Below are 56,971 nucleotides of genomic sequence, written 5' to 3'. Positions count from 1 at the left end.
CATGTGAAATTATTATTATGATTGGGTTCTTCGATCATCATATCAGAGCATGACATTGACATCACAGACAAAACTGGAAAAATAATGAGTAGATTATTAATAGTTATTTTCACTTTTTTAATATGTTTAGTAGGATTAATTAGGGTTATTTTATTGCATAAACACTTTGTTTCTAATGTTTTCCTTTTTAAATACTTTTAATAATAATTTCAATTTAAACTGAGACTATCATTCAAATTAATGGTCGCCGGTATGTATCCATTATGTAGTTGATTATCAATTGATTCATCACCACTTAAACTAGTATCCTCTGTTCCAATTTTAAACCTTATGCCATAAAGTTCATCTTCCTTTGAAGTGTAACTAATAACAATTTTGGTGTTTTCATCCATGAGCGTATTATCAATAATCATCTCCATTTCTCGATAAGAACCTGAATGCCAGGTATTGGCCATCCAGCCAAAAAGGTTATAAAATTCTTGAATCGTGTCAACACCATCTTCATGTTGTTCCTGCCAGGCAACTGGGTCTCTATAAATCCAATCGAATTCGGTTTTAAGTGGCTTGAATGTATGGTGGTGTTTGACAAAATCTATTTGACCTAATGCCGCAGAGGCATGGAGTACCGTGATTACATCTTCACTGACTAGGTAAGTGTTAAGAATACTACTCGTGTTGGATCGAATGGCTATGTATGTGAAATGTTGAGACTTTTTAATGAAAAATTTATGGGACTTAATGTCATACTGCATTTGAGTAGTATCAAGAACTTCTCGTGCGGATATGTATCCATCTATAGTATATAGATCGCCTAAAAGGTTGAGGTTCGTCCATCGAGTGCTTTGAGCATTCCCATTGCCAATGAATATGACAAGAGTTGCAGCTAGCAAGATTAAGATTCTCATCTTTGAACAAACAGAATGACATCTTCTTTGCCTTCATCAATTAAATGTAGCTTATCGTAATCTGTAGTCAGGTAGATTGACTCAAATGGATAGACGTTGGTTTCCAGCCACTTCTGCGCAGTTGATGTTTCGTACATAGTAACAAGAGTTAGATTATGAACATTCGCTTCATTATTTCTATGCAAATATCCCATATGACTACTAAGAATAATTGTAGAAATACGACCACTTAGCCTATCAAAGTAGCGGTGTGGAATTGTGAAATCGATCCAACCTAAACTTAGATACTTGTTATTCTTGACCTTATTCTTTCAACCTTACCCAAAAGTTATACTCGGTTTGGGAAAATATTCCATAATGGCACTTAAAACCATATGTGGTATTTATTGGATCCTAGAATTAGAATCAGGACAATAGTTAGAGTCTGGTTGCAAACTGGTGGTTATAGACAAGTGGTTTGAAATGAAAGTTCTAACCTAAGGGCAAGGCTACACTTATCTACGGGTGGTATGGCATCCTTTATGGACATTTCATTGATCTAAAAATGGATATAGCACAGATATAATAGATTTAGATACGCTCCAATGACATTATTCCAATGGTGAGCTATGGGTAGCCAAGGCCTGTGCCCGCCCATTATCCATTATGTATATATCGGTAAATTGCAGTTTTACATTAGTGGTATCACCATTACTCAACCTTAATGTGATCTTTTCGGAACCTCTCACAATAGCAAAATCGGTATAGCAAATGATTTCCGGATTGTTTAAGTTAATTTCAATAATATCAAAATCGCTATTGATGAGATTCAATTTTGATTGCGACTTAGAGGAAAAAGTATCGTTTGCATTACCCGCATAGATGTAGTCCTTGTGTAATACCTCGTTTAATAGAGATGTATCCTTTTGATAGTAGGCTTCTTTCCATAAATCTATAAGGCTTACGACATCATTTTCAGTGATTTTTTCTTTGTGGTCACATGCTGTGAAGAGCGCTGAGAGTATTATGAGCAGTGTTAGTATTTTCATTTTATTTCCTTGTAAAATATTTTAGATGTGATTTTCCATTCTCCGTTTATCATCAGGAGCTGCATATAGTCGTGAAAATAGAAGGTGTCATAATCGATTTTTAGTTTGGCTTGTGCAGAATTACCTGTTATCTCAATAGATTCTATGCTAGTCGTCCTTTCCTGTGGTGAGGATGGTTTCATTCCTTTTTCGAAAAAATCAAGTGCATTCACCTCGCGGTATTCACCGTCAGTAATAAATTTCATAGTAGCACTTGAATGAAATGCTTTAGCTAGCGTTTCAAAATCATTATTGGTGCCACCTACTAGGTAATAGTTCAGCACCTTGGTCACTTCGTTAAAATCATCGGCAGATGATTGAGCTTGTGTTGTATGGGCAAGTAACCCGATAAGAATAATTTGTGAGATACGTTTCATAATCAATAATATACTTCTGTTAAACATTTTATTAGTTTGCTCATTTCATCATTTGTACCAATTGAAATCCGTGCATAGTTTGTTTCCTTTATCTTTAACTGACCAATCGTTATTTTTTTATATTCAAGAATACTTCTTAAGTCATCATTATTTGGTGTAGGTAAAAAAATAAAGTTGGTTGCTGAAGCAAATGGAATAATGTCCAGGTCAGTGAGCGCTTTAATAGTAGATTCTTTTACTGAGTTGTTTTTTAATCTGCTCTCTTTTACAAATTGATGGTCATCTATCGATTCCATAGCAGCCATGATTCCAGCACCATTCAAGCTGTGATTATCCCAAACACTAAGATCTTTTAATTTCTCTATTAAAGATGCATGCCCCATCAGATAACCTATGCGTGAGCCAGCCAGGCCATATATTTTAGAAAAAGTGCGAACCACAATCAGTTTAGGGTTGTGATTGATCTGTGTAATTAGAGAGCTATCATCTGAAACATACTCTGTGTATGCTTCATCCAGTATTAAGTAAGAGTGCTTTGTAACTTCTTGACAAAAAGTCAATAAGTCATTTTTTTCAATTTTAGATCCAGTTGGATTATTTGGATTTACTAAGTACACTACGCCAGGGATTCTGGCACATCTTGAGAGTAAATGATCCAAATCATATTTAAATTGTTGGAGCATGGGTACGGACTGTACCTGTCCATTTAGTCTTTGCACGAAACTAGGTAAGATTTCAAAAGTGGGAGTGCAGTAAGTCAATGGGAGTGCTTGCTTAATGATCCAAAAACCTAGTGTCTGCAACAATTCAGAACTGCCAGCTCCTAGGTGAATCATTTGTCTATCCACTCCGTACTTGGCCGCTATTGCATTCGCAAGATCATTAGCCAAATCAAAAGGATATCGATTGGTGGATCCGATATGATTTAAAATTGCTTGTTGAGCTTTCTTTGAAGGGCCATATGGATTTTCGTTTCTGTTTAATCTAATAAACTCAGAATCTATATCTTTTGGTCTTGGTACTAATTCATTGCCTAGAGCTGCAGGTGTTAGAAACAATGATGTAGCTCCTAAGATAGACACTTGTTTTATCCAGTTTCTTCTATTACTTTTTGAGTGATTCATTTGCTTAAAATCTAAGTCAATTCGTAGCTAGATGAAAAATAGCCTTTAAATTTTGACGGCCATTTATAAAAATCTTTATTGATGGGTGAATGTGGTTATTCAACTATGCATTTGTCAACTGAGGTTAACTCATGGATGCCCACAAGTATTAAAACCAATGGAGCGTAGACATATAAGCTCTTTACAATAAATTCTCCAGGGTTATGAGATCCCAATATATCAATGACACCAAGGCTTACATTAAAAGTTAAATGAAGCAGAATTATAGCGATTATTGAACCCTGAGAATGATTGTAAATTATGGACATTAGGATGCTCAACAGAATGACATTGATAGAAAACGCCCAAAAAGGAATTTTTGATTGTGGTGAATCCAAAAACCAGAGAGGAGCGTGCCATAGAGTCCAAATTGCGCCTACAATTAAAGCACTTGCCATCCATCCATATTTATCCTTAACTACTGGATAAAGAAATGCCCTCCAGCCCAGTTCTTCCCCCAATGGCCCCATCAATAGGTTAATGAAAATTAGAGGGAACAGATAGCTGAACTTAAAATTCGACCACTCAATTACACTCCCATTTATTGCCTCAATGAGTAATAGCAATGTAGCAACCACTATAGGAACTAAGGCCAATAACAACCACCATGAATACTTAGGAAAAGAAAACGCAAGATGAATATTAGATACAAACTCCTTTCTTACAATCCAGATGACAATAGCTGCAATATTCGGACTCCAAATGGCAATGAGCCAAATAGGCAGGCCGCTGGATGATTCTGGAGTGTGTGCCCCCGAAATGTTTAACATCAACACAAATGATATTAAGGAGATCATAAAGGTCAATGTTAGAAAGCCCGAAATGGAGTTTTCCGCCAACAATAACTGTATTTTTCCCATAGCTGATGATTTTGGGGTTTATTGCTCTTTTAGCCAGCTAGCTATAATTTCAATTGTCTTTTCAGTTTCCTCTTCCTGTACAAAATGTCCAGCATCAAAAGCATTTGTTTTTTTATTCGAAAAGAAGCTTTTCCATTTCTCTAGATTATTAATCTTAATGAAATCGTCATTTTCACCCCACAGAATTAATACAGGCTTATCCTTTATCACAACTGCATTTTGCCATAGTTCACCATACCAATTAGATGAACCAATTAACGATTTTCCAATATTGAGCAAACCATACCTGCTGTTCTTATTTGGGAAAGGTTTTTTGTAATGATTGTGCACTTGTTTGCTGAGGAGCTTTTTGTTGTGAAAAGCATTTTTGAGCAACACTGCTGGTGAAAAATTAGTGTTTAGATAAAGAAAATTGCCCAAGCTGCTGTGAAGGATTTTATCAATTTTTTGAGCATCTTTATCTTCTTTTGTTTCCCAGAGCCAGGTATTAAACATCACAATCCTTTCCACATTTTCAGGATTTGATATCGCATAAGACAAACCAATTGGCCCACCAAAATCATGAACGATTAGGGTAATGTACTTTAAATTAAGATGTGCTATCAGTTTGCTTAAATTCTTAGCGTGTTCTTGAGGTGTACCAACAAAATTCTTAGGCTTATCAGATAAACCAAAACCGAGATGATCTATGGCTATACATCTGTATTGCTTTGATAGTGTTTTAATATAGTTTCGATAAAGGAATGACCAGGTGGGTGTACCATGAACAAACAATAAAGTTTCTCCTTCTCCTTCGTCTATATAATGCATCTTACCGTAAGTAGTGGCAAAGTAGTTTGATTGAAACGGGTATTGGCTTGTATCTAGCCATTTTTGAGCTGTTGACGTTTCGTACATTTTAATAAAAAATTAGAAATATTAGTAAATGCTTCGTTTTTTTACATGCAAATTTCCAATGTAGCGCATAAAATTAATTGTAGAAATCCGACCAATTAATCTTTTCAACAAACTGTAAATCATTGGTCTACTTTTGTAATCCTGCACTTTTACCTTTGGTGTCTTTTTTCCAAACTAAAAATTGTATCCTACATGAAAAATAAATCCAAAATGCGGCTTAAACCCATTTTTGGCATCTGCAAAAGACCTAGAAAATGGATCGGGATAATAGTTGATGCCGGGTTGTAAGTTCATTGAGAAACTAAAGCGATTAGAGAGGATCATGAATGCTCCCAACTCAATACCCAAAGTCATAGTTTGAACCTTGTCGAGCCTGTTGTAGGAATGGGTGTAGTAACCGCCTAACTGAGGTTTGAGCCAAAATCCTTCCCTAAACATATTTACCAGATACCTGTTAGTTACCAAGGTTCCGCCTAAATGACTAATGCCTGAATTGTTTTTTAAAAAACGATAATTGATAATGGGACGGACCTGAACGCTTTTTTCGTTTTGTTTACCCCAGCGAAACTCATAAACCAGGGGTAAAACATTGGCCTCAACGGCGTTGACGGTATCGTAAGGCTCCAGCAACACGGAGGGAAGGAAGCCTACATATTGTGTACTCAGCGGCTTGCCTTGTCCAAGAAGAACGTTTGGGAACGACAAGATAATTGAAATCAGCAATAAGACACAAAGAAAATATTTGTGCCTTGCAACACGTATTGGAATAAGGTTGACTTTTATCATTTTTCATCCAAATATCCATTCATATTTTGATGAATAATTGTAGAAATCCGACCAATCATTCTCCGATATATCGGTGATAAAGGGTATCTCTAAAAGAGATGAGTTTTTTAGGTGATAACTTTGAAATTGACTTTACTTCATTAATAAGGTGGGGCTGATCGTGATAGTCGTATTCAACCACTAATTCCATCCAATCGACAGATTTATTTTTAATAAGGATAAATTCAAGGTAGTTATTTACACGAATAATTTTACAGTAGTCTTTTGGGGAAATTCCCAACCGTGTCTTGAATAATCGTTGTAATTGACGTTCAGAAACATGAACCTTATCAGTGATCTCAGAAACCTTGATTACACCTTTAGCTTCGTGAATAACTTCAATTGCTTTATGAAATACGGGGCTTTCAATTTTCTGGTTAAGATTCTCGAGTAAAAAATTTTCTGCGATATTAACTTTATCCAAAAAATTATTCTCGCTCAGTTCTGAGTACAAGGCTTCATACTTACCTCTCAAAGTATTCGGGAATTCACTTATTAGTTCTGAGATAGGCTGCTGTATCAATTTATATAAACCTTCACCTATAAATGAAATTCCAAACAAATCAATTTTTCCTCTTTGGTTTATAATTGTGCTAGTTTTTATTGCTGGAAAGATAAAAAATGGGGTTTTAAAGTCGCTATTTTGCGATAAGCTCAACTGTTCAACACTATCTCCAAAATTGAAAACCAGTATATTTTGACCTTTGGGTAAATAACGTGAATTTACACCCTCCTTTGAATTGATATGTCCACTCATCTGCCAGTAACAAAGAACATCTACCTTTAGAATTTTATTGGATACTATTTCTTCAACATAATTCATTTATTATCCGGTTTTGTCTTTTTTTAATACCGCACAACGCCTCGGTAAAATGAGAGTGGGGATTTTAGGCACTACCGCCTCCCGTCACCACTTAGCCACGGCGATGAATAAATTTAACTTTTGTGGCGGACATCCAAGCCATCAATCCTATGATAACTGGTGAAGCCCACATTCATTCTTAGCGTCGTGTTATCAGTTTTTTTTGGAAGCCATTACAGTTGTCCAAACTTGTACTTGGAGCGTTCAAGCCCGAGTTTATTAATTGTGGCAAGTGTCCGCTTAATATTGGATTTGTTAAATCGCTTCGAAAGCTCCAGATAGTGATTGGCCAACAGTTGAGGTTGATCAAACAAACCATGCCGAGTTGTTACTGAACCGGATATTGCTTTTATGCATTATTGGTGGTCATTTCATTCCATTAACCGTTTCTGAACTACGCCGTTTTTAATTACTTTGTTTATTTCTAACGTATTACGGATCGACTCCAACGGATTTTTATCCAGCAATATCAAATTTGCAATTTTCCCTACTTCAATTGAACCCAAACTATCTTGTGCCTTCATCATTTTCGCAGCATTCAGCGTTCCCATTTTAATGATGTCTAATGGCTCCATTCCTCCAATTTCAAGAAGCTGCATTTCTTCGTGTAAACTATAGCCCGGGAAATTAAAATCATTTCCTGTGTCTGTACCCAAGACCATGTTAAATCCCTCTCCGTAAAGGAAGCGAATATCCTCAACTTGAGGGAGCAGTAGAGCCTCAAGACTACTTTCATTTAATCCATATTCTTCCATCAGAATATTCACATAAATCTTTGCACGTTCTACTACTTCCGGGCTTAGCTCGTTGACCATATTTCTGTATTCGGAAAGCATAGATTCAGACCTGAACCATTCAGGGTGGATAGGATATAGAAATGATTTATCAATCATTAAAGTTGTCACCCAATAGGGGTTTCTTTTTCTAAACCTTTGCAGAAGTTGTAGTTGGATGCTGTCTTGTGGATTAATATTTATTCCGGTAAAATGAACAAGGTTTTGAATTCCTCCGTTAATGGCCATTTCCAATTCAGTGTTATCACTAACATGGGCGAAAACTTCAAATCCGTATTTGGAGGCTTCTTTTACGGTCTTATTTATGAATGATTGAGGCATTCGTTCAACAAAAGGGGGAGCAGGGCCATCTTCAATGGTTAATTTGATTCCGACTATTGGGTATTGAGACACTTCATGAACGAGGCGTTCAATTTGGATGGTGTCCTTGAGGTAGAATATGGATTTGCCATCTCGCCAATTGCTGCTTTTATACGTCTTTGATGGATGACGGCCTTCCATTGTAAAATGTTGACTAGTATGGAACACAAAGGGGGCAGCAACTGTATCCTGATTACCCTGTCTGCGCATAGCATGATAGTAATCGTTCGTACATAAGCTTCCTCCCGTTATAAAAATCGAGGTTACTCCATAATGAATAAACCTGGGGAAGTCTCTTTCAAAATCTGTAGTATGCACATGACAATCAAACAATCCGGGGATGAGAAACTTCCCTGATCCCTCAATTCTAATGGCCTCAGTGCCAACCAACGAAGTATCAATAGCAACGATTTTACCTTCTTTTATGCCAATTGAAACTCCTTCCTGAATTGGGTTTCCCATACCATCGATAAGATTTACATTGGAGATAACCAAGTCAAATTCATTTGACGGTTTTTGCTTACAGCCAAATAGAAGGATAATTACAACAAAATAGATTGAGTATTTCATGTGTATATAATTTATTTCTCAGCGGCCAGATGGAATAGCCAAAACCTTTTGGAAGCGATAGTCGACTATTCTCCGACTTTATTCATTCCGCTGGGTATGGACTTTCCTTATGGCTATTTCATGATGTTTTCAATTATCACCAGCGGCCTGTTTATGTCTCGTAGGCGAGGGCCAGCCAATTTTTGATTTGATCGAAAGTTAGCAAAAGAGCCAAGCAAAGGCCTATTAGTAATAACCGTTGTTAGGCGAAGTGATTGTTTATGTACATAATAAACTCGCCCGAACCATTTATGGGGCAGGACGGCTAAAAAATGAAGCGCAGCGAAATGTTTAGTCCGACCATCTCCGAAAATGTCAGCCGTTACTGAACTAAATTAGAAAAATACTCTAAACACCTACACTGAATCGCCGCATTGCATAAACATTTTGTTGGCAGTAGTAGGGCTCTATGGTCACTTTTCCGTGGCAATTTCAACAGCTTTTTCAAAAATTGCATCACGCCCGATCCTGATGTCATCTATACTTACTGGTACCTCTATATCCGGGATGATTCCGATTCGTTGGGTCTCCCTACCATCAGGATAGAAAACGCCTAGTCCGGTAATCCAAGTAGTTTTGTCATCAAATAAAGTATATTCAGCAACATTTCCATCGGCCCCTGAAGTCTGACGCCCAACTGTAATGGCTCCCTCAATAGTCTGCAATGCCATTACAAAAGACTCCCCACGACTCTGGGTTTCCTCATTCATTAGAATTACTACTTTACCCTGGTACGGAGAAGGGTTCCTTCTTCCGATGGAGTCGGCATTTGACATGATGAACCGACCTGGGTAAGTCAAATCCGGTTGCGTGTAGCTTGCAGACACCTTTTTTTCATAGTTGAAGTATCCCACCACTTCATCCCAGATAAACGCAGGATAGCCAAGCAAATCAAAAATAATCGCTTTAGTGTTGGTGAGTTCCTTCATCATGTGGGGTAAGTCTTCTAGTGTCACAGCATCCTCTTCCATGTTTACATATCCGATATTTCCGTTGAGAATTTCCCATTTTTTCACGGGAGTACTTTTTCTGGTCCACGATGATGGCGCATATCGCCTGATAGTCTTTGTGCTAATCGTTCCCATTCTGTCGAATGTGATCTTTACACTGTCTGTATTTCCATTGCATATCCATCGACTTGAATACCACAGCGTTTTTACTGCTTCATTGGAACCATTGATATATTTCTTATTTTTTTATAGATATCAGACACCGGGGTATCGTTCACAGCAAGGATGGCATCGCCCAATCTAAGGTCATCCAGCCTTGCCAGTGAGTCATCATAAAAGTCAGAAAGCACTGCCTTATTATTTATTATCATGAAGTCACTCGCTATGTATTTCCTGCCAGCATGTTGACGCACCAGGTCAGTAAGGAAGAAGCTGTGCGAGTCGCAAAGCTTCACAGTCAGTTCATGCAGCAGCACATGATATTCCTCTTCGGATTTGATCTGCTGGAATCTTGGAATCATTTCTATTAACACCTCATCCCAGTTTTGATCCATCACATACTTATAAGGGTAAAAATATTCAATTAGGTTCCAGTACCTGAACAAGGTAATCAACCGAACATTTTCGTCATTCCATTGCGAGGCTGTGTATTGTGGTTCGTTCTTATAAATTTGATTAGCCCCGTCAAGGCTAATAAAATGCTGACGCTGTGTTCGGTTTTCTTTGACGTATAGTAGTTCTTCAACAAGTGCTGGGGCGAATGCCTCATCTTGTAACCACGCCAAGTCAAAATTCTTATCAAAATATTTATTTTCCTTTTTGGACTCACAATTACCACACGACTGCACTTCACCTAAGGACTCGATCCATTTGATGTAAGTATCCGATAAGTCCTGCTTTGTTTTTACATCATCCAGTTTTGTAATAATGTCAACGAGTTGTTTATCCCAATTGATTTTCCCCTCGTTTACTTTGGGATGGTAGTATTTGAGGAATCCCCATACTTTAGCAGTCAAATGGAGCTTTTGAGTTGTAGATAATTGCTGCTCCCTATTACATGAGAGCAGGGTAATCGAAAGAAGAATTATTAAATATTTTCTCATAATGAGGTGTCGGATTGTCGTTCGTTGGTTGAACACAAATTTATCCTGCCCCACTACTGCCACCCCCGGTAAAATAAGAGGGGGAGTTTTATGCAGTTCCGCTTCCACTAGCACTTAGCCACGCTTTGCCCACCGCAGCTTTAGCGAAGGTGGCGATGATAAAATTAACTTTTGTGGCGGAGATTCCAAGCCAGCTAATGCCCGAAAACTACCAAAGCCCATATTCATTTTTAGATCCTTGTTGTAGCCATTTCTCTATCTAGCAGTAAGGATTTTTGATAATTCTGCATCCCCCAGTTCCTCTGAATGGTCCAAGATGTAGACCCAATTTGCTCCACAGGCCAGACCTGCATCGTTGAGGCACATCTTCTCTATTTGAGACACATCAGTCAGATCATCGTCAACAAGTTGGAAAATGAATTTGTACTTGTTTACGAGCATACTTCTGTTCAGCATGTTAACTACGACCCTCAAATTTGTTAAAAGGCTATCGTAGTTTGCTAACAGCAGTCTGTTGTTGGAAATCGGTGGGTCTGTCAAAAGTGCTACCCGTTGGCTATTGTCAAGTCGTTTTGCTTCGATCTTGTCCCGAAAAATTCTGATATAGATTGGTATACGTTTTGTCAGTCCGAACATTTAGGGTCGATCTTGTGCGCAGTTATCTTTTTTATTCAAGTCTAGCGATCCATCGTCTGTCGGCTAATGCTCCTATCGTTATTTATCCGCAAAGGCTCTCTATTTCGTTATCAAGACCATTGGCTACAATGGCCTCAGCTATGAGTAGTTGCGTGGGTTAGTTCTTAACTTTGCAAGTAAGTACCAAGTTGGAAATTCCTGCGTAATATCCAAAGTTGGCGAGACCAGGCAATTACTTGTAGCCATTGTTGTGTGTCGTTTTAATTTTATCTTACTCGTTGATAGGTCTTATGCCAAAAATTAGTAAATAACCTATCATCCAAAATTCTCCAATGGTTGCGGGTAGAGTAAGAAAACTATTGAAGCTAAAATCAATTCCTGCGTAGCGGATAACGGTGCTAATTAGATAGCCAATACCACCTAAAACAATTACTCTTCCTAACCAGACAGGCATTCTTTTTGATTTGATGACTATGTATCCCATAGGAAATAGCCAAAGCCCAAAGAAAAGACCACCAATACCCCAAGCATTTGAGATTATATTTTGAAAGACCTGAATTAGTAAAACTTTGTCTTCCGTAGCGCTTATATCAGAATTGGCAACACCTATGGCAGAGGCGATTGAAATTGCACTTATCATAATGGCTAAAGCATTCACAATTCCCCATATACCTAAAGTCCAAGCTTCCCATTCATAACTGTCTTTAAATAATTTGAAAAACCAAACTGCGGTAAGTGCCTGTGATATTACGATAGCAAACTCTAATAGCAACCTAATTCTTGCAGTAGATTCTAGTTCTACTAAATTCGTCAGCGTTTGTTCAGGATTACCAGATACAAATATTTGAGAATGAAAGACCATAAATCCTAAAACCCCTGAAATAGCCATCATTAAATACCATACGCCAGCTATTCTTGCAGTTTTAATCGAATGCTTTTGTTCTGTACTTACAATCATAAATTATTTGATTTTAATATTTTATATTAATTCTGACGATGTAATAAGATAATTGTTGCCGTTTTTCTCTAATGGCATACAACCTCAGTAAAGTGAGTGTGGGAGTTTTATGCAGCTCCGCTTCCACTGGCACTTAGCCACGCCGATGATAAATTTATGGTTTGTGGCGCAGAATCCAAGCCAACTGACCAACGATAACCACTGAAGCCCACATTCATTTTACCGTTGTGTTAGGGCATTTTAAATCTGACGTATATAGTTCCCCCGTTGCCGAACTGGAGAATTAGTGAGTCAGTGGTCAGCCGCTTTACAAAAACATGGTAAGTCGGATCAGAATATTCATCCCGTAAATTGATGGGATATAGAACCTCCATGACAATGCCAGAGTCAGATTCTATAAGCCTTACTTCCTCAGTATGACCAAACATCTTAGAGTCTGTAGTTTGAAAGTGCGAAGTATCAATTTGGTAGTAAGTTAAGTTTGCAACAGAATCATTGATAAATTGGTACTCTCCAATCGATAGCTCTGTTGCAGGCTCGATACCAACAAATCTATTCGAGTCTGCCGTATATATGTGTTTGAATACGCCGCTGTCCGTCCTGATCACATACTTTAATTCATTGACAACACCTTCAAAATCTTGATTCAGCTCAACACCCAGAGTATCATAAAGCGGTTTGCCATTTTTGTATGAACCGACGTCGATCCATTTTCCAGCTAGAAGTTCTTTGGTGTCCGTTAGCGTATGCTCACTGTGGCAGCAGCAAAGAAGTATAACGCAGAATGTTGCCAGTTTCAGTTTCATGCAGTCATAATATGCCCTAACGTCTGGCTATGCGGCGTGGGGATTGGTATGAGATACCGCTGCCGTCCGCAAATAGCCACGCCGATGAATAAAAATACACAAAGTGGCGGGGACTGCAATCCCCACTGCCATTTCCTTTCAGGTGAAGCCCCATGATGTCTTAGGTGCGTGTTAGAGAGCTTTAGTATTTCTTTTGCCGCAGTGAATTGGAGTCAACCACTGTCAGGGTTCGCCTGAAGGAAAGGCCTGGTGTCTCCGCTAATCGTTGGAGAATTCTGGATGTCTCCAGGGGATCTACTGGTTGAGACCTAATAAAAATAACGCCAGCGCCTGGCTTATATCCATGTTTGAAAATGAGTTCGCCGTAGTCGCTGTCGTAAGTTACAATTGTCCGATTGTCAGCAATGGCGATTTCCATCACTTGTTCATCTGAAATTCCACTGTGGTCGACACCAATTGCGGTAATATCAAAGCCTTGTGACTTCAAATAGGTCACACTTGAGAGCGGAACATTCTCGTTGGCCAGTAACTTCAAGATGAGGTAGGGATCAGGCGTTTGAGTAGAGGAGCCCGTCTTTTAGGCATTCCTGTATATATGAAAATACTGCCTGCAAAGATTCATGCGTTAAACGAGGGTAGTTTTCCAGTATTTGCTGCTCAGTCCATCCCTGGGCCAGTAGGCCGATGACATGCTCGACGGAAATCCGAGTGCCTTTGACAGTCGGCTTGCCTAGAAGGACATTATTGTCTGATACTATGTGTTCTCGCCATTCCATAGTCAAATTTACGAAAATTATGGATTAAAGGTGCACATCACCATGCGCTCTAACGGCCAGCTATGATGAGTGGGGTTGTTTTATGCACTTTGCTACCCACTTACACCTAGCCACGCCGATGATAAAATTAATCTATGTGGCGGACAATCCAAGCCAGCAGCGATCAGGTTACTGGTGAGGGCCCCATTCGCTATAGCTTTGTGTTATCAGTTTTTCATTGGTCGTCCAGAACCACCAACCTTTCGATAAACGCATCAATCATTTGACTCAGAGCTGCAGACAGGGCATTATAGTCGGTTGGAAATTGGGAGATTGATACTGAAGGCAATTCTTCATCTTCTCCAAACTCTTTCCAGACGATCTCATTGTAGCCAAAATCCCAAAGATTCCTTACCGCTTGTTTGTTAGTCAACGATCGTAGTTGCAGGTCATCAAGCTGATCTGCAAGGTCGTTGAAAAGGTTTATGAAGTTGATGGATTCGTAAACTGAAGCCTTTGTGAAGCCGTTCGATTTCAGAGAAGCCTCGATAGCAATGATGTCATATATCGTCGGGTAGGCTTTCTCGAATCTCTCGATGTCGTTTGTCCAGCTGATTGTATTTAAAGAGTCTGGTAGGATGCTTTTGTTATCCTTCAAAAAATGGATCAGCTGTCTATGGTCGTGAGCGGCAACTACTTGGTTGTTCTTGTCTACAATCAGCTTGTCAGTGTCGTTGTCGGTGCGGTCCGTAATCCATACTAAAATTAATGGCTTTGCAAGTCGCCGCAATTCAATCTGAATGAACCACTTTTGATAGGTCTGGCATTTGGCCTCAAATGATTGCCGCAATTTGTCGTCTGTCATTTGCCAGTTTGAAGTGTATTACTGATAACGACTAGCTATCGTGCGTGGGGGTTTTTAATGCAGTTCAGTTCCCACTAGCACTTAGCCACTCAACTGATAAAATTATACTTTGTGGCGGACAATCCAAGCCAGCTGCGGCACGATCACAACCGAGCCCCCATGCATGATAGGTTTGTGTTGGGCTCATCTTTTGCAGCTAAGAATTAGACTGTCAATGGCACGCTCTAGTTTCTTTTGATTCTGAAATTCATAAAACGGCTGTATCTGTTCATACGTCGAAACGGTATAACCTAGGGCTCCATTCCCAGATGGGATTTCTTTCGCCATTGTCGGTGCGTAGTTATAAAACACACCGAGTTCAGTGGTGTCTTGCTTCGGTTCTGAGTTGAACTCTTGTATAATGAGCTCTGGTAAATCTACCAAGTCACCAGTTGAGTCGTAGATTCTGTATACATGGTTAATATACCCATATTCAATACGACCCCTATATAACAGAATCCCATGTTCTGGAAAATTTAGAATCTCACGTCCATCCTCTGTTATGACCTCTTGGCCGCAGTCCATGTTGGGTATCACGACAGCCGTTCCTCGAAAATCCTTAGGGAATCTGAATTCAAGCTTTTGAGCCGTAGCCGTCCCAATAACTCCAGTTACATATATAAATACTAGAAAAGCCGGATATACAAGTAAAGGAGGCCAAAGAGTCCACAATATCTTGGATCTGATTGATCGTTTTTGTAGCAGCAGATAGATGATTCCAAGTATGCAAATTGGCCCTCCGATGATCAGCCAATATAAATTGATACAGATCAGGAACCCGACAACTATTACGACTTTTGGTACTACGTTTTTTGCTAGCATGTCGATCTGCGTAATGCAGTCTATTGAGCCCAACGACTAGCTATGCGGCGTGGGGATTGGTAAGAGATACCGCTGCCGTCCGCAAATAGCCACGCCGATGAATAAAAATACACAAAGTGGCGGGGACTACAATCCCCACTGCCATTTCCTTGCAGGTGAAGCCCCATGACGTCATAGGTTTGTGTTGTAGCATTTTCATTTGCAGTACAGGAAAAGCAAATCCTCAACAGAGGTGTCCCCAAGTTCAAACGCTCGCTTTAAGTCTTTGCAGGCATCTTTCGTTTCTTTCTTGCTGGGATTTGGGTTTCCTGACCCGGTCAAGAGATTAATTTTTGCAACACCTCTATTTGCAATCGCTTCCACATAGTCCGGTGAGGCTTTTATTGCATTGTCGTACGACTTAATCGCATTGGTATTGTCGGCCATGTTTGAGTAAGCAACTCCTTTGATGAACCAAACTTCTGAGTCGAGAGGGTTGGACATAAGTACCTTGTTGCAGTATTCAATTGATTTTTGGAAGTTATTCCTGGCGAACTCGATGTTGGCTAGCCAATAGAAGCAATTCTCAAACATCTTGGGTGCTTTATTAACCTCAAGAATATAGAAAAAGTCTGATTCTGCTTTGTCAAAGTTAAGATCACGATAATAGGCTTTCCCACGGTCTACGAATGAAGCCAAGTCGGTTGAATCCAGTTTGATTGATTCGGTGAAATCAAGAATTGCAGATTTGTAGTCTTGCTTGCCACTTTTTGCAATTCCTCGTTTTATGAAAATTTGACGTCTAATTTCGTCGTCGTCAGCATAATCTAGAAGTGTGGTGTAGTTCGCAATTGCGTTGTCATAATCACCCTGTTGTTGTTGTCGGGTTGCAATTTGAAATAGCTCGTCGAGGCTTACTTGTTCCTGAGCGAATAAATTGAAAGCTGCAAAAGTTAATAGAACAGCTATCGCAAAATTTTTCATCTAGTTACGGTCTGGTTTTTTATGCTACAACGCCTGCCTAAAATGAGTGTGGGAGTTTTATGCAGCTCCGCTTCCACTACACCTTAGCCAGGCCGATGATAAAATTATAATTTGTGGCGGAGAATCCAAGCCAGCAAATACTTGATAACCGACCAAGCCCACATTCATTTTTAGGCCTGTGTTATGTGGATTCACTCCGCTATCCTTGTCACCTGGATTTCACTACCAAAGTCAGATAGGCGTCCATGATGAGTTGTATCAATTATGCCTTCGATTGTAATTGTTCGACCGTTCAGGCGTTCCATATCAGATGGTGAAAATCTGTCAAGGTTCATCCACACACCAAAGGCAGGAGATCTCGAGTCTGGCGGATAAAAAGCTACGTTCTCGAATTCGTACTGAAAATATCCAGTGAGTTCTACTGTGTCTCCGTGTCCTTTGTTTGGCGATCTAAGGACTCGGTACCAGCCAGTCGGTTCGCCACCAATTGCTGGGGGGCTAAAATACATGACTTGCGTCGGCTTTTTCTCGTCTGTGCAGTACGAAAAAACAACAGCAGTCAGAATGAAGAGAAGAGTTTTTTTCCGTAACACCATATTCCACATAACACCTGGCTATAACCCGTGGTCGGGTCTTGCGTTGGATTGAGCGACCATGGGTTATAGACTTTGTTATGTGAATTTATTAAAATTCCTGAACCTATTCCGCAGATGGAAAATTTTAATGAAGTCCGAGTCTGCTACACTTGCCCCTGGCAGACCCAGACAAATTCGGAGCAGTTCGCACCTTCATCCAAATATTGGCCCCAACGGCTTATTTTTAACTTTTTATATGCTTTTTTATCTCCCATAAAAAGACGTCTAAAAAGTGTCGACCTGGACACTGCCCTCCATAATCATCTCCGGCACCACTCCAGCAGAATCCTTTCAATTGACAGGCTATTAAAACTTGATTTTGTCGTGAAAAACGACTAACTTCGACAAGTGTCTTAGACTAAGTCTTTGTGAGACGTTACCCTCGTCTGAAAGCAAAGCTTTCCACGGTGCAGCCGTCCAAAGACTTCCTCTCAAGTTTCCATAGCCATTTCTGTCTCTCTGCTGAAGTGGTGCCGCCGCCTCTGGCAGCGTCCTGGCGAAAAATAAGCGTTGTGAAGTAATGAAGGTGCGTATTGCACATAACGCTGGTGTATGAAACGTAGCGCGGCATAGGAGCTAAAGCCAAATGACGAAGGAATGGCTTTAGCGACCTGCTGCGTTTTGTCCCACGTGGCCAAACGAAATTAAGAAACGAAAACTACAAAGCAACACCGAACCAGCGCTATGTTTTCATACACATTGTTGGGTGCAGTAACCATCACTTCACTCTTTTGTTTCTCCAATAATCGTCCAAGTCGTTTTGGTTTTTAATTACTTGCCCCTCAAGTGTCAGCCCAGTCCTTATAAAACTTAAATACCTGTTATACTCTGTACTGTCCTTCTCAGTTGTCGCAGTGTACTCAACACCACTTATTCTATTTCTGAATTGTTCGCAAACACTTTCCCAAAAGTCTTTGTCCCTGTCTATGTTAATTACAACAATAGGTCTTTTCCCTCTCTGTTCATGAATAAAGAAAACCATGTCCCGAAATATTTTGATTTTCTCTTCATTTGTTAGTGGTCCGCCACGATACCATTGTTCGCTTTCATACCAATTACTTATACCGTCCAAGTATATTTTTTCCACTTTGTCCAAAGTAGTAGATACATTAACTCTTCTGTTCCCGAGTTCGTAAACGTATCCCTCACCCCTAAATCCATTTTTAATTTGAGGGTAACTTGTCTTTAGCAGTCCGAGTCTAACAAGGGTTGACTTCATTTTTTTTGGTTATTGCACCCAACGCCTCAGTAAAATGAGTGTGGGAGTTTTATGCAGCCCCGCTTCCACTAGCACTTAGCCACGGCGATATTAAAATTATAAATTGTGGCGGGCAATCCAAGCCAACTTCCCTATGACATCCGGTGAAGCCCACATTCACTTTACTGTTGTGTTAGGTGTTTTTTTAGTCCCGTTCATACGAGAACATTTCGATAACATCCCGGAAGCTGTCCGAACGTTCTAACTGCTTAAGTATTTTACTCTTCGGGTTCGGCAACCACTTCAGGTCGACCTTCTTGCTTAGTTGTTCGGTCAGGAAGGACACAAAGTCAGTCCAGGTAAGTTCTTTCACGACCTTGTAGGAAAAAGCAACTTTTGCCAGTCTACCTTTCATAAGTGGATTATACCCAAAAAGCCAAGTCCCCCACCCGGTCTGCACTGCACTGTCAATTTCAAAGAGTCGTCCGCTGGAATCTATTACAATGGCGTTTGTGAACTTGTCTATAAAAGTTACGTCGCAACGAACATAGTCATGTTCTGTGGTACAGCCATAAACCACGTTGTCACCCTTGAAGATTTGAATTATTGGAAATCTTGGTTGATCCATCTCAGCTTGGCAACACAACTTTTACTTTCCACCCAGCAATAACACCTAACGGCCGGCTAAAGTGAGTGTGGGAGTGTTATGCAGCTCCGTTTCCACTGGCACTTAGCCACGCCGATGATAAATTTAACTTTTGTGGCGGAGATTCCAAGCCAACCTAGCCATGTTAACTGCTGAAGCCCACATTCACTTTTAGCCAAGTGTTGTAGCCATTTTTCTATCTCGCAGTAATGATTTTTGACAATTCTGCATCCCGCAGTTCCTCTGAATGATCCACTATGTAGACCCACGACGCACCGCACGCAAGTCCTGCATCATTAAGGCACATCTTCTCAGTCTGAGCCACATGAGTCAGCTCCTTGTCAACAAGTTGGAAAATGAACTTATACTTGTTTACAACCATACTCCTATTCAGCATGTTAACCACTACAGTCAGATTTGTTACTAGGCTGTCGTAGTTTGCCAGCAGCAATCTGTTGTTGGAAATTGGGGGGTCAGTCAAAAGTGCTACCTCCTGATTGTTGTCAAGTCGTTTTGCCACGATCTTGTCTCGGAAAATTCTGATATAGATGGGTATGCGTTTTGTCAGTCCGAACATCCAGGTTCAATATTATGAGGCAGTCATCTTTTTTATCCAAGGCTAGTGATCAGGCGTCCATCGGCTAATGCAGCCATTCTCATTTACCTGCCAAAGGCTTTCTTTTCGTTAGCAAGACTATTGGCTACAACGCCTGCCTAAAATGAGTGTGGGAGTTTTATGCAGCCCCCTTTCCACTACCACTTAGCCCCGCCCGACTGAACGTCGTTCGGGCGGGCACGCAGATGATAAAATTAACTTTTGTGGCGGACAATCCAAGCCATGAACAGCCCGAAAACTGCTAAAGCCCACATTCATTTTTAGGCCCTTGTTGTGGCCCTTTCAATTGTCTGGCAGCGCCCTCAGCAGGAGAGCCGTCTTTGGTTTGTAGTTGTTAACGGCCTTGCAGACTGATCGTTCACTGCAGGTGCGATGGCCGTGTGGGCGTGAATTGCCTGTGTAAGGGGATCGTGCGTAAGCGGCGTGGGCGAAAACAGAGTGGGGGGTGTCCCGGCCTTAGACCTGTCATTTACACCTACGGAGTGCGCTGGCCGAGTCGGGAGGAATTCGTCAGAGAGGGGGGCTAAGAATTGGCCGAGCGGGCGTGATCAGTAAGAGGGGTTGTATGTTTGCACTTCAGCCATTTACCGAGCGGCTTGAAACGAGAGCCATTATTGTGCGTTAATGAGTATCACCTCCGGCAAGATCATGGGCCACAACGACTAGCTATCGTGCGTGGGGGATTTTAATGTAGTTCGGTTCCCGCTAGCACTTAGCCACTCAGCTGATAAATTTATACTTTGTGGCGGACAATCCAAGCGAGCCGCCGTTTCCTAACCACCGAGCCCCCCATGCATGATAGGTTTGTGTTAGAGCTTTTTTCCGCATCCTCTAGTTCACAGCTCCCCGATAGCGAAACCTTTTCTCGTATTTCTTTGAATTTGGATCTAGAAGAGCTCGGCTATTGACTATTTCGTACTTCCGACTGTTTTTGCTCCTTCCGATAGAAATTAACAGAAGCTGATCTTTGGAATCGTTCGCTGTGAATGAAAGCAGGTATTTGGCTTGTTCAAATTCGTCTCTGTAGTCGGACGGATAGACTTCGTAGGTTTTTAGCTCTCCGTCTTTTGAAATTTTCGCTTCTATCTTGAAGCCCTGTGACTTTGTAAATTCCGCCTTGGTCAGCCTGTTGACCTCTTTAATGAAGTTGTCCATTCCATCTACGAACGGCATTCGCCTCAGATCCATCGATACGCTGTCGACATAGCAGTTAAAGAAGTCTTTCTTGTCTGGATAGTTTTCAGGAAAAAGCTCATGGTACGCATTTGTCACCTGCTTCAACAGCTTGGTGTCGTCGAGTTCGTAAATGATGTGAGCTGCATTCAAAAAGTACCCATCCCACAAGTAGTGATTTAAAGAATCAATTTTATTGGCGGACTGCATTTCTTGATTAGCGAGAAGTCTTATTCCCATAGTATAGACCGAATTAAGATCATCAACCTCTTGTAGGTCAAATAAGATAAGGCCGTGTCCATTGCCAATGTTTGAAGGAAATCGGTAGTGACTTTGTTGGATCGTGTCCGCTAGCAACAAATCATTATAAAACGTTCGTATCCTCACTATGAATTCTTTGCCAACCGCTGAAGTAGAGTCTACCGAGCATCCGTTAAGTCCGGTGTTGATTTTCCAAGCCACTTTCAAGTCACCCTGAGTAGCATAGGCAGTTCCACCTCCAAATTCAAAGACATACTTGCTGCATGGAAATCCAGCGGCCAGTCCGCACGATAGAAGTATAGCACTACAAAGAATCGAAAGTCTGACTGCCATCAAGTTTAGCCGCTCCAAATATTTAGCTCTAACGCCTCGGTAAAATGAGTGTGGGAGTTTTATGCAGCTCCGCTTCCACTACATCTTAGCCACGCCAATGAATAAAATTAACTTTTGTGGCGGAGATTCCAAGCCAGCAAATGCTTGATAACCGACTAAGCCCACATTCATTTTTACCGCTGTGTTATAGCGATTTTATCTCTCTCCGCTCTACTGTCCGCATGATAAGACATTGGACACTCAGATTCCGTAGTCACCTTGAGGCATGATCTTCAACGCCCGCTTTTTTGCCGTCTGCTTAAGGTTGCAATCTTTTTTATGTCTGCCTTTGCCTCAGATGCCTTGTCCCAGGAAAAGCATGGAATTTCACGGAACTTGCCGTCTTGACTATGCAGAAATAGCAGATAGACTTCACCTAGTTCGAAAAGGGGATCACAATTTGTGAAGTCAGAGTCGAGCTCAATAATTTCCCCTGCTTTGAGACTGTCTTTGAAGCTTCTGGTCACCCTGATTTTTACACGATAGCTACTCTGGTCTTTTTGAGGCCAGTGAAATTCTTCTCGTTCTGACGGAGAATCCAATAGCTCAACGACTTCAGCAGTCACCACGTAGTCCGAGCCGTCAAACTGCGTCGCTATTGGGCCCGATACACAGTCACAGCTGTGAGAGTTGTGTGTGATGAACAGTAGAAGTACGATTACGACTGTCAGTCTCAAATTTGTAGGGAGTCAATGTCACATGCTCTTTTCTGTGCGCTCTGCATCATTCGCTATAACACCTGGCTATAACCCGTGGTCGGGTCTTGCGTTGGATTGAGCGACCATGGGTTATAGACTTTGTTATGTGAATTTATTAAAATTCCTGAACCTATTCCGCAGATGGAAAATTTTAATGAAGTCCGAGTCTGCTACACTTGCCCCTGGCAGACCCAGACAAATTCGGAGCAGTTCGCACCTTCATCCAAATATTGGCCCCAACGGCTTATTTTTAACTTTTTATATGCTTTTTTATCTCCCATAAAAAGACGTCTAAAAAGTGTCGACCTGGACACTGCCCTCCATAATCATCTCCGGCACCACTCCAGCAGAATCCTTTCAATTGACAGGCTATTAAAACTTGATTTTGTCGTGAAAAACGACTAACTTCGACAAGTGTCTTAGACTAAGTCTTTGTGAGACGTTACCCTCGTCTGAAAGCAAAGCTTTCCACGGTGCAGCCGTCCAAAGACTTCCTCTCAAGTTTCCATAGCCATTTCTGTCTCTCTGCTGAAGTGGTGCCGCCGCCTCTGGCAGCGTCCTGGCGAAAAATAAGCGTTGTGAAGTAATGAAGGTGCGTATTGCACATAACGACTAGCTATCGTGCGTGGGGGTTTTTAATGCAGTTCAGTTCCCACTAGCACTTAGCCACTCAACTGATAAAATTATACTTTGTGGCGGACAATCCAAGCCAGCTGCGGCACGATCACAACCGAGCCCCCATGCATGATAGGTTTGTGTTGGGCTCATCTTTTGCAGCTAAGAATTAGACTGTCAATGGCACGCTCTAGTTTCTTTTGATTCTGAAATTCATAAAACGGCTGTATCTGTTCATACGTCGAAACGGTATAACCTAGGGCTCCATTCCCAGATGGGATTTCTTTCGCCATTGTCGGTGCGTAGTTATAAAACACACCGAGTTCAGTGGTGTCTTGCTTCGGTTCTGAGTTGAACTCTTGTATAATGAGCTCTGGTAAATCTACCAAGTCACCAGTTGAGTCGTAGATTCTGTATACATGGTTAATATACCCATATTCAATACGACCCCTATATAACAGAATCCCATGTTCTGGAAAATTTAGAATCTCACGTCCATCCTCTGTTATGACCTCTTGGCCGCAGTCCATGTTGGGTATCACGACAGCCGTTCCTCGAAAATCCTTAGGGAATCTGAATTCAAGCTTTTGAGCCGTAGCCGTCCCAATAACTCCAGTTACATATATAAATACTAGAAAAGCCGGATATACAAGTAAAGGAGGCCAAAGAGTCCACAATATCTTGGATCTGATTGATCGTTTTTGTAGCAGCAGATAGATGATTCCAAGTATGCAAATTGGCCCTCCGATGATCAGCCAATATAAATTGATACAGATCAGGAACCCGACAACTATTACGACTTTTGGTACTACGTTTTTTGCTAGCATGTCGATCTGCGTAATGCAGTCTATTGAGCCCAACACCTGGCTATAACCCGTGGTCGGGTCTTGCGTTGGATTGAGCGACCATGGGTTATAGACTTTGTTATGTGAATTTATTAAAATTCCTGAACCTATTCCGCAGATGGAAAATTTTAATGAAGTCCGAGTCTGCTACACTTGCCCCTGGCAGACCCAGACAAATTCGGAGCAGTTCGCACCTTCATCCAAATATTGGCCCCAACGGCTTATTTTTAACTTTTTATATGCTTTTTTATCTCCCATAAAAAGACGTCTAAAAAGTGTCGACCTGGACACTGCCCTCCATAATCATCTCCGGCACCACTCCAGCAGAATCCTTTCAATTGACAGGCTATTAAAACTTGATTTTGTCGTGAAAAACGACTAACTTCGACAAGTGTCTTAGACTAAGTCTTTGTGAGACGTTACCCTCGTCTGAAAGCAAAGCTTTCCACGGTGCAGCCGTCCAAAGACTTCCTCTCAAGTTTCCATAGCCATTTCTGTCTCTCTGCTGAAGTGGTGCCGCCGCCTCTGGCAGCGTCCTGGCGAAAAATAAGCGTTGTGAAGTAATGAAGGTGCGTATTGCACATAACACCTGGGTAAACCAAGGGTTTGGTATATATACATTATGTTTTTTGTTAATCTAACGGATTTTTGATGGAAGAAAAAGCATTGTTAGCCACATGAGTATAAATTTCAGTAGTTTTCAACGAATTATGCCCAAGTAATATCTGAATATTTCGCAGGTCAGTGCCGTTTTCAAGCAAATGTGTGGCAAAGCTGTGCCGCAGCATGTGTGGCGTAACCTTTTTTAGAATGCCAGCCCTTTTAGCCGCTCCGTGCAGAATATGTTCCAGGCTACTCCCGGTGTATTTTGAACAGGCTGGACCCTCAAACAAGTAATTTTGAGGCTTGTACTTTGCAACGTACCTGCGCAAATCTGTCAGCACAGTCGACGATAATAGTGTAAATCTGTCTTTATTACCTTTCGCTCCTTCCACACGAACCAGCATCCGATGGCTGTCTATATCACTCACCTTCAGGTTGAGGAGCTCACTTCTTCGCAGCCCGGCTGAGTACAGCAACTCTAGAATACACCGGTGCTTGATATTGGTGGTGTTAGCAATGATGGCCAACACTTCATCTTTTGCCAGCACTTTGGGTAATTTGTGCTCCTTTCTCGGACGATCAATGTCATAAAACCTGTTGGGCATATCCAACACAATCTCATAATAGAATTTAATTGCGTTCACTGCCTGATTCAGAGCTGAGTTGGAGCCTCTGTCCTTTACAATTGTTTCGAGAAATCTCCTGATATGTTGCTCATTCAGGTTTCCCAGCTCATCCTCCTTATAATAATTGATGAATTTCTCGAAGTAGCTAACATAGGTGCGGATCGTGCTGGCTGAATACTTTTTTATCGCCAGCTTTTGCAGGTACTCTGGCGGACACGCTCGATAGTCGGGCGCTAGTTTCCTTTTTTCAAGCCAACTGACATCCCCATTCCCTTCCCCGTAGGTATTGATCGGCCTGTTTTTAAAGAAGTAATGGCAATTCACCCAAGCTACTCCTTTAAACTTATTAAAGATAGTAGTCAGGTTTTGAGGTGTATTCCTAATACACACCATATTATGTGTCTTACTCCATTTCGGCTCAGGAAGCTCCTTTACCAGCGCCTGCACCACTTTGTGAGGGTAAAATTGAATACCTATATACTTCTCATCGTTGAAGTAAAGATGTCTTAACGTAATGTTTTGCAGCTTTTCCATGGGGTAGCAATAACGAGAGAGAAAAGATACTTATCAGTATATTATACGTATATTAGTCGTATAATATTCGTATAATATACTGATATGAGAACTTGTCCTGTTTGTGGTGGTGTGGTAAAAGGTCGGGTCGATAAAATATTTTGCTCAGTCCAGTGCAAGTCGGTCGACCAGTATGAAAAAAAACTGGAAAGCGAACAGTTTTTCCTTCAGGTCGACAAACAACTAAAAACCAATCGCAAGATTCTGAAAAAATACAACCTTAGTGGCCACAGCACCATCCGGCGGGAGATACTTCACAACGAAGGTTTCAATCCCCACTTTTTTACCCACTACTGGAAAAACAGCAACGGCGATGTCTACCTCTTTTGCTACGATTTTGGATTTATGTCTGTCGTTCACAACAGCAAAGAAAAATACCTGCTCGTTACCTGGCAGGACTACATGGGAAAAAAGCTAGCCTTGACATCTAACGATAAGCCTCCCCAAACGTGAGGCAAGTGCCATTCGGATCGCCTATCGAAAACTCCTTCTGCCCCCAGGGCTTTGACTCCAAACGGGTGATTATTCTTACGGCAGGGCTGCCTTGTCTGCATTGTTCAAAAAGACTTTCAATATCGCTAGCCACCCGCACATAAATCATAAAGTCGGACTTGGCAGGCACGATAGTGGGAAACGAAAAAAAATGCAACTCCACCCCGTCCTTGTCCATGATCAGGTAGTCACCATAGTCGGACCGCAGGGTAAAACCGAGCTGATTGACATAGAAATCAACAGTTTGCTGCTTATTGATAAAAGGAAGCTTGGGAACAACGGAAGTGAGCATGTATTTTTTCAGGCAATTTATACACTACCACCCATTTGCGCACTTGATTAGCATCAAGAAACGAGAAGCAACAGCCGCCATGCAGTTTTACAAATGATCAGGAAGTGCTTTAAACTCCTTTTTCTTCGCCTCAAACCAGGCTTTCATTTTCTCCGGCGATTTCATGAGCTCGCCCATGGCCTGCATGGCTTCGAGGTGGGCCGCATCTCCCTTTTTAAACATTTCAGTGCCGTGGGCCTTGCTTAGCTGAGCTATTTCGTCGAACGTGGCAGCATGGAAGGCTTTGTCGCAGGCACCTCCCAACTGTCGGCAGGTCATCGTTTTCATAATGGGGTAGTTTGCGTAAGTGTATGGGTTAAATAGCTTTTTTCAGCATTTCCGTAGTAGATAACTAATGAAAGATAGTCAATTTGCATATCAATCCACATTCATCATCACCCGAGGGCAAAAGCATTTAAAACTATTTAACTTTGAAATTCTTCTTTTTTACCCTAGCCCTAAAGGGAAAGAAGAATTTCAAAGCTGTTACGGCCGGTCAGGCTCACCCTTAAGGGTCGCCGACGTGGAACGGGGTAGAAAAACAGCTTTGAAAATAATTTATCTAATTTGTTTTAAATGCGTTTGCCCTGATCATCACCCCACTTACCACTATTCCCATTTCACCTTTGCCTACTTTTAGCTAAATAGTGCAAAAAAAGAGGATTCAAATGAACAACAGACAACTACTGATCGCTTTATCGCTAACCCTTTTCCTGGCCTTGCCAGCATGGGCGCAGCGAAAAAAGGCTACTCCCGCCGAAATAGCACCCAAAGCAACAACCGCCACAGAGCGCTGGCAGGGCTACCAACAAAGGCTGACACTTCAGCAAAACTCGCTGGTGAAAAACATTCCCTTCCGCAATGTGGGCCCCACAGTAATGAGCGGCCGGGTGGATGACATAGAAGTAGACCCCTCTGACCCTACCCATTTTTATGTGGCCTATGCCTCGGGTGGCTTATGGGAAACAAAAAACAATGGCATCAGCTTCACACCTATGTTCCAAAATGAGATTGTGATGTCGATAGGCGACATAGCTGTCGATTGGAACAGCGGCACCATTTATATTGGCTCGGGCGAAAACAACTCCAGCCGTTCTTCTTATTCTGGTTATGGCATATTCAAAAGCACCGACAATGGCAAAACCTGGATTCACCTGGGCCTCGAAGAAAGCCATCACATTGGCCGAATCATTCTGCACCCCACTAACCCCAACACCTTCTGGGTGGCAGCCCTTGGTCACCTTTATTCCGACAATGCCGAAAGAGGCGTTTACAAAACCACCGACGGCGGAAAAACCTACACAAAGACATTGTTCAGCAACGACAAGTCGGGCGCTATTGAGCTGGCAAAAGACCCCTCCAACGCCGACATCCTTTACGCCGCCCTCTGGCAAAAAGACCGCAAGGCATGGAACTTCGACGGCGCTGGTGAAGGCTCCGGTCTCTACAAAAGCACCGATGGTGGCAGCAACTGGACGAAAATCAATACCGAAGGCAGCGGCTTCCCTGCTACCAAAGGTGTGGGGCGCATAGGCCTGGAGGTGTCGGTGTCCAATCCGTCAATTGTGTACGCCATGCTCGACAACCAGGACTTCCGGGATAAAAAACAAAAGAAAGACGAGGAAGAAAAAGTGACAAAAGACCTGCTGAGGGCAATTTCGAAAGCTGACTTTCTGGCACTCGACAACAAGGACATTAATGCCTACCTGGATGCCAACCGATTTCCTCAGAAATACAATGCACCCGATATTAAAAAAGACGTGGAAGCTGGCAAAGTAAAGCCGCTCGACTTGGTGGAATACACCGAAGATGCCAACTCGCTTTTGTTTGACACCGAAGTGAAAGGCGGGGAAATGTACCGCTCTAACGACGGTGGAAAAACATGGTTCAAAACACACGCAGGTTACATCGAAGACCTGGTGTACAGCTACGGTTACTACTTTGGGCAGGTGCGCATCGATGCCCGGGACCCCGACCATATTTACACCATGGGCGTGCCCATCGTGCGTTCACTCGATGGCGGCAAAACCTGGGAGTCCATCGACAACGACAACGTACACAGTGACCACCATGCCCTGTGGGTCAACCCCAACCGCTCTGGCCATTTGATTCTTGGCAACGACGGCGGCATCAACATTTCGTACGACGATGGCAAAACCTGGAACAAGTGCAACCCCATTCCGCTGGGGCAGTTCTACTCGGTGAGCTACGACATGGCCAGTCCCTACAATGTTTACGGCGGCCTACAGGACAACGGCGTGTGGATGGGGCCGAGCACCTACGAATACAGCAACGGGTGGCAGGCAGAAGGCCAGTATCCCTACAAGTCCATTTTTGGCGGCGACGGCATGCAGGTGCAAGTCGACTTCAGAGACAACCTGACTTACTACACAGGCCTGCAATTCGGCAACTACGTGAGGGGCAACTCACAAACCGGTGACCGCAAGCGCATCACGCCATCGCATGAGCTGGGCGAGCGGCCCTACCGTTGGAACTGGGAAACACCCATCTTCCTCAGCCGCCACAATCAGGACGTGCTCTACATGGGCTCCAACCGCTTCCACCGCAGCATGGACCAGGGCGAAAACTTCGAAACCCTTTCCGGCGACCTGACCAACGGCGGCAAAAAAGGCAATGTAAGCTACGGCACCTTGACAGTGATTGCTGAGTCCCCCACCCGCTTCGGGCTGCTCTACACCGGCAGCGACGACGGGCTGATCCACGTAAGCAAAGACGGCGGCTACAGCTGGACAAAGATTATGAACGGGCTGCCACAGAACTACTGGGTGAGCAATGTGGAGCCTTCCAAACACAAAGAAAGCCGGGTGTATGCCTCGCTCAACGGCTACCGCTGGGACAACTTTGATGCGCTGGTTTATGTGTCGGAAGACTATGGTGCCACCTGGAAGAAAATGGGCTCCAATCTGCCCAAAGAGTCTGTAAACATCATCAGAGAAGATCCTGAAAATGAAAATGTGCTGTACGTAGGCACCGACCACGGCCTGTATGTGACGGTAGACGGAGGTGCCAGCTTCATGGCCTTTGATGGTGGCCTGCCCAACGTAGCCGTGCACGACCTGGCCATACACCCAAGGGAAAAAGACCTGATCGTAGGCACGCATGGACGTTCCATTTACATCGGTAATGTGGCCCACCTGCAAATGCTGACTGGCGACGTGCTGGCCAAAGCATTGCACTTGTTCGACACCGACAAGGTAACCCACAGCGAACGCTGGGGCATGCCAGGCTTCAGCCAATGGAGACCCGTGAATGAGCCGAGCCAAACATTGCCCTTCTATGCGAAAACAGGGGGTGTTGTAGCACTCATCCTCACCTCAGACAAGGGCGCCAAAGTATTCGAGGCCACTGTAAAAGCAGACAAAGGGCTCAATTACTATGCCTATGACCTGACAGTGACCGATGCACAAGTTGAAGCGCTGAAAGCAGAGCTGGGAGAAGAAAAAGCCAAGGCGGTGAAAAAGGCCGACAATGGCAAAACCTACCTCGTACCCGGCACCTACACAGTTACCATTAGCCAGGGAGGAGAAACTTCCACCACCAAACTAAAAGTAGACGAGCCAAGAAAGCGTCCTGAAAGGAAGGGGTAGGACATCTGGAGATATTTCAAAAGGTGTTTTTATTATAAATGTCACATTGAGAGGCAACAATTATGGCATCGCAAAAATTGAGATGACGTGATTCGAAAAGTTAAAAGAATGTGTCAGATTGAGCTCCGTCGAAATCCACATTCTTTAAAAGACTCAGTAACACGTCATTGGCAGAAAGATCCCCAATGCTGATTGTTTGTGAAATAGTAGCGTAACGTGGCAATCTGTCAATTAGGATACGGCTCCGTAGTCAACAGATTGCCGCAGCTACCCCAGAGATTTCGCACATAATAGACATGCAGTGAGGTAGCTTCGCAATGACGGTAGAGTTGGGCTTAGCGCTTTCAAATTCGAAGCCACCACCACCTGACCGTCATTGCGATGGAGCCGAATTATGCCAAATCTATGGCAATTAACACCAAGCGACTGAAGCAATCTGTCAGTTTCGGAGTACCATCCTAACAAGCAGATTACTCTGTCACCCCTTTCTACAAACAGAAAAACTCATATTTTTTCCATATTTTTAACCATGGCCAAAGAGTATCAATTCCCCGAAGAGCGCATCGAAGACTTCACCCTCCTGGATCCAGAAGTCTCCTATTCCTATGCCGACTACCTCCGTTGGGCCTTTGAGGAAAGGGTCGAAATCATCAAAGGGAAAATCTTCAAGATGTCGCCTGCACCTCTTATGCGACATCAGTTGATAAGCAGCAATCTCATGAGCTTTATTGCGCCTCACTTCAGAAACCGGCAATGTAAAGTATTTCATGCGCCATTCGATGTCCGGCTACCCAATAAGAAGAACGATGAGGATAAGAGGATTTTTACTGTTGTGCAGCCCGACGTTTGCATTGTATGTGACAAGGAAAAACTTGACGAAAAAGGATGTATCGGAGCGCCTGACTTAATTATTGAAATCCTTTCTCCATCCACAGCATCAAGAGATCTCAAAGATAAATTCGAGCTTTACAGGGAACATAAGGTCAACGAGTATTGGCTGGTCTTTCCTAACGACAACATTGTAGAGATTTTCCTGCTCGGCGCCGATGGCCACTACCAGTCTGCCGCCAGACTTTCCGGCAACGATCATGTTCCATGCGGCATGCTTTCCGCAATCAACCTGACAGTGGGCGATATTTTCGAATAGATCAAAGGTTGTAGTATTGCCTGGATGTTAATCTTTTAGGATTCTCTGAGCTAGCGTATCACCTATTTTCACTCGCCGCCCCAACTCCTTTCCGCTTCCCCGTGTCCTATCGCTCAAACATTAAATTCATTATGAGTATCAGGCACTTTTTCATCTTACTCCTAAGCGGACTAGCACTTGCTGGCTGCGGAGTAACCGACGACGACATTCCCAAAAACGAAACCACCGTCTTCTTTCTGGTCACCGAGTTTAGTGCAGAAAAGGGCGACTCCTACATTCTGCCACTTTCGAGCGCTGAAGACATTGCAAAGGCAAGGGCCATCGTTGCTGATAGAAACAACGAAGCGCTGGACAGGCTGGTTGTGGCTAAAGTGGCGGCAACCGATGGCACCGAAACCTACCTGAACAAGGACTTGCTCCGAAATATCACTTGGTCGTGGAAGGTAACGGAATTTAGCGGCTTCGCTGGCTCCACTATTGAAATTCTCGACGGCGGCCCTCAAGACGTAGAAAATGACATGGATTGGTGGTTCGACAACACAGGCCAGGAAGAAGGCACTGGCAATATCGGTTTCTGGGGATACACTGTGCAGAGAGAAGTGTCGCCAGAGGAAATAAAAAAATAAAAGGCACGGCTCATGGCATGAAAAATGCCAGAGATTGCTCAAACACAAAATAAAGATGAACAACACAATCAAACTGACCGGCCTGGCGCTGGTGCTTTTATTCACGCAATGTGGTAACAACAACTCCGGCGGCGAACCCATGGGTTTCAGCAGCGAAATGGCTCCTGCCGCCGATCGCAAGATGGCTGCTACCGAAGAGGCTCCCCAAATGCACTCTGGCGACGCTCCCAACACCATTGAGCGCAAACTCATCAGAGAAGGCAACATGCGTTTCAAAACTGAAAACGTGGGCAAAACACGCACATTCCTTGACTCAGCAGTCACAGCTTACGGCGGCTATGTTTTCAACGAAAACATGTACAAGAACGAGGGCATGATAGAGCAAAGCGTGGCCGTTCGTATTCCCGACGAGAAGTTTGAGGTATTTATGGCAGCCATTTCTTCCTACGCAGGCAAGGTGGACAGCAAAAATGTGAACGCCATCGACGTGACGGAGGAGTATGTGGACGTGGAAACCCGGCTCAAAACCAAAAAAGAGCTGGAAACCCGCTATATCGATTTGCTTAAGCAAGCCAAAACGGTCACCGACATGGTGGCCATTGAAGCACAGCTGGGCCAGGTGAGAACGGACATTGAATCGATGCAGGGCCGCATGAACTACCTGCAAAACAGGGTGAAGTTTGCCACACTTTGGATCAACTTCTACCAGACCGACTCCGAGGGCTTTGGCTTTTTCTATAAAGTAGGAAGTGGCTTTGGCGTAGGCTGGGCTAAGTTCCTGGGCTTTATGGTTTGGACGGTGGAGTTATGGCCCTTTGTGCTGATTATCCTCATAATCGTAATCATAGTGCGGATAAGAAGGAAGCGCAGAAATATCTAAAGCCACGGGGGGAGCTTTTGCTCCCCTTCTTATATCTTGTCTTTGCCCATGGTCAAACACCTGCTTGCTCTGCTTTTCATATTTTTCATTGCATCAGAATGCCTTGCCCAGCAGCCATTTCTTTTGTTTCATAAAAGCAGGATAAGGGAAGCGAAGTATTACGCAGGAGAAGTGATCGCCTTTCGCATCAAAGACAACGATTTCAAGGTGACTGACCAGATCAAAGGCTTCAAAGACGGACTGATACTCTTCGATGGTTATGAAGTTGACCCAAAGGACATCACCCACCTATATATGGACGACAAAACCATTATCTGGTTTGCCCTGCGGTTCAAGCTATCGAGACTCTGCTCTATTGCCGGCGCTGCCTATCTGGGGCTCGATTTACTCAACAATTATGAAACCGACAGAAGCACGATCATCCTGGGCAGCTCTCTGATTGCTGCCGGCGTTTTAAGTCATGTCATCTTCAGAAGGGTCTTTAAAATCAAGGGAAAAATGAAGTTGGTGGTCATTGCCTGATGTTCACCGGCACTTCCACCCACCCTGAAAATAGTATTAGCCCTGGTGGGAATCGTGCCCGCAGCGTCAGCGGTAAAACACCATCAAGGCTGCTGCCGGAGGATAATGTCCTTTCGATGGGTGGTGGCAAGTGAGTCGAAATGCCATTTCAATAAATATCTCTTGCTACATTGCCAACTATGCCGAAAACTCTGCTACTGCTCTCCCTCGTTACTCTCCTGTGCTTCCCACTCCGGGCTCAGCAGCCTTACCTGCTGTTCCATAAAAGCAATACTCGTGAGGCTCAGTATTTTGCTGGCGAAGTCATTGCTTTTCGCATCAAAGACAACGACTTCAAAGTAACCGACCAAATCAAAGGCTTCAGGGATGGCCTGGTGCTGTTCGATGGTTATGAGGTGCACCCCAACGATTTCGAAGTGCTTTACACTGATCAAAAAACCAGGGCCTGGTTTGCCTTCGGCTACAAGTTTGTGAAGCTTACCATGATTGCCGGGGCTGGTTACCTGGCCCTCGATGTGATCAACACAGGCCGGTTCGACAAAAACACCATGATCATCAGCGGCTCACTGATTGGCGCAGGATTGATCGGCCGCCTTTTCATCAGAGAAAAGTTCAAAATAAAGGGCAAAAAGAAGATGGTGGTGATTGAGTGACTTGCCTCAGCAAATAACTGATTTTCAAAAAAGGAAACTCTTTACCGTTACTTCGTCGTTTTAAACCTGACATGTGAAGTGATAAATTTCTATCTTTACTAAAAGCAAGTAGATGACTCTGGTGATCGACAATACTATCTTAGACAACACAGGCCTAAGCAGTGAGGAACTGCAGCTGGAATTGGCTATTGCGCTGTACAAACACGGTAAGCTCTCAATTGGCCAAGCTTGTGAGCTTGTTTCATTAGATAAAATCGCTTTTCAGAGAGAACTCGCTCACAGAAACGAGTACCTCAACTATGATTTGAATGATCTTTCTGACGATTTGAAAACTATCAAATCTTTCAACTCCTAAAAACTTGGTAGTAGTAAGTGATAGTTCGGTTATTACTGGCCTGCTGGCTATTAACAAACTACACCTTCTCCAAAACCTTTTTCACAACGTTCTTCTCACTCCTACAGTTTACTCAGAACTATCCACGCTCAGAAAATACAACTACCCTATTGAAGACATAAACACCTCCTGGATCAATGTAAAGGGAATAAAAGACTACAAGAAACGGATCAATCTGAATTTCTGGGGGGAGTTGATTTTTGGCATCGGTACTTTGTGTTAGCATAAAGAAGCAAAAGGTCCAAGCGGGACGCATTGAACCAGTTTTGCTTCTTTATTGCCTGCTAATCGTTGAATAGAATAATGTTCTTTTGAGTTTTACTCCCCAGGTTTTCCGCTTGATCCCAAGAAACTTCAATCGCTTAAGCTGGAACTCGACCTCGGCGAGGTAGAATCCATCGTGCTCGCCCTTGAAGAAAAGGCCGATTACCTACTGGTTGATGAAAAAAAGGGAAGAGATATCGCAAAAAAAGAAGGTCTTAATATAATTGGACTTTTGGGTATCCTTGTTCAGGCAAAAACTGTCGGGCTAATACCCCTCTTGAAGCCCGAAATAGAGATCCTCACCTCAAAAATTGAGTTTAGATTGCACCAAAGACTTATCCAGGCAGCACTTGCCGCAGTTGGAGAGTAAAAGAATACTTTCTGCCGCAATCCACCCTCCAATTTGCCGGTTTAAGCAAGCTTCTTCTTTGAAGCTATGACCTAAATTTGTATCATTCATTCACTTAAACACAAAAGTTATGAGCGATAACAAAACCCTTGCACCTATCACCATAGAAGCCGTTGTCAATGCTCCTATTGAAAAAGTTTGGACCTGCTGGAACGAGCCGGAGCACATCACCCAATGGTGCCATGCCTCCGACGACTGGCACGCTCCCTTTGCCGAAAACGACCCAAAGACCGGGGGCAAATTCAAAACTACCATGGCCGCCAAGGACGGCAGCTTCAGCTTTGACTTCGGCGGAATATACGACGAGGTAAAAACGCATGAAAGCATAGCCTACACCATGGAAGATGGCCGGAAGGTAAGTATTGTTTTTACTTCCAATGGCGACAAAACTAAGGTGGTAGAAACCTTTGATCCTGAAAAAGAAAACCCAATTGAAATGCAGCGGGGTGGCTGGCAGGCTATTCTTGATAACTTTAAAAAGCACACGGAAAGTGTCTAAGAAGTTCGCTAAACTATAACGATGGTCATCAGTCACGAAAAGTTTGACTATCGCAACAAATGTCTGATCGAAAAGGTGGTCATTAAGGCCCCTTTTCGATTTGCTGTTGACTTCCACGAAGAAGCCTGTTTTATCCACTTTTCAGCTGGTGAAGCGAGGATCAATTCTCCCTCTGGTCAGCTACCTGTTGAGCCGGAAGACTCCGTGCTGCTGAAGTGCGGCAGCCACTTTGCTGATTTGCTTAAGTATGGAGCTTCCAACACATACGAGATTCTTGTTGTGCACCTTTATCCAGATATCCTCCGGAGCGTTTATAAGCATGAGATTCCGTCTTTTGTAAAGGCTTCGGAATCAAATTCGTTTTTCAGAAAGGTAATTCCTGACCAGCTGATTGGGAAGTTTATTGAAAACCTTTACTTCTACTTCGACAACCCTTCCCTGGTCAGCGATGAGCTGCTTGAACTCAAAGTAAAGGAGCTGGTGCTGCTGCTGATACAGACTAAAAATGCCGGCTCGGTGCTTCAGCTGTTTTCCGACCTTTTCACCCCCCGACAGGTCAACATCCGGGATGTGGTCAACAATCACCTTTTTTCTAACCTTTCGCTGGAAGACCTCGCCAGGCTTTCCAACATGAGTATATCCACTTTCCAGCGATCATTTCGGGCCAGCTTCCATCAAAGCCCAGCCAACTACATCCGCACCAAGCGACTGGAACGGGCAAAAGAGTTGCTCGGCGTAAGTACCTTAAGCGTGAGCGAAATAGCGTTCCAAACCGGTTTCAATGACGTTGCTCATTTTTCCAGGGCATTCAAAGCCGCCTTTCTGTTATCCCCATCCGGTTACCGCAATTCGGCGAATACCTAAACAGCTCTCCCGACCGGAATAGTCAACTCATTGACTTTTTTGTACAAAGCAAACAGGTGCGGAGTCCGGACTTTTGCTGTGAACATGACAATTCACAGTAACAATGACAACGATAGACAAACAAAAGTTCGGCCCATGGGCCCTGATAACAGGAGCCTCCGCCGGTATTGGAGAGGAGTTTGCCAGACAACTGGCGGCCGGGGGATTTGACCTGATCCTGGTAGCGAGACGAAAGCCGCTACTGGAAAACCTGGGGCAAGAGCTGAAACAAAAACACCGAATCAGCTATACAGTAATTGAGGCTGATCTTTCCACGGCGGCTGGTGTTGAAAAAGTGATTGAAGGCACGGATGGACTAAACATCGGTTTGCTGATATCAAACGCCGGCACCGGCAAACCGGGCAAATTCCTCAGCTTTGGTCTTGATCACCTTATGGCCACCATTCAACTGAATGCGCTTTCGCACATCGCTTTGACCCATCATTTTGGACGGAAAATAGCGGCTGCAGGCAAAGGCGGCATCCTGCTCACCGGAGCCATGGGCGCCATTGATGGACTACCCTACATGGCCAATGAGTCGGGCACAAAGGCGATGGTGCAGGCCCTCGCCAAAGCCCTTAACACGGAGCTGAAAGCCAGTGGCATCCACATCACAGTGCTGGTGACCAGCCCCACAGAAACACCGGTGCTGCCGTTGCTTGGCTTCACAAAAGACAACCTGCCCATGAAGCCGCTGTCGGTGCAGCAGTGTGTGAGTGAGGCACTGGAGGCATTGAGGAAAAACCGGCCTTCGGTGTTGCCTGGCCTGAAGTACAGACTGATGAACACCGTGGTGCCTGCATCATTTTCACGGGCGATGATGGCCAAAGTGTTTAAAAAGAACAACAATATCGACTAGCATGAAAACCATCAGAACCAATTCCATCCTTCTCGGATCCATGAGTCTTGCCTTTGGCTTGCTGAAGTTTATCGATCCCTTTCAAACATGGTATGCCACGCAAATAGAAACTTCCGGAATGCCCTCTGTTGCCTATCCCATGGGTATCGTCGGTGAAATAGCCACCGGCTTGTTGTTGCTCATTCCCTGGCTCCTGTCATTTTCTGCTGCCTCAAAAAAGGTATCGCTGCTAGTGGGTCATGGCTCACTAAGCATTATGATGATAGTGGCATGCTATGTTCACCTGCTTCCCAATGTACCTGCCGATGTGCTGCCGCTGAAGATAAAGCCGCCCTTCATTCCGTTGGCGGTGCTCGCCTACACGCTGTTGAATATGATTCAGATATACCGATCTAAGCCATTTAACAACTAAGGCTGCTACACTTTCAACTTTTTTGGTAGATTCCGACACCAAACGAATCTGCCATGTCAAACCAACCGAAACCAATACTAGCCCTTTTGCTGGGCATATTTTGTCTACTGAACACTCAACTGTTCGCACAAATTTATCAGCCGGAAAAATTCGGCGATATGAAGTGGCGCATGATAGGTCCTCACAGGGGCGGGCGAACCGTAGGCGCTGTGGGCGTGCCCCAGCAACCCAATGTGTTCTACATCGGTGTAAACAACGGCGGTGTGTGGAAAACCACGGACTACGGCCGCACCTGGGTACCGATTTTCGATGACCAGCCAACTGGGTCTGTCGGTGACATTGCCGTTTCGCCTTCCAACCCCAATGTGCTCTACGTAGCCTCTGGCGAGGGCTTGCAACGCCCCGACCTTTCTGTCGGCAACGGCATGTACAAAACCACCGATGGCGGCAAAACCTGGAGGCACCTCGGTCTGGAAGACGGTCAACAGATTGGGCGCATTGATATCGATCCGAAAAATGAAAACAGGGTGTTTGCAGCAGTGCTCGGTCACCCCTACGGCCCCAACGAGGTGCGTGGCGTGTACCGCACATTGGATGGCGGCACTACGTGGGACAGGGTGTTGTATATGGATGAAAACACCGGAGCCATTCAGGTGTTGATTGATCCACAAGACCCAAACACTGTTTATGCTTCGATGTGGCAAGCTCGCCAGGGCCCATGGGAAAACGCCGCCTGGCAGGGACCCAACAGCGGCCTTTACAAGTCAACCGACGGCGGCAATACCTGGAAAAAGTTGACCAAGGGCTTGCCGACCTATGAGCAGGGCCTGGGCCGTATCGGTATTTCGGTAGCACCGAGTGACAACAAAAGGCTCTACGCCAGTGTGAACGCTCCAGACGTTGGCGGTATTTTCCGCTCTGACGATGCAGGCGAATCGTGGTACCTTATCAACCATGACCCAAGGCCCTGGGGCCGTGGCGATGACTTTGCAGAAATCCAGGTCGATCCCACCAATCCCGACATTCTCTATTCAGCTAACGTGGTAACATGGAAGTCTGTGGATGGCGGCAAAACCTTTTCCGCTTTTCGTGGTGCCCCGGGTGGCGACGATTACCACCGGATCTGGATCAATCCTACCAACCCCGATATTATTTTGATTGCAGCCGATCAGGGAGCCATCATCACGGTAAACGGTGGAGAAACTTTCAGCAGTTGGTACAACCAGCCTACGGCACAGTTTTACCACGTCAGCACCGACAACGACTTCCCCTACAATGTTTATGGTGGTCAGCAGGAAAGTGGTTCGGTGGGCATTGCCAGCCGTGGCAACGATGGCCAGATCACTTTCAGAGAATGGCATCCCGTGGGCGTAGAAGAATATGGCTATGTGGCAGCCGATCCCCTTGATCCCAACATCATTTACGGCGGCAGGGTAAGCAAATACAACAAAAAGACCGGGCAGGTGCAAAACGTATCGCCTGATCCTGTGCGTGATGGCGGCTATCGCTACATCCGCACCATGCCCATCCTGTTTGCGCCCACTGACCCCCGAACACTGTACTCCGCCGCCAACGTAGTGTTCAAAACCCAAAACGGCGGCGACAGCTGGGACGTCATTAGCCCCGACCTTACAAGGGCCACCTGGGACATTCCTGCGAGCGTGGGCATTTACACCGACGAAAGCATGAAAACCATGCCCAGCCGTGGTGTGATCTACACCCTGGCGCCGTCACACATTGATGGTGAGGTGATTTGGGCAGGCACCGACGATGGACTGATTCATGTAACCAAAGACGGTGGCAAAAGCTGGACGGACGTTACACCACCCCAGGTCACTTCATGGGAAAAGGTGTCGCTGATGGATGCCGGTCACTTCGACAAGGAAACCGCCTATGCCGCCATCAACAGCATTCGCAACGATGACATGAAACCGCATATTTTCAAAACACATGACAGTGGCAAAACATGGACAGAGATCGTAAAAGGCTTGCCCAACGACCCCATCAATGTAGTAAGGGAGGATCCTGTCAGAAAGGGACTGCTCTATGCCGGCTCGGAAACCCAGGTGCATGTGTCGTTCGACGACGGTGCCTACTGGCAGCCATTGCGCCTCAACATGCCGGCCACCTCCATTCGTGACCTTGTGATCAAAGACGACGATGTGGTGGTGGGCACGCACGGGCGCTCGTTCTGGATACTGGACGACATTACTCCCCTGCGACAGTTGACGACTGCAGCTGTAACCCAGCCGGTGCTGTTCAAACCCCAAGACACCTACCGGGTGCGCTGGAACATGAATACCGACACACCGTTGCCACAAGAGGAACCGGCAGGGCAAAACCCACCCGACGGCGCTGTCATCAATTATTATCTACCAACCAATGCTTCAGAAGTATCGTTGGAGATTTTTGACCTGAATGGCACTTTGATAAAAAAATACACCAGCAACGACAAACCTTATGAGGTGCCTCCGGTCAACTTTCCGCACTATTGGCTAAGGCCACAAAAAATCCTTTCCGGCAAGGCAGGGCTCAACCGTTTTGAATGGGACATGCACTACACCCAACTCGAAACACCAGGCAGTTTCTCCATCGCTGCTATCTATCAGAACTCAGCGCCAGAACCTGACGGGCCTTTTGTGCTGCCCGATACTTACAACGTGAAACTAACCGTGGACGGCAAATCATACAGCCAGTCAATTACCATCAAAATGGACCCCAGGGTGAAAACTTCTAAGGTGGATTTGCAAAAGCAGTTCTTCCTTTCGATGGCCTGCTACGAAACGAGGAAAAAGAGTCTCGCTCTGCTCGATGAAATGGAAAAGGTGAGTAAAAATCTGGAAGCTGGCAAGGGAAAAAGCAAATCGCAGGCTGCTGCGGCAAGCCAAATGCAGCGGGAGCTGATGGGAACCGACAGAAGACTCAGCCGGTTGATGTCAATCCTTCAGGAAAATGATATGACGCCCACAATTTCGACAGCAAAAGCAGTAAAGCAGTATGTTGACGTGGTAGCCAAACAGGCAGCCGACTGGGCAGCATTTAAGAAAACAAACAAAATACGCTAGGCCAAGCCATCACCTGCCTTTACAAAAAGAAATAAAAATTTTACTAAATGTAAAACAAACTTTACTTTTGGTCGTATAAGGTTTACATATTTCTATTAACTTTACTTTGATATGAAAAATCTGGATCAAATTGAGTCGTTTTTATTAACCCCCTCCTATAGAAAATGGGGTTGGATACTATTGATTGGAGGCATTCCCCTGGTGCTGCTCATTTTTACGCTCGTTGTGATGACCGGCGCCATGGATCGTTTTTCTGCATTTTGGGCTGGCTGGGGCCTGTTTTTTCTCCATGTTCCTCTCAGTATCGGGCTGTTTTTTCTGCTATTCTCAAAAGAAAAAAATGAGGACGAGATGTTTCTGGGGCTCAGGTTCAAGGCCATGATGCACGGTATTCGTTTTACTTTCGCTGCCATGCTGCTTTTCCCGCTGATAACATGGGTGTCTACCATTTGGACCGGGCAACCCTATCATTTTCCTGAGGTCGGGGGAAATCTGGCCGTCGTTACACTATTGCTTTTGTATTCCAATGCCACCTATGGTTACTTCAAATATCAATTAGCCAAAGATGAAGAATAGCATCAAGGTGGAAAGAGCAAAGAAAGACCTCACGCAGGAAGACCTGGCCCAGGCAATTGGCGTATCGAGGCAGACCATCAATTCTATTGAAAAAGGAAAATACGTGCCCTCTACAGTGGTATCATTGAAAATGTCAAAAGTTTTTGGAGCGCCTGTCAACGATTTTATGGAATTGGACGAAAATGATGCTTAGATTGAGACATCACTAAAACTACCTGAACCAATATTATGAAAAACAATGCCCTGTTGCTCACGATCATCATGCTGTTTTCTTCCCAGGCGTTTGCCCAGGATTGGCCCAACTTTGCCAAATACCGTGAACAAAATGCGGCCCTGGCACCGCCGGCCAAAGGGGAAAACAGGGTTGTGTTCATGGGGAACTCCATCACCGAAGGCTGGAGCAAGGTGAACCCGGAGTTTTTTGAAGGCAAGCCCTATGTGAACAGGGGCATCAGCGGCCAAACCACACCTCAAATGCTCGTTCGCTTCCGGGCCGATGTCATTGACTTGAAACCCGCTGTGGTGATCATCCTCGCAGGCACCAACGACATTGCTGGCAACACCGGCCCTTCCACCCTGGAAATGATTGCAGACAATATCTACTCCATGGCCGAACTGGCGAGAGCCAATGGCATCAAAGTGGTGCTCTCCTCCACCCTTCCTGCCTATGACTACCCGTGGAAGCCAGGGATGGAACCAGCGCCCAAAATCGTGGCCCTCAACAAAATGATCAAAGCCTATGCTGACAAAAACAAGATCGTGTATGTCGACTATTTTTCAGCCATGGCCGACGACAGAGACGGGCTGCCGACAGAACTGGCTAAAGATGGGGTGCATCCTACGAAAGCAGGGTATAATGTAATGGAACCGCTGGCAGAGGCGGCTATTGCTAAGGCCTTGAAGAGTAAGTAGCGGCACCATCAACTGTACCAGGCCTGGGTTGTTTTGAAAGCGCTCTTCTATGGCATTTGCCGTTGTCGCAGTAAATCCCATCGGGACGGCACATCGGTCAGAGAGCTCAGGCACCAGTCCAGTCCCGTAGGGACAACATATCGCTAATGTGGCCTCTAGCGCTCGGTTCAGTCCCATAGGGACGGCATATCGGTAATGCCAGCTATGCGGGTAAGCCCAGTCCCATCGGGACGACATATCGGTACAGCTGGCCTCTGGCGCATGGGAAGTGCCGTAGGTACGACACATAAAAAAGAGAGAATGGACTGGAACAGCAAACTGATCAGCAATCTGAACTTCGGTGCCAACATCAATAACCGGGAGGCTAAGCTTAGCCTGGCGGCAATGGTGGCTGCCAAAGCTAGAAACGGCGAAACCATAGGCTTTGGCTCCGGCTCCAGCAGCTTCCTCACTATCCTCGAAATAGGAAAACGAGTGGCCACCGAAGGCCTTCAGATCAAGGCTATCCCAACCTCCCATGAGGTAGAGCTCAAGTGCGCTCAACAGCGAATCCCTACCGTTTCTTTCAACGTCGCCCGGCCCGACTGGTGCTTCGACGGAGCCGACGAAGTAGACCCTGCCAATAACCTCATCAAGGGAAGAGGTGGGGCCATGTTCAAGGAAAAGCTCATCATGGCCGCTTCGCCCAAAACTTTCATTCTCGCAGATTCCTCCAAATTGGTGAAAAAGCTTGGTGAGAAATTTCCGGTGCCAGTGGAAGTGAATCCATTTGCACTAAGCAGCGTTGAAAGCAGCCTGCTAACCTTGGGGGCTGTTAGTATACAGCTGAGGATGGCTGGCGGTAAAGACGGGCCCGTCATCACCGAAAACGGAAATTTCATTTTGGACGTACGCTTCAACCATATTGGAGAGGGGTTCGAAAAAGAGATCAAGCTCATTGGGGGGGTGCTGGACAGCGGGCTTTTTATCGGATACAACATTGAGGTAGTCTCTTCCTGAAAGCAATAGTTAACCGTTGACCATCAAAGTGGTGGGTGTTTGAACAAAAAGCACCAATTTACATTCTCAATTTCCGAAACCGACCCTTTCTAACCCATGACTAAATCCCGCTTTCCAGCTATCTCTGCATTTTGCGCATGCCTGCTCATCGCAGCGAACTTTCAGCTGGCCGCTCAAAAAAACCTGGACGCTGCCATTGCCGAAGTGCTCCCTGCAACCCTCAAAAAACACCGGGAGTTCGTTAGCCTGCCTAATGTTGCCTCAGACAGTGACGGCATCATGAAAAACTATGACTGGGTGAGAAAAGAATTGGAGCAGCAGAAGTTCACAGTGAAAATGCTGGAGTCCTCCACCCTGCCCCTCATGCTGGCAGAACGAACGGTCAGCAAAAAAGCGAAGACAATTCTCTTTTACCTGCACATCGACGGGCAACCCGTCAACGCCGCCAACTGGGATCAGGAAAATCCTTTTACGCCGGTTTTGAAACAGTTGGATAGTCAGGGCAACTGGTCGGCTATCGATTGGAAAAACCTGGATGGTGCCATTGACCCCGAGTGGCGCATCTTCGGCCGGGCCGCAGCCGACGACAAGGCGCCGATCATGATGATGCTGACTGCTGTTGAGCTGCTCGACAAGGCCAAAACCAAATTGGGGGTCAACATCAAAATCATTCTGGATCCACAGGAAGAGGCCGGCTCCGAAGCCTTCCTTTCCACCCTCGACCAATACAAGGCCGACTACGCCGCCGACTACATGATCATCATGGATGGGCCTGCTCATCCTACTAATCAACCTACACTCACTTTTGGCTGCCGGGGCAATGCTACTTGCAGCATCACTACTTATGGTGCCAAACTACCACAGCATAGCGGGCACTATGGCAACTATGTACCCAACCCTATTTTCACCTTGTCGCATTTGCTCGCCAGCATGAAAGACGAAAACGGAAAAGTGCTGGTGGATGGCTACTACGACGGCATAGAAATGACCCCAGCTGTGACAGCCCTTCTCAGCCAGGTGCCAGACGACAATGAAGACATCCAAAAAGGATTGGTCATACACAAAGCTGAAAAAGTGGGAAATAATTATCAGGAAGCACTGCAATACCCGTCTCTCAACGTCCGCCACATCGACACCTCGTGGAAAGGCCCTGGCCTAAAAACCATTATTCCTGAACAAGTAACGGCCTACATCGACGTGCGCCTCGTGGCAGAAACTGACGGCGGCGAGCAGCTTGATAAGATCAGAAAGCATATTGAGAAACAAGGATTCCTCGTGCTGGATCGGGCACCGACCGACGAAGAACGGCTCACGCACCAAAAAATAGTAACTTTCAAAACCAACGGCTTTGTCAATGCCTTCAGAACCGACATGGAGGCACCTATTGGTCAAAAGCTCCGGGCAGCTATTACAAAAGAATTTGGCACCCCACCGGTGAGCATCCGCACCATGGGCGGAACCGTGCCTATCATTCCGGCGATTAACACCCTGGGTATCCCCGCCATTATTGTGCCCATGGTGAACATGGACAACAACCAGCACAACCCCAATGAGAACATCCGCATCGGCAACATCAGCCAGGGCATCAAAATGTGCATGACGATTTTGACAATGGAGCTTTAAAATTAAAGAGGTTAGTCTCTGCGCAAGCGCAGAGACTAACCTCTTTAATCTTTAGGAAAAAACACGTCGACTTGATCGTGCATGGTATACAACCGAAACTTTGAACCATCCGGCACTAGTATACCGCTGGATCGGTTCTCCCCCATAATGGGATTGCCCGCATACTTCGTCCAGTTCACCATATCCTTAGATGCAGCCACGTTGGTTGACCACTCGTGCCAGTCTTCAAAGGCTGTGCCGTGGTAGTAGGCATAATACGTTCCGTTGTACTTGACAATCTGATTGACCGCTAAGCCATACTTATCATATACCTCAGGCCCCATTTCTATCACGGGCTCGTCCTGCACATTGGTCCAAACCCGAAGGTCTTTAGAAGTAGCCAGCCAGATACCCAAATCGTTGCGTTCGTAAAATAGGTGCCACAAATCATTCTCACGCCAAACGGTTGGCGTGCCGTAAGGACCGTCGCTAAGTGGCTCTCCATTCATTTGCCGAATATCCAGCGAGCCATGATCTGTCCAACGAATACCATCCGGCGAAGAAAGACGATGGGCTATATCTCCCCGCCCCTCGGCAAACATCTGGTACACACCGTCCACCTTTATCACCATCATGTCTTCTGTCCAGCTCCCATCAAATACTGGGTTGCCAGGATAACGATCCCAATTGATTCCGTCGGCAGAAGTGGCATACCCAAGCGACAAAGTCTTATTCTCAGTCTGAAAGCCTGTATACCACATTTTATAGACGCTATCCTCCTTCAGTATATAACCCCGTTCCCTGATGTGCTCATCCCAGGTGGGCTGGCCAGTGCCGCTAAAAATCGGATTGTCAGGGTAGTCACTGAAATCGATCAGTTCGGCTGGGAATTCAAGCGACTCCTCCTTTTGGTTGGCTTCTGTGGGTTGCCTATTTGAGCCGCCACAACCGAGCAAGAACATACAGGCAATAGCTATTAATGGCTGATAAGTTTTCATCTTTTTCACTATTAGCGAGGAATTTAACTTTTTATGAATGAATTAGAATAATTGATCGAGAAACTTCTTTTTCATACTTTTATATTAGATGCATATACAACTAATATGAAAGCACCCAATTCTCTGGAAGACAATTTACTGTTTCAGATCAGTGAAGTGGCGAAGCTGCTACATAAGAGGCTCACAATGGCTTTTGAGGAAGGTGGGTTCGATGTTACGCCTGAGCAGTTTTCAATACTGGCCCTGCTATGGTACAAGGAAGGCATCAATCAGCAGGACATCGCCAACGAGTTGAGGAGAGACAAGACAACCATTGCCCGGATTATTAACAATATGATCAACAGGAACCTGATTGTTAAAATACCAGATCAGCTCGACAAGCGGAACAACCTCATTTACCTGACAAAAAAAGGAAAAGAATCGCAGACGGAAATGGTAGCTACTTCAGGTAAGGTCTATGTTCAAACCATGCAGCGCCTGCCGGCAAAAGACGTAGCCGTGAGTCTGTCGGTGTTAAAACAAATAACAAAAAACTTTGAATGATTTTCTTTCAGTCAATTGGTTGTATTACCCACTATTTAAGTTTCCATACATGAAAAGCTCTATTAAAACCACTGCCATTTGGATAGCCTTATCAATGCTAATGCTTGTGCTCTGGATCGTAGGTTTAATCATTGGCAATATCCTCTTTCCCAGTGATCTGATGAAGGTGTCAAACGGGTCGGGAGATGATGGACTGCCGATCATGCTACTCATTTGTGGCCTTAATACGGCCGCTATTATGTACTTTATTCACCGAACGCACCGCTGGGGCTGGCACCTGGTGCTTACCCTTGCCGTTGCGCTTTTCAGCATTCAGTATTTTATGTCTCAAATTGAAACGCTTTGGTTCAACGACAGCCTCAAGATGGAACTGAACAGCATTTGGGCACTGGTGGCAGGAGGTGCCATCTCTTCCGTGCTGTTTTCCGTTTTTGCGGTATGGGTAACAGGAAACTTCAAAAAAGAGGAACAACTAGCGTCAAAAGGTGAGATGATGCCTCTTTCCAACACCTTAACAATGACAGCACTGATGGCAATAGTCATCTGGCCTTTGATCTACTTTCTGGCCGGCTACTTCATAGCCTGGCAGTTTGAAGAGGTTCGCATTTACTATTCAGGCAGCAGCGAAAAAGCCTCCTTCCTGTTCATGATGAAAGAGAATATCGCTTCACATCTGTATTCTTTTCAGGTGCTGAGAGGTATACTTTGGACACTCATTGGCCTTCTTGTGTTTCGATCTATCAAGGGCAATTGGGTGGGAAAAGGTATAGTACTTGCGCTTCTGCTTAGCATTGTTGGTTGCAGTCAGCTGCTCCTACCCAACCCTATCATGCCCGAACCTGTGAGGCTGGCCCATCTTCTTGAAACCTCTCTTTCAGGAGTAGTACTTGGCGTGGTAATGGCGTGGATGTTTGCCAGAACTTCGCCAAAGAAAACAGACAAGGCGATAGTTTAAGAAAGCAATAACCCGGAAGAGTAGAAAATAACCCCGCCACCGTTCATCCTTCATTATTTTCGCTGCTCCTTTCTGTATTTTAATTGAATAGCACTTGGTGTAATTTGACCTCAATTACTACTTGTTAAGGTTCATTAATTAATCGAAAACTGTATATGAAAATGACTTACAACCCAAAAATGCCCTGGCAGGGTTTTTTGCTGGCTTTGGTTGTCCTGATGGGCACCACCGATGCTTTTAGCCAGCGACGAGGAAGCAGCTCTGCTCCGGCAACTACCAAATTTGATGAATCACTGTATTCTGCAATAGAATGGCGCTCCATTGGGCCTTTCAGAGGTGGCAGAGCCGCATCAGTGACAGGAGTGCCTAATAAGCCCAATCTCTTTTACATGGGTGCAACCGGCGGTGGCGTTTGGAAAACAACTGACGGCGGACAGCGCTGGGAGAACATCTCCGACGGTTTCTTTGGAGGCTCCATTGGCGCAGTAGCCGTGAGCGAATACGACAACAACGTGATCTACGTCGGTGGCGGAGAAGGTACGGTAAGGGGTAACGTTTCTGACGGCCAGTTTGGCATCATGAAATCTACAGACGCCGGCAAAACCTGGACAGACATGGGGCTACCCAATGCACTACATATTCCGAGAATAAGAATACACCCAAAAAATCCGGATCTGGTATACGCCGCTGTATTGGGCGATATTTGGAAATCTTCAGCAGACCGTGGTGTTTACCGCTCTAAAGACGGTGGCAAAAGCTGGGAAAAAGTGCTTTTTGCAAATGCAGATGCTGGTGCCGTGGACATTTCCATGGATCCGGGGAACCCGAGAGTCCTTTTTGCCACTACATGGAGATTCAATCGCTCACCTTACGGCTTCGATAGCGGTGGAGAGGGTTCTGCCCTTTGGAAATCAACTGACGGCGGTGACACCTGGAAAAACATCTCGACCAACAAAGGTTTGCCATCTGGCATCTGGGGTATCGCCGGTGTATCTGTGTCGCCGGTTAATTCCAACAGAGTGTTTGCTATCATAGAAAATGACAAAGGCGGCGTGTACCGTTCCGATGACGGAGGAGACTCATGGAGTTTGATCAACAGCGACCGTAGCCTTCGTCAGCGTGCCTGGTATTACACCAAGATATATGCCGACACCGAAAACGAAGACATCGTTTATGTAATGAACGTGAACTTTCACAAGTCGAAAGACGGCGGAAAGACGTACGAAGAATACGACACACCACATGGTGACCATCACGATCTTTGGATAGCGCCTGACGACCACAACAGAATCGCTGTGGCGGATGATGGCGGTGCACAGGTGAGCTTCGACGCAGGAGCCAACTGGTCAACCTACATGAACCAGCCAACTTCACAGTTTTATCGTGTTGTCACCGACAACAGTTTTCCTTATCGTATCTATGGTGCACAGCAGGACAACTCAACGGTAAGAATTCGCCACAGAGTAGACGGCGGCGCTATAACAGAAAGCGATTGGGAAGAAACTGCTGGTGGTGAAAGTGCACACATTGCACCTGACCCTGACAATAATGACATTGTGTACGGCGGTAGCTACGGCGGGTACCTCACAAGGGTTAATCACGCCACGGCTGAAGAGAGAAACATCAACGTGTGGCCCGACAACCCAATGGGGCACGGTGCTGAAGGCATGAGGTTCCGTTTCCAGTGGAACTTCCCGATCTTCTTTTCTCCCCACAACGGTAACAAGCTTTACACTACCTCCAACCAGGTACATGTGAGCTACAATGAAGGCCAGAGTTGGGAAACCATCAGCCCTGACCTTACCAGAGCTGAGCCAGAAAAGTTAGGCCCTGCAGGTGGCCCGATCACCAAAGACAATACAGCGGTGGAGTACTACGCCACTATCTTCGCAGCAGTTGAGTCGCCTTTCGAAAAGGATCTTATCTGGACAGGTTCTGACGACGGGCTGGTGCACGTGACCAAAGACGCTGGAAAAACCTGGGAAAATGTAACGCCTCCCACGGCACCTAAATACGTGATGTGGAACAGCATCGACCCTGACCCTTTTACAAAAGGTGGGGCCTACCTGGCTGGTACACAATACAAAATAGGTGATTTCAAACCATACCTCTTCAAAACAGAAGACTACGGCAAAACCTGGAAGCAAATCACCAGCGGCATCAACCCCTCACACTTCACCCGAGTGGTGAGGGCCGATCCAAAGCGCAAAGGCTTGCTGTATGCAGGTACGGAGTCAGGCATGTACATCTCGTTTGATGATGGTGCCAGTTGGTCGACATTTCAGTTGAACCTGCCTACAGTGCCAATCACCGACTTGACCATCAAAAACGATAACCTGATTGCTGCAACCCAGGGAAGAAGCTTCTGGTTGATCGACGATTTAACACCTTTGCATCAGCTTAACAGCACGGTGGCAGCTGCCGACGTGCATCTGTTTAAGCCAATAGACAGCTACCGCATGGGCGGCTTTGCATGGCGTGTTCCTTCAGGCGCTGGCAAAAACCACCACAATGGCGTACAGTTTTTCTTTTCACTTAAGAACGAACCCGGCGAAAAGGACACGGTAACGTTGGAAGTAATGGAAGCCGACGGCGACCTGATCAAGAAGTTCTCTACTGTATCGAAAGAGCGTGGCGAAAAGCTGACTGTGAAGAAAGGTGGCAACACCTTTGTTTGGAATATGCAATATCCAGCTCCGGAAGGTTTCGATGGCTTGATCATGTGGGCGGCTCGTTTGAGTGGGCCAAAAGCAGTGCCCGGCACCTACAAAGCCAGACTTACTGCCAATGGAAAGACAAGCGAAACGGAATTCACTATCCTGAAGGACCCACGTACGGAAGGCACTGTGGCCGACATCCAGGCTCAGTTCGACTTCATACAGGGAGTAAACGCCAAAATGACGGAGACTCACCAAACAATTAAGGACATTCGCTCTGCCCGTGTGCAAATGAATGACCTGAAAGAAAGGCTGGGCAAAGAGGATGCTTACAAAGAGTTGGTTGAGTCGATCAACGAGATCAACAAGAAGATGACAGCGGTAGAAGAAGAACTGTACCAGACCAAAAATCGCAGCGGTCAGGATCCTTTGAACTACCCCATCAGGCTGAACAACAAGCTTGGTCACCTGAGCTCGGTAGCCAATAGCAGCGACTACAAGCCAACCGATCAGACGATCGCCGTAAAAACGGAACTTGAATCGGCTATCAATGAGCAGCTTAGCAAGTGGGAGCAAATCAAAAACAGCGATATCCCTCAGCTGAACGAAAAGGCTAAACAGAAAGGCGTAGAAGCCGTGATGCTGAAAAAAGGCGATGCTTCAAGCATGTAAATCATTAATTTGAATTGACATAGTAAGAAAACCGGAGAGCTTAGCTTTCCGGTTTTTTTTGTTCATTTCCCTGCCGCCCAGAAAATAGCATTTCTGAACATGGTGGTATAGGCCTTGTTGTCAAATAAGAGAGGTGAGTGTCCCATGAAAATATAGACGTTTCTTGCTTTCATCTTCTCATTCGTCCACACCACAGGGTGGTCGCCCATTTTGATTTCAGAGTCAGGTGAATATGTGGCTTCATCCACGGAGGCTAGCACTTGCACATTAGGCCGGGGACTCTGGTTGTAGGTATACCACTCTTCTTTTTTAATGTGGAATCGTCCGGGCAATCCTTTCATCACCGGATGCTCTTTTGCTTCGACCCAAACGTCTGCTTCGGCAAAAGTGGCTATGTAGTTTTGATACCTGATGCCGCCCATGAAGTTTGAAAACCAGCCCCACATGGGGCAACCGTCAAACTCACCGAGTAAAGTAGCATGATGGAAGCCTATCCAGCCACCATTGCCGTCTTCAACGTAGCCTACAAAAGCTGCTGCAGCCTCCTCCTTCCAGCCATAAGGCGGATAGTCGAGCTGGATAATTAGCTGGTAGTTAGCCAAAAAAGCTTCGTCGATTTCATCAGTAGAAGTAATGAAGTCAATCACCAAAGAGCTGTCTGCCGCTAGCTGCCTCAGCCAGGGAACGGCTGCATCAGTATACTCAAGGTGGTGGCCACTGTTTTCGTAGAGTACCAAAACATGGCACCTTGGGCCTCCTTGACCTATTTGCGACTGCTGCGCATTTGTGCTTCCTAAGCTAAGGACAACGAGGTACAAAGGAAGCCAATGCCTCCAGCATATTATACTTCCAATGCCTATACCTTCCATTATCCCTTTGAGTAAAAACGATCCATATTCTACCCGAAGTTATTTATATTAGTTGAAACCTATTCTGTATCGAATCTGAAGCTTAATTAAACACCCGCTATGAACAACCCCGATTCCCTCCAACGCCGTGATTTCTTGAAAAAATCAAGCCTTGCTGCTGCCGCAGCCTTACTGGCCACCAATGCCCCTTTCAATCTTTCGGCTGCCCCCGCTTCGAAAAACAAATTACCTGAGTGGAAAGGCTTCAACCTTCTCGACTTCTTTTCACCTAACCCGGCAAACTCAAGGGAAGGCACCAAAGAAGAATACTTTAAGTGGATGGCCGATTGGGGTTTTGACTTTGTGAGAATACCGATGGCGTATCCCTCTTATCTTAAATTCGACCGCACCCGAAACATTCTGCCGGAAGAAGTTCGCAACATAGATACTGAGGCGACCGACAAAATTGAAGAGCTGGTGTACCTGGCACACAAGTACAAACTGCATGTGAGCCTCAACCTACACAGGGGGCCTGGTTACTGTGTAAATGCCGGCTTTCACGAGCCCTACAATTTATGGACCGATCAGCAAGCATTGGACGACTTCTGCTTTCACTGGAACTTTTGGGCCACCCGGTTCAAAAATGTCTCGAGAAAGAAAATAAGCTTTGACCTGCTGAACGAGCCCAGCAACCGGGAAGACATGAACGACCAGCACTCGAAAAGAGGTTCGGTGCCTGGCGATGTCTACCGCAAAATGGCCATCGCCGCTTCCGAAGCTATCAGAAGCGTCAACAAAAAGCACCTCATCATTGCCGATGGCAACAATACAGGCAGCACGGTCATTCCGGAAATCGCCGACCTCGACATCGCTCAAAGCTGTCGGGGATACACGCCGGGCATAGTGTCACACTACAAAGCTCCCTGGGCCATGAAGGACATCGACAACCTGCCGGAAGTGAAGTGGCCCGGCCAGGTGGGCGACCAATACCTGAGCAGAGAAATGCTCGAGAAGTTTTACGAGCCATGGATTGCACTGAAAAACCAGGGCGTGGGTGTGCATTGCGGCGAATGTGGCTGCTACAACAAAACGCCACACGACGTGTTCCTTGCCTGGTTTGGCGACGTAATGGACATCCTGCACACCAACCAGATAGGCTTTGCTCTGTGGGAGTTCAAAGGCAGCTTCGGCATCCTCAATTCGGGTAGAGAGGATGTTGACTACGAAGACTGGTACGGACTAAAACTTGACAGAAAATTGCTTAACTTGTTAACAAAGCACGTGTAGCAACGAATGAAAAGCCTCATCCTCTTTGCAATATTTACTGCCCAAAGCATTGTTTGCTTCGGGCAGTCCGACTTTAGTTTCGGGTTCAAAGGAGGGTTGGGGTACAGCGGCTGGGGCAAAACGCTTCCCGGCGACAGCCCAGAGGCAGTCTACAGCCCAACCAACGCCAAAGCTTTGGGCATCTTCGCCAGCTACAAACTTCCCTACCGGTTAAGAGCCACAGCCGAGGCTTCCTTTCTTCAAACTGGCAGTCGGTACACAAATGAGTCGGCTGTTTCCAATTCAATTGTTGGCGCACCTTCGAGTCCCGCAGAAGTTACCTACAAGGTTTCGAGGGTTTATGCCCCTATTCGGGTATCTTATGACATACTCAAGACCAAAGTAACACCCTTCATTAGCTGGGGATTCGGGCCATCCTTTGTGCAACAGGCGTCGAGAAGCTACCGTGATGATCTGTCGCCAAATGAACAGTCTGAGAATCTGAACCTAGAAGTATCCTATAACAACCAGCTACGCCTTGCTTTCCCAATGACCTCCAGCGTAGGCGTCAGGATATTCGAGAGGCTTACTTTGGACGCATCGCTTATCCTGGGGAGAAAGTTCTATTATCGATTCCAGGCCGACGAAACCGTTTGCTACGAAGGTTGTGCCCCACCAGAGCTAAGCTACAACAATCGGGTGATCATGTTCGCCGCTGCCTACAACATCCTGCCTTAACAACCTGCTTACATTATCTTTTTGTGAAGTCGCCGCTGCTTTGGTGCCTTTGCCCTATTTTTAAGCACCGATAAGCCAACCCAACTATGTCCAAACGCCTTGCCTTTTTTTCACTGTTTGCCTCTCTTGCATTCATTTTTGCGAGCTGCACCCCAGGCAAAAAGCAAGATCCCTACGTCCTCCTCATTTCCTTCGATGGCTTCAGGCATGACTATGTTGCCAAATACCAGCCTCCGCATTTTCTTGATTTTATCAAAGAGGGCACGGCTGCAAAATCCATGACTCCCTCGTTTCCCAGCAAAACTTTCCCTAACCACTACACCATCGTGACGGGCTTGTGTCCCGGCCATCATGGATTGGTTGACAACACATTCTACGATCCGGGCAGAAAGGTGGAATACAGCATGGGAAAAAGGGAGCTGGTGGAGGATGCCTACTACTATGGCGGAACGCCGCTTTGGCAGCTGGCGCAGCAACAAGGACTCAAATCAGCTTCATATTTTTGGGTAGGCTCTGAAGCGCCCGTGGCTGGCAGTTACCCCGACTACTACGAGATTTATGATGGGGCAGTGCCCAACGAAGAACGAATTGAAAAAGTGGTGGAATGGCTTCAGATACCCGAAGCAGAAAGGCCCCGTTTCATTTCTTTGTATTTTTCGCTGGTGGATAGCGAAGGGCATGACTCCGGCCCGAACTCAGAGAAGTTGAAAGCAACCGTATTTGAAGCTGACAGGCTACTTGGGCTCATCGATACAAAAATAGCTGCACTGAATTTGCCAGTAGACATCATTATTACTTCAGACCACGGGATGTATGAAATGAAAGAATCTCCCGAAACTTTCGTGTATCTGGATAATCTCTTTGCTCCCGAAGACAGTATTCAGATAGCCAGCAGCGGCGCTGTTGTGCACGTTTACGAAGAAGACAGCCTGACCAGGGAAAAGCTCTTCAAGCAGCTTACTGAAAATGAAACTTTCTACTCCACTTACCGCAAATTGGAAACTCCTGAAAGGTGGCATTACCGAGAGCACCCCAGAGTTGGCGATCTGGTGTTGGTTGTTGAGCCAGGTCACTACTTCCGAAGCGGTTCGCCCGACACCACGAAAGCAATGATGGAATCACCGTGGGGCGTGCATGGCTTCGACCCGTATGTGACCCCTGAAATGGGTGCTATTTTTTATGCCAAAGGCCCTAATATCAAAAAAGGTTGGGAGATCCCCGCTTTTGACAATGTACACGTGTACCCTTTCATTGCCAGAATTCTCGGCCTAAAGACCCCGGATAACATCGACGGAAAACAGGAAGTGCTGGAGAATGTGTACGTGGAGTAATTTTCTCAACAAACCAGCCTAATTCCAGCCATTCTGTACTTATCAACCAGGTCAGCAGCTACCGATTTATCAGTGATAAGGAAATCGAACAAAGCAGGAGGCGCAAACTTCAGGTAGCTTTCCTTCTCCAATTTTGTGGCATCACACAAAAGGTAAGTTTCTTTTGCCCGACTGCCCATAGCCAGCGTCATAGACGCCTCCTTCTCACCACTGGCACTCAGTCCATTGGCAAGCGAAAATCCATCGACGCCCACAAAGGCTTTGTCTGCCTTGTATCGGGCGATGTGATCAAGTGCCATGCTACCATGCACGGCCTTCCTTCCTGCATCTACTTCTCCGCCCACCAGGTTGATCGTGAAGCCTGGCTGGCCTAAAAGCTCCGTCACTACCGGAAGAGAATTGGTGATGATGGTTAGCTTTTCAAGCCGCCTCAAGTGTTTGCACATTTGAAACACGGTGCTGCCGCAATCCATGAAAATAACGTCTCCAGTTTTCACGTAAGAAGCTGCCAGCTTGGCTATGGATGCCTTCGCTGCGTTGCTTCTCAACTCTTTTTGATGGAAACTCGTACTTTCTGGCAGCATAGCCCCGCCGTGTGTGCGCACCAGCAGTCCCTTTTCTGAAAGGGCGACCAGGTCCCGTCGTATGGTAATATCTGACGCCTCGAACAGGTCGGCCAGTTCCTTCACCGACAACTCCTCGCCCGCTTTCAGTTGATCAAGTATGCCTTTTTGTCGTGCCCTGCTACTCATGAGATTCTTTTTTGTAAAGATAGCAGAGAATAATTGAAATTGATTGTTTTATGATTACTTTTGATCGAATAATGATCATACATGAACAATCTCAATATTAAAATTGAAAAGAAAGAGCTGCTATCCGGCAACTGGTACAAGCTTTACAAGGTCGACTTCCAGATCAAAGGAAAAGAAGGAGAATGGCTCAGTCAATCCAGAGAGTGTTACGACAGAGGTAACGGCGCCGCCATTTTGCTTTACAACACCGAGCAAAAAACGGTGATACTTACCCGGCAGTTTCGCATGCCCACCTATGTGAATGGCAACGAGACGGGCATGCTGATTGAAGCTTGCGCAGGTTTACTGGATGCCGATAGCCCGGAAGAGTGTATTCGCAGGGAAACCGAGGAAGAAACGGGTTACAAGATCAGCAAGCCCGAAAAAGTGTTTGAGCTATACATGAGCCCCGGCTCCGTCACCGAAATCCTTTACTTCTTTATTGCAGCGTACACCAAAGAACAAAAAGTAAGTGACGGCGGTGGCGTGGATGAACACGAGGACATTGATGTGCTTGAAGTGCCCTTCTCTAAAGCCCTTGAAATGATCAAAACCGGCGAGATCAAAGATGCCAAGACCGTGATCTTGCTTCAGCACCTACAACTAGGTGGTCATTTCAATTAGCTTTTTTGGCAATTTTGTGAGGCAATTGATGGCTGTGAAATTAGTAGCATCTTGATTAGAACTGTCGATAACAAATTAGTGTGATCAACGCCCATCTAGTATTTTCTTAAAGTCTTCTATAAATGGCGTTACGGCTAGGATATTACCCTGTCCATCAATTGAAATATATTGTGGTATAGCACTTATTTGGTAGTCCCTGGCAAATGGACTTTTGAAGCCGTCAGCGCAGGCATATAACGCCATTCCTCGTAAGTCACGTTTTCCCAGCGCATCGATCCACTTACTTTGGTCTTCATCTATTGATACTGACAAGAATTCAATGCTATCGCTTTCTAAGTATTTTTCCACCATGCTATTCCACTTGGGGAACGAGGAAAAACACGGACCACACCAGCTTGCCCACACGTCAATAAGTATCGTTTTATTTTTAAAATCTGCCAATTCAAGGTGAGCCCCATCAACGTTGCTAAGTCTAAAATTTGGAGCAGGGGCTCCTTTTGAAAACTTTGAAGCTACCTCAGCCAATTGCAAGAGGTTACTCTGGAGAACGTAGATGTAAACGTCCTGTGAGCCATCTCCCGCCAATTCCTGGATGGCTTTTTGAAACCTGGAAACGTCTACTTCTCCCTTTTGCCTTTGAGCTTTGACCATAAGGTCATTCACATAGATAATTTTTTGTAGACGACTTGCCTCTGGGCTGATGTAGTATCGATCAATAATTTCCATTCCCTTTTCGAGATTATTCTTGGGAGAGAAATAAATGTCGGGGTTTTCAAACCGAACGACGGCGGGAATAAAGAAGTTTGCAAATTCCCTATAGTACAGGGCTGCAAAAGCACTCGTGTCCGACAGATCCACCTGGTCTGAATAAATCATTTGTGTCTTTTGGCTTTCGTCCGGTTCTTGATAAAACCTGAA

63 protein-coding genes (2 of these 63 only partly in view) are annotated in these 56,971 nt (G+C 45.2%); 27 read left to right on the top strand and 36 right to left on the bottom strand.

Features of this window, described 5'->3' with window-relative positions; all coding sequences use genetic code 11:
- The 30 genes from ACMVP2_RS19850 to xerA form a co-directional block, all read right to left on the bottom strand.
- On the bottom strand, nt 1-113 hold the 5' portion of the coding sequence (locus ACMVP2_RS19850) for a hypothetical protein (RefSeq protein ID WP_416864785.1). Its footprint begins 334 nt before the window's first position; the window shows 113 of its 447 coding nt (coding positions 1-113); its start codon is at nt 111-113; the stop codon falls past the left edge of the window.
- 96 nt (nt 114-209) lie between these two features.
- Complete coding sequence (locus tag ACMVP2_RS19845; protein WP_416864784.1) at nt 210-905, bottom strand: hypothetical protein; 696 nt, start codon at nt 903-905, stop codon at nt 210-212.
- Complete coding sequence (locus tag ACMVP2_RS19840; protein ID WP_416864783.1) at nt 902-1,042, bottom strand: hypothetical protein; 141 nt, start codon at nt 1,040-1,042, stop codon at nt 902-904. The genes ACMVP2_RS19845 and ACMVP2_RS19840 overlap by 4 nt, the downstream gene beginning before the upstream one ends.
- A gap of 453 nt (nt 1,043-1,495) precedes the next feature.
- Nucleotides 1,496-1,933 (bottom strand): nuclear transport factor 2 family protein, encoded by a 438-nt coding sequence (locus ACMVP2_RS19835; protein ID WP_416864782.1) that lies wholly within the window; start codon nt 1,931-1,933, stop codon nt 1,496-1,498.
- Nucleotides 1,930-2,349, bottom strand: a complete 420-nt coding sequence (locus ACMVP2_RS19830; RefSeq protein WP_416864781.1) for a nuclear transport factor 2 family protein — start codon at nt 2,347-2,349, stop codon at nt 1,930-1,932. Before ACMVP2_RS19830 ends, ACMVP2_RS19835 begins: the two co-directional genes overlap by 4 nt.
- 2 nt (nt 2,350-2,351) lie before the next feature.
- Nucleotides 2,352-3,473: a pyridoxal phosphate-dependent aminotransferase gene (locus ACMVP2_RS19825; protein ID WP_416864780.1), complete on the bottom strand. Its 1,122-nt coding sequence runs from the start codon at nt 3,471-3,473 to the stop codon at nt 2,352-2,354.
- 95 nt (nt 3,474-3,568) lie between these two features.
- Complete coding sequence (locus tag ACMVP2_RS19820) at nt 3,569-4,372, bottom strand: type II CAAX prenyl endopeptidase Rce1 family protein (RefSeq protein ID WP_416864779.1); 804 nt, start codon at nt 4,370-4,372, stop codon at nt 3,569-3,571.
- An 18-nt stretch (nt 4,373-4,390) separates the two neighbouring features.
- Entirely contained in the window at nt 4,391-5,269 is an 879-nt protein-coding gene (locus ACMVP2_RS19815) for an alpha/beta fold hydrolase (RefSeq protein ID WP_416864778.1), read from the bottom strand.
- Between the two features lie 174 nt (nt 5,270-5,443).
- On the bottom strand, nt 5,444-6,055 hold the full coding sequence (locus ACMVP2_RS19810) for a hypothetical protein (protein WP_416864777.1): 612 nt from the start codon (nt 6,053-6,055) through the stop codon (nt 5,444-5,446).
- 55 nt (nt 6,056-6,110) lie between these two features.
- Nucleotides 6,111-6,917: a helix-turn-helix domain-containing protein gene (locus tag ACMVP2_RS19805; RefSeq protein ID WP_416864776.1), complete on the bottom strand. Its 807-nt coding sequence runs from the start codon at nt 6,915-6,917 to the stop codon at nt 6,111-6,113.
- A 410-nt stretch (nt 6,918-7,327) separates the two neighbouring features.
- Complete coding sequence (locus tag ACMVP2_RS19800; protein WP_416864775.1) at nt 7,328-8,680, bottom strand: amidohydrolase family protein; 1,353 nt, start codon at nt 8,678-8,680, stop codon at nt 7,328-7,330.
- Between the two features lie 452 nt (nt 8,681-9,132).
- Entirely contained in the window at nt 9,133-9,804 is a 672-nt protein-coding gene (locus ACMVP2_RS19795) for a S41 family peptidase (RefSeq protein WP_416864774.1), read from the bottom strand.
- A 71-nt stretch (nt 9,805-9,875) separates the two neighbouring features.
- Nucleotides 9,876-10,685, bottom strand: a complete 810-nt coding sequence (locus ACMVP2_RS19790) for a hypothetical protein (RefSeq protein WP_416864773.1) — start codon at nt 10,683-10,685, stop codon at nt 9,876-9,878.
- 994 nt (nt 10,686-11,679) lie between these two features.
- Entirely contained in the window at nt 11,680-12,366 is a 687-nt protein-coding gene (locus tag ACMVP2_RS19785; RefSeq protein WP_416864772.1) for a DUF4386 domain-containing protein, read from the bottom strand.
- A 230-nt stretch (nt 12,367-12,596) separates the two neighbouring features.
- Complete coding sequence (locus ACMVP2_RS19780; protein ID WP_416864771.1) at nt 12,597-13,172, bottom strand: hypothetical protein; 576 nt, start codon at nt 13,170-13,172, stop codon at nt 12,597-12,599.
- Nucleotides 13,173-13,353: 181 nt separating this feature from the next.
- The gene (locus tag ACMVP2_RS19775; RefSeq protein ID WP_416864770.1) at nt 13,354-13,707 is read right to left on the bottom strand and encodes a DUF5615 family PIN-like protein; all 354 of its coding nucleotides are present in this window, start codon (nt 13,705-13,707) and stop codon (nt 13,354-13,356) included.
- Nucleotides 13,708-13,720: 13 nt separating this feature from the next.
- A complete protein-coding gene (locus ACMVP2_RS19770) occupies nt 13,721-13,948 on the bottom strand; it encodes a DUF433 domain-containing protein (RefSeq protein WP_339810215.1) in 228 nt (75 codons plus the stop codon).
- A 214-nt stretch (nt 13,949-14,162) separates the two neighbouring features.
- Entirely contained in the window at nt 14,163-14,792 is a 630-nt protein-coding gene (locus ACMVP2_RS19765) for a hypothetical protein (protein WP_416864769.1), read from the bottom strand.
- A gap of 183 nt (nt 14,793-14,975) precedes the next feature.
- A complete protein-coding gene (locus ACMVP2_RS19760; protein WP_416864762.1) occupies nt 14,976-15,653 on the bottom strand; it encodes a DUF6843 domain-containing protein in 678 nt (225 codons plus the stop codon).
- A gap of 195 nt (nt 15,654-15,848) precedes the next feature.
- Nucleotides 15,849-16,616: a tetratricopeptide repeat protein gene (locus ACMVP2_RS19755; RefSeq protein ID WP_416864768.1), complete on the bottom strand. Its 768-nt coding sequence runs from the start codon at nt 16,614-16,616 to the stop codon at nt 15,849-15,851.
- 1,011 nt (nt 16,617-17,627) lie between these two features.
- Nucleotides 17,628-17,792 (bottom strand): hypothetical protein, encoded by a 165-nt coding sequence (locus tag ACMVP2_RS19750; protein ID WP_416864761.1) that lies wholly within the window; start codon nt 17,790-17,792, stop codon nt 17,628-17,630.
- A 177-nt stretch (nt 17,793-17,969) separates the two neighbouring features.
- Nucleotides 17,970-18,470, bottom strand: coding sequence for a hypothetical protein (locus tag ACMVP2_RS19745; protein WP_416864767.1), 501 nt, complete (start codon nt 18,468-18,470; stop codon nt 17,970-17,972).
- Between the two features lie 184 nt (nt 18,471-18,654).
- On the bottom strand, nt 18,655-18,864 hold the full coding sequence (locus ACMVP2_RS19740) for a hypothetical protein (protein WP_416864766.1): 210 nt from the start codon (nt 18,862-18,864) through the stop codon (nt 18,655-18,657).
- Between the two features lie 427 nt (nt 18,865-19,291).
- Nucleotides 19,292-19,672 (bottom strand): hypothetical protein, encoded by a 381-nt coding sequence (locus ACMVP2_RS19735; RefSeq protein ID WP_416864765.1) that lies wholly within the window; start codon nt 19,670-19,672, stop codon nt 19,292-19,294.
- A gap of 870 nt (nt 19,673-20,542) precedes the next feature.
- On the bottom strand, nt 20,543-21,478 hold the full coding sequence (locus ACMVP2_RS19730; protein ID WP_416864764.1) for a hypothetical protein: 936 nt from the start codon (nt 21,476-21,478) through the stop codon (nt 20,543-20,545).
- 272 nt (nt 21,479-21,750) lie between these two features.
- Complete coding sequence (locus ACMVP2_RS19725; RefSeq protein ID WP_416864763.1) at nt 21,751-22,194, bottom strand: hypothetical protein; 444 nt, start codon at nt 22,192-22,194, stop codon at nt 21,751-21,753.
- 463 nt (nt 22,195-22,657) lie between these two features.
- Nucleotides 22,658-22,822, bottom strand: coding sequence for a hypothetical protein (locus ACMVP2_RS19720; RefSeq protein ID WP_416864761.1), 165 nt, complete (start codon nt 22,820-22,822; stop codon nt 22,658-22,660).
- Nucleotides 22,823-22,979: 157 nt separating this feature from the next.
- Nucleotides 22,980-23,657 carry a DUF6843 domain-containing protein gene (locus ACMVP2_RS19715; protein WP_416864762.1) on the bottom strand — a complete coding sequence of 226 codons (678 nt, stop codon included), beginning with the start codon at nt 23,655-23,657 and terminating at the stop codon, nt 22,980-22,982.
- Between the two features lie 437 nt (nt 23,658-24,094).
- On the bottom strand, nt 24,095-24,259 hold the full coding sequence (locus ACMVP2_RS19710; RefSeq protein WP_416864761.1) for a hypothetical protein: 165 nt from the start codon (nt 24,257-24,259) through the stop codon (nt 24,095-24,097).
- Between the two features lie 48 nt (nt 24,260-24,307).
- On the bottom strand, nt 24,308-25,438 hold the full coding sequence (gene xerA, locus ACMVP2_RS19705; protein ID WP_416864760.1) for a site-specific tyrosine recombinase/integron integrase: 1,131 nt from the start codon (nt 25,436-25,438) through the stop codon (nt 24,308-24,310).
- Nucleotides 25,439-25,522: 84 nt separating this feature from the next.
- Here xerA and ACMVP2_RS19700 point away from each other — a divergent pair, with 84 nt between their 5' ends.
- Entirely contained in the window at nt 25,523-25,930 is a 408-nt protein-coding gene (locus tag ACMVP2_RS19700; RefSeq protein ID WP_416864759.1) for a hypothetical protein, read from the top strand.
- On the opposite strand, the gene ACMVP2_RS19695 is transcribed toward ACMVP2_RS19700, so the two are convergent.
- Both ACMVP2_RS19695 and ACMVP2_RS19690 read right to left on the bottom strand, forming a co-directional pair.
- Nucleotides 25,905-26,261 carry a bleomycin resistance protein gene (locus ACMVP2_RS19695; RefSeq protein ID WP_416864758.1) on the bottom strand — a complete coding sequence of 119 codons (357 nt, stop codon included), beginning with the start codon at nt 26,259-26,261 and terminating at the stop codon, nt 25,905-25,907. The two genes, ACMVP2_RS19700 and ACMVP2_RS19695, sit on opposite strands and share 26 nt — an antisense overlap.
- A gap of 87 nt (nt 26,262-26,348) precedes the next feature.
- A complete protein-coding gene (locus ACMVP2_RS19690; protein ID WP_339793373.1) occupies nt 26,349-26,588 on the bottom strand; it encodes a DUF1059 domain-containing protein in 240 nt (79 codons plus the stop codon).
- 380 nt (nt 26,589-26,968) lie between these two features.
- Here ACMVP2_RS19690 and ACMVP2_RS19685 point away from each other — a divergent pair, with 380 nt between their 5' ends.
- From ACMVP2_RS19685 to ACMVP2_RS19595, 19 genes are all read left to right on the top strand, one after another.
- Nucleotides 26,969-29,908, top strand: a complete 2,940-nt coding sequence (locus ACMVP2_RS19685; RefSeq protein WP_416864757.1) for a WD40/YVTN/BNR-like repeat-containing protein — start codon at nt 26,969-26,971, stop codon at nt 29,906-29,908.
- A gap of 529 nt (nt 29,909-30,437) precedes the next feature.
- Complete coding sequence (locus tag ACMVP2_RS19680; RefSeq protein ID WP_416864756.1) at nt 30,438-31,055, top strand: Uma2 family endonuclease; 618 nt, start codon at nt 30,438-30,440, stop codon at nt 31,053-31,055.
- Nucleotides 31,056-31,186: 131 nt separating this feature from the next.
- The gene (locus ACMVP2_RS19675; RefSeq protein WP_416864755.1) at nt 31,187-31,681 is read left to right on the top strand and encodes a hypothetical protein; all 495 of its coding nucleotides are present in this window, start codon (nt 31,187-31,189) and stop codon (nt 31,679-31,681) included.
- A 55-nt stretch (nt 31,682-31,736) separates the two neighbouring features.
- Entirely contained in the window at nt 31,737-32,561 is an 825-nt protein-coding gene (locus ACMVP2_RS19670) for a DUF4349 domain-containing protein (RefSeq protein WP_416864754.1), read from the top strand.
- Between the two features lie 48 nt (nt 32,562-32,609).
- The gene (locus ACMVP2_RS19665) at nt 32,610-33,083 is read left to right on the top strand and encodes a hypothetical protein (protein ID WP_416864753.1); all 474 of its coding nucleotides are present in this window, start codon (nt 32,610-32,612) and stop codon (nt 33,081-33,083) included.
- A 179-nt stretch (nt 33,084-33,262) separates the two neighbouring features.
- Nucleotides 33,263-33,736: a hypothetical protein gene (locus tag ACMVP2_RS19660; RefSeq protein ID WP_317490607.1), complete on the top strand. Its 474-nt coding sequence runs from the start codon at nt 33,263-33,265 to the stop codon at nt 33,734-33,736.
- A 112-nt stretch (nt 33,737-33,848) separates the two neighbouring features.
- Nucleotides 33,849-34,091, top strand: a complete 243-nt coding sequence (locus tag ACMVP2_RS19655; RefSeq protein ID WP_416864752.1) for a UPF0175 family protein — start codon at nt 33,849-33,851, stop codon at nt 34,089-34,091.
- Between the two features lie 4 nt (nt 34,092-34,095).
- Nucleotides 34,096-34,353: a hypothetical protein gene (locus ACMVP2_RS19650; protein ID WP_416864751.1), complete on the top strand. Its 258-nt coding sequence runs from the start codon at nt 34,096-34,098 to the stop codon at nt 34,351-34,353.
- Between the two features lie 177 nt (nt 34,354-34,530).
- Nucleotides 34,531-34,764 (top strand): DUF3368 domain-containing protein, encoded by a 234-nt coding sequence (locus ACMVP2_RS19645; protein WP_416864750.1) that lies wholly within the window; start codon nt 34,531-34,533, stop codon nt 34,762-34,764.
- Nucleotides 34,765-34,873: 109 nt separating this feature from the next.
- Nucleotides 34,874-35,302 carry an SRPBCC family protein gene (locus ACMVP2_RS19640; protein ID WP_416864749.1) on the top strand — a complete coding sequence of 143 codons (429 nt, stop codon included), beginning with the start codon at nt 34,874-34,876 and terminating at the stop codon, nt 35,300-35,302.
- A 21-nt stretch (nt 35,303-35,323) separates the two neighbouring features.
- Nucleotides 35,324-36,166, top strand: coding sequence for a helix-turn-helix domain-containing protein (locus tag ACMVP2_RS19635; protein WP_416864748.1), 843 nt, complete (start codon nt 35,324-35,326; stop codon nt 36,164-36,166).
- 103 nt (nt 36,167-36,269) lie between these two features.
- Nucleotides 36,270-37,064: an SDR family NAD(P)-dependent oxidoreductase gene (locus ACMVP2_RS19630; protein ID WP_416864747.1), complete on the top strand. Its 795-nt coding sequence runs from the start codon at nt 36,270-36,272 to the stop codon at nt 37,062-37,064.
- 1 nt (nt 37,065) lies between these two features.
- Entirely contained in the window at nt 37,066-37,476 is a 411-nt protein-coding gene (locus ACMVP2_RS19625; protein ID WP_416864746.1) for a hypothetical protein, read from the top strand.
- Nucleotides 37,477-37,634: 158 nt separating this feature from the next.
- Nucleotides 37,635-40,541, top strand: a complete 2,907-nt coding sequence (locus tag ACMVP2_RS19620; RefSeq protein ID WP_416864745.1) for a WD40/YVTN/BNR-like repeat-containing protein — start codon at nt 37,635-37,637, stop codon at nt 40,539-40,541.
- Nucleotides 40,542-40,652: 111 nt separating this feature from the next.
- Nucleotides 40,653-41,117 carry a hypothetical protein gene (locus tag ACMVP2_RS19615; protein ID WP_339793360.1) on the top strand — a complete coding sequence of 155 codons (465 nt, stop codon included), beginning with the start codon at nt 40,653-40,655 and terminating at the stop codon, nt 41,115-41,117.
- Nucleotides 41,107-41,310, top strand: a complete 204-nt coding sequence (locus tag ACMVP2_RS19610; protein WP_339793359.1) for a helix-turn-helix transcriptional regulator — start codon at nt 41,107-41,109, stop codon at nt 41,308-41,310. Before ACMVP2_RS19615 ends, ACMVP2_RS19610 begins: the two co-directional genes overlap by 11 nt.
- A 35-nt stretch (nt 41,311-41,345) precedes the next feature.
- Nucleotides 41,346-42,029, top strand: a complete 684-nt coding sequence (locus ACMVP2_RS19605; RefSeq protein ID WP_416864744.1) for an SGNH/GDSL hydrolase family protein — start codon at nt 41,346-41,348, stop codon at nt 42,027-42,029.
- Nucleotides 42,030-42,233: 204 nt separating this feature from the next.
- On the top strand, nt 42,234-43,028 hold the full coding sequence (gene rpiA, locus ACMVP2_RS19600; protein ID WP_416864743.1) for a ribose 5-phosphate isomerase A: 795 nt from the start codon (nt 42,234-42,236) through the stop codon (nt 43,026-43,028).
- A gap of 96 nt (nt 43,029-43,124) precedes the next feature.
- Entirely contained in the window at nt 43,125-44,651 is a 1,527-nt protein-coding gene (locus ACMVP2_RS19595; protein WP_416864742.1) for a M20/M25/M40 family metallo-hydrolase, read from the top strand.
- A gap of 44 nt (nt 44,652-44,695) precedes the next feature.
- On the opposite strand, the gene ACMVP2_RS19590 is transcribed toward ACMVP2_RS19595, so the two are convergent.
- On the bottom strand, nt 44,696-45,628 hold the full coding sequence (locus tag ACMVP2_RS19590; RefSeq protein ID WP_416864741.1) for a glycosylase: 933 nt from the start codon (nt 45,626-45,628) through the stop codon (nt 44,696-44,698).
- 105 nt (nt 45,629-45,733) lie between these two features.
- On the opposite strand from ACMVP2_RS19590, the gene ACMVP2_RS19585 reads away from it, so the two are divergent.
- The 3 genes from ACMVP2_RS19585 (at nt 45,734) to ACMVP2_RS19575 (ending at nt 50,455) form a co-directional block, all read left to right on the top strand.
- Nucleotides 45,734-46,171, top strand: coding sequence for a MarR family winged helix-turn-helix transcriptional regulator (locus ACMVP2_RS19585; RefSeq protein ID WP_416864740.1), 438 nt, complete (start codon nt 45,734-45,736; stop codon nt 46,169-46,171).
- Between the two features lie 49 nt (nt 46,172-46,220).
- The gene (locus ACMVP2_RS19580) at nt 46,221-47,126 is read left to right on the top strand and encodes a hypothetical protein (protein WP_416864739.1); all 906 of its coding nucleotides are present in this window, start codon (nt 46,221-46,223) and stop codon (nt 47,124-47,126) included.
- A 155-nt stretch (nt 47,127-47,281) separates the two neighbouring features.
- On the top strand, nt 47,282-50,455 hold the full coding sequence (locus ACMVP2_RS19575; RefSeq protein ID WP_416864738.1) for a WD40/YVTN/BNR-like repeat-containing protein: 3,174 nt from the start codon (nt 47,282-47,284) through the stop codon (nt 50,453-50,455).
- A 62-nt stretch (nt 50,456-50,517) separates the two neighbouring features.
- Here ACMVP2_RS19575 and ACMVP2_RS19570 read toward each other — a convergent pair whose 3' ends face one another.
- Nucleotides 50,518-51,192, bottom strand: coding sequence for a ThuA domain-containing protein (locus ACMVP2_RS19570; RefSeq protein WP_416864737.1), 675 nt, complete (start codon nt 51,190-51,192; stop codon nt 50,518-50,520).
- A 231-nt stretch (nt 51,193-51,423) separates the two neighbouring features.
- Here ACMVP2_RS19570 and ACMVP2_RS19565 point away from each other — a divergent pair, with 231 nt between their 5' ends.
- The 3 genes from ACMVP2_RS19565 (at nt 51,424) to ACMVP2_RS19555 (ending at nt 54,638) form a co-directional block, all read left to right on the top strand.
- A complete protein-coding gene (locus ACMVP2_RS19565) occupies nt 51,424-52,590 on the top strand; it encodes a glycoside hydrolase family 5 protein (protein WP_416864736.1) in 1,167 nt (388 codons plus the stop codon).
- Between the two features lie 6 nt (nt 52,591-52,596).
- The gene (locus ACMVP2_RS19560) at nt 52,597-53,307 is read left to right on the top strand and encodes an outer membrane beta-barrel protein (RefSeq protein ID WP_416864735.1); all 711 of its coding nucleotides are present in this window, start codon (nt 52,597-52,599) and stop codon (nt 53,305-53,307) included.
- 86 nt (nt 53,308-53,393) lie between these two features.
- Nucleotides 53,394-54,638, top strand: coding sequence for an ectonucleotide pyrophosphatase/phosphodiesterase (locus ACMVP2_RS19555; protein WP_416864734.1), 1,245 nt, complete (start codon nt 53,394-53,396; stop codon nt 54,636-54,638).
- 5 nt (nt 54,639-54,643) lie between these two features.
- On the opposite strand, the gene ACMVP2_RS19550 is transcribed toward ACMVP2_RS19555, so the two are convergent.
- Nucleotides 54,644-55,390 carry a DeoR/GlpR family DNA-binding transcription regulator gene (locus ACMVP2_RS19550; RefSeq protein ID WP_416864733.1) on the bottom strand — a complete coding sequence of 249 codons (747 nt, stop codon included), beginning with the start codon at nt 55,388-55,390 and terminating at the stop codon, nt 54,644-54,646.
- 81 nt (nt 55,391-55,471) lie between these two features.
- Here ACMVP2_RS19550 and nudK point away from each other — a divergent pair, with 81 nt between their 5' ends.
- Nucleotides 55,472-56,053 carry a GDP-mannose pyrophosphatase NudK gene (nudK, locus tag ACMVP2_RS19545; RefSeq protein WP_416864732.1) on the top strand — a complete coding sequence of 194 codons (582 nt, stop codon included), beginning with the start codon at nt 55,472-55,474 and terminating at the stop codon, nt 56,051-56,053.
- A gap of 84 nt (nt 56,054-56,137) precedes the next feature.
- On the opposite strand, the gene ACMVP2_RS19540 is transcribed toward nudK, so the two are convergent.
- Nucleotides 56,138-56,971, bottom strand: the 3' portion of a protein-coding gene (locus ACMVP2_RS19540; protein WP_416864731.1) for a TlpA family protein disulfide reductase. It continues 657 nt past the right edge of the window; only the last 834 of its 1,491 coding nucleotides appear in the window; its start codon lies beyond the right edge, outside the window; its stop codon occupies nt 56,138-56,140.

Origin of the sequence: Imperialibacter sp. (assembly GCF_048007035.1) — a bacterium.
In the GTDB taxonomy this organism is placed as follows: Bacteria; Bacteroidota; Bacteroidia; order Cytophagales; family Cyclobacteriaceae; genus Imperialibacter.
The sequence above is the reverse complement of the archived record's forward strand: the minus strand, read 5'-3'. Positions and strand labels throughout refer to the sequence as shown.

Excerpts from the sequence above, each read along its gene's own strand:
- ACMVP2_RS19800 (WP_416864775.1), bottom strand. The coding sequence starts at position 8,680 with ATGAAATACTCAATCTATTTTGTTGTAATTATCCTTCTATTTGGCTGT.
- ACMVP2_RS19750 (WP_416864761.1), bottom strand. The coding sequence starts at position 17,792 with ATGTGCAATACGCACCTTCATTACTTCACAACGCTTATTTTTCGCCAG.
- ACMVP2_RS19635 (WP_416864748.1), top strand. The coding sequence starts at position 35,324 with ATGGTCATCAGTCACGAAAAGTTTGACTATCGCAACAAATGTCTGATC.
- ACMVP2_RS19840 (WP_416864783.1), bottom strand. The coding sequence starts at position 1,042 with ATGTACGAAACATCAACTGCGCAGAAGTGGCTGGAAACCAACGTCTAT.
- ACMVP2_RS19675 (WP_416864755.1), top strand. The coding sequence starts at position 31,187 with ATGAGTATCAGGCACTTTTTCATCTTACTCCTAAGCGGACTAGCACTT.
- ACMVP2_RS19730 (WP_416864764.1), bottom strand. The coding sequence starts at position 21,478 with ATGGCAGTCAGACTTTCGATTCTTTGTAGTGCTATACTTCTATCGTGC.
- ACMVP2_RS19620 (WP_416864745.1), top strand. The coding sequence starts at position 37,635 with ATGAAGTGGCGCATGATAGGTCCTCACAGGGGCGGGCGAACCGTAGGC.
- ACMVP2_RS19770 (WP_339810215.1), bottom strand. The coding sequence starts at position 13,948 with ATGGAATGGCGAGAACACATAGTATCAGACAATAATGTCCTTCTAGGC.
- nudK (WP_416864732.1), top strand. The coding sequence starts at position 55,472 with ATGAACAATCTCAATATTAAAATTGAAAAGAAAGAGCTGCTATCCGGC.
- ACMVP2_RS19585 (WP_416864740.1), top strand. The coding sequence starts at position 45,734 with ATGAAAGCACCCAATTCTCTGGAAGACAATTTACTGTTTCAGATCAGT.
- ACMVP2_RS19630 (WP_416864747.1), top strand. The coding sequence starts at position 36,270 with ATGACAACGATAGACAAACAAAAGTTCGGCCCATGGGCCCTGATAACA.
- ACMVP2_RS19780 (WP_416864771.1), bottom strand. The coding sequence starts at position 13,172 with ATGAAACTGAAACTGGCAACATTCTGCGTTATACTTCTTTGCTGCTGC.
- ACMVP2_RS19720 (WP_416864761.1), bottom strand. The coding sequence starts at position 22,822 with ATGTGCAATACGCACCTTCATTACTTCACAACGCTTATTTTTCGCCAG.
- ACMVP2_RS19590 (WP_416864741.1), bottom strand. The coding sequence starts at position 45,628 with ATGAAAACTTATCAGCCATTAATAGCTATTGCCTGTATGTTCTTGCTC.
- ACMVP2_RS19695 (WP_416864758.1), bottom strand. The coding sequence starts at position 26,261 with ATGCTCACTTCCGTTGTTCCCAAGCTTCCTTTTATCAATAAGCAGCAA.
- ACMVP2_RS19785 (WP_416864772.1), bottom strand. The coding sequence starts at position 12,366 with ATGATTGTAAGTACAGAACAAAAGCATTCGATTAAAACTGCAAGAATA.
- ACMVP2_RS19735 (WP_416864765.1), bottom strand. The coding sequence starts at position 19,672 with ATGTTCGGACTGACAAAACGCATACCCATCTATATCAGAATTTTCCGA.
- ACMVP2_RS19745 (WP_416864767.1), bottom strand. The coding sequence starts at position 18,470 with ATGAAGTCAACCCTTGTTAGACTCGGACTGCTAAAGACAAGTTACCCT.
- ACMVP2_RS19710 (WP_416864761.1), bottom strand. The coding sequence starts at position 24,259 with ATGTGCAATACGCACCTTCATTACTTCACAACGCTTATTTTTCGCCAG.
- ACMVP2_RS19815 (WP_416864778.1), bottom strand. The coding sequence starts at position 5,269 with ATGTACGAAACGTCAACAGCTCAAAAATGGCTAGATACAAGCCAATAC.
- ACMVP2_RS19755 (WP_416864768.1), bottom strand. The coding sequence starts at position 16,616 with ATGAAAAATTTTGCGATAGCTGTTCTATTAACTTTTGCAGCTTTCAAT.
- ACMVP2_RS19625 (WP_416864746.1), top strand. The coding sequence starts at position 37,066 with ATGAAAACCATCAGAACCAATTCCATCCTTCTCGGATCCATGAGTCTT.
- ACMVP2_RS19560 (WP_416864735.1), top strand. The coding sequence starts at position 52,597 with ATGAAAAGCCTCATCCTCTTTGCAATATTTACTGCCCAAAGCATTGTT.
- ACMVP2_RS19810 (WP_416864777.1), bottom strand. The coding sequence starts at position 6,055 with ATGATAAAAGTCAACCTTATTCCAATACGTGTTGCAAGGCACAAATAT.
- ACMVP2_RS19580 (WP_416864739.1), top strand. The coding sequence starts at position 46,221 with ATGAAAAGCTCTATTAAAACCACTGCCATTTGGATAGCCTTATCAATG.
- ACMVP2_RS19765 (WP_416864769.1), bottom strand. The coding sequence starts at position 14,792 with ATGACAGACGACAAATTGCGGCAATCATTTGAGGCCAAATGCCAGACC.
- ACMVP2_RS19660 (WP_317490607.1), top strand. The coding sequence starts at position 33,263 with ATGCCGAAAACTCTGCTACTGCTCTCCCTCGTTACTCTCCTGTGCTTC.
- ACMVP2_RS19690 (WP_339793373.1), bottom strand. The coding sequence starts at position 26,588 with ATGAAAACGATGACCTGCCGACAGTTGGGAGGTGCCTGCGACAAAGCC.
- ACMVP2_RS19835 (WP_416864782.1), bottom strand. The coding sequence starts at position 1,933 with ATGAAAATACTAACACTGCTCATAATACTCTCAGCGCTCTTCACAGCA.
- ACMVP2_RS19820 (WP_416864779.1), bottom strand. The coding sequence starts at position 4,372 with ATGGGAAAAATACAGTTATTGTTGGCGGAAAACTCCATTTCGGGCTTT.
- ACMVP2_RS19805 (WP_416864776.1), bottom strand. The coding sequence starts at position 6,917 with ATGAATTATGTTGAAGAAATAGTATCCAATAAAATTCTAAAGGTAGAT.
- rpiA (WP_416864743.1), top strand. The coding sequence starts at position 42,234 with ATGCGGGTAAGCCCAGTCCCATCGGGACGACATATCGGTACAGCTGGC.
- xerA (WP_416864760.1), bottom strand. The coding sequence starts at position 25,438 with ATGGAAAAGCTGCAAAACATTACGTTAAGACATCTTTACTTCAACGAT.
- ACMVP2_RS19665 (WP_416864753.1), top strand. The coding sequence starts at position 32,610 with ATGGTCAAACACCTGCTTGCTCTGCTTTTCATATTTTTCATTGCATCA.
- ACMVP2_RS19595 (WP_416864742.1), top strand. The coding sequence starts at position 43,125 with ATGACTAAATCCCGCTTTCCAGCTATCTCTGCATTTTGCGCATGCCTG.
- ACMVP2_RS19610 (WP_339793359.1), top strand. The coding sequence starts at position 41,107 with ATGAAGAATAGCATCAAGGTGGAAAGAGCAAAGAAAGACCTCACGCAG.
- ACMVP2_RS19605 (WP_416864744.1), top strand. The coding sequence starts at position 41,346 with ATGAAAAACAATGCCCTGTTGCTCACGATCATCATGCTGTTTTCTTCC.
- ACMVP2_RS19565 (WP_416864736.1), top strand. The coding sequence starts at position 51,424 with ATGAACAACCCCGATTCCCTCCAACGCCGTGATTTCTTGAAAAAATCA.
- ACMVP2_RS19575 (WP_416864738.1), top strand. The coding sequence starts at position 47,282 with ATGAAAATGACTTACAACCCAAAAATGCCCTGGCAGGGTTTTTTGCTG.
- ACMVP2_RS19715 (WP_416864762.1), bottom strand. The coding sequence starts at position 23,657 with ATGCTAGCAAAAAACGTAGTACCAAAAGTCGTAATAGTTGTCGGGTTC.
- ACMVP2_RS19615 (WP_339793360.1), top strand. The coding sequence starts at position 40,653 with ATGAAAAATCTGGATCAAATTGAGTCGTTTTTATTAACCCCCTCCTAT.
- ACMVP2_RS19830 (WP_416864781.1), bottom strand. The coding sequence starts at position 2,349 with ATGAAACGTATCTCACAAATTATTCTTATCGGGTTACTTGCCCATACA.
- ACMVP2_RS19825 (WP_416864780.1), bottom strand. The coding sequence starts at position 3,473 with ATGAATCACTCAAAAAGTAATAGAAGAAACTGGATAAAACAAGTGTCT.
- ACMVP2_RS19845 (WP_416864784.1), bottom strand. The coding sequence starts at position 905 with ATGAGAATCTTAATCTTGCTAGCTGCAACTCTTGTCATATTCATTGGC.
- ACMVP2_RS19700 (WP_416864759.1), top strand. The coding sequence starts at position 25,523 with ATGAGAACTTGTCCTGTTTGTGGTGGTGTGGTAAAAGGTCGGGTCGAT.
- ACMVP2_RS19640 (WP_416864749.1), top strand. The coding sequence starts at position 34,874 with ATGAGCGATAACAAAACCCTTGCACCTATCACCATAGAAGCCGTTGTC.
- ACMVP2_RS19760 (WP_416864762.1), bottom strand. The coding sequence starts at position 15,653 with ATGCTAGCAAAAAACGTAGTACCAAAAGTCGTAATAGTTGTCGGGTTC.
- ACMVP2_RS19670 (WP_416864754.1), top strand. The coding sequence starts at position 31,737 with ATGAACAACACAATCAAACTGACCGGCCTGGCGCTGGTGCTTTTATTC.
- ACMVP2_RS19740 (WP_416864766.1), bottom strand. The coding sequence starts at position 18,864 with ATGAAAGGTAGACTGGCAAAAGTTGCTTTTTCCTACAAGGTCGTGAAA.
- ACMVP2_RS19685 (WP_416864757.1), top strand. The coding sequence starts at position 26,969 with ATGAACAACAGACAACTACTGATCGCTTTATCGCTAACCCTTTTCCTG.
- ACMVP2_RS19555 (WP_416864734.1), top strand. The coding sequence starts at position 53,394 with ATGTCCAAACGCCTTGCCTTTTTTTCACTGTTTGCCTCTCTTGCATTC.
- ACMVP2_RS19795 (WP_416864774.1), bottom strand. The coding sequence starts at position 9,804 with ATGGGAACGATTAGCACAAAGACTATCAGGCGATATGCGCCATCATCG.
- ACMVP2_RS19680 (WP_416864756.1), top strand. The coding sequence starts at position 30,438 with ATGGCCAAAGAGTATCAATTCCCCGAAGAGCGCATCGAAGACTTCACC.
- ACMVP2_RS19550 (WP_416864733.1), bottom strand. The coding sequence starts at position 55,390 with ATGAGTAGCAGGGCACGACAAAAAGGCATACTTGATCAACTGAAAGCG.
- ACMVP2_RS19655 (WP_416864752.1), top strand. The coding sequence starts at position 33,849 with ATGACTCTGGTGATCGACAATACTATCTTAGACAACACAGGCCTAAGC.